This is a genomic window from Myroides odoratimimus (genome assembly GCF_038039805.1).
Lineage (GTDB): Bacteria > Bacteroidota > Bacteroidia > Flavobacteriales > Flavobacteriaceae > Flavobacterium > Flavobacterium odoratimimum_B.
On record NZ_JBBPHK010000012.1, the window covers coordinates 57672 to 115342 of the forward strand.

39 protein-coding genes (2 of these 39 cut by a window edge) are annotated in these 57671 nt (G+C 33.5%); 28 read left to right on the top strand and 11 right to left on the bottom strand.

Translation table 11 applies throughout. The annotated features are described in order from the left end of the window. The 6 genes from pncB to AABL85_RS10520 form a co-directional block, all read right to left on the bottom strand. Window positions 1–975, bottom strand: partial view of a nicotinate phosphoribosyltransferase gene (gene pncB / locus AABL85_RS10495; RefSeq protein WP_341310072.1) — the 5' portion only. 213 nt of this gene lie to the left of the window's left edge; 975 of the gene's 1188 nt are visible here — the first part of the coding sequence; it begins with the start codon at window positions 973–975; the stop codon falls past the left edge of the window. A gap of 15 nt (window positions 976–990) precedes the next feature. Beyond that, window positions 991–1692 carry a hypothetical protein gene (locus AABL85_RS10500; protein WP_341310046.1) on the bottom strand — a complete coding sequence of 234 codons (702 nt, stop codon included), beginning with the start codon at window positions 1690–1692 and terminating at the stop codon, window positions 991–993. Beyond that, complete coding sequence (locus AABL85_RS10505) at window positions 1693–3522, bottom strand: ABC transporter ATP-binding protein (protein ID WP_341310047.1); 1830 nt, start codon at window positions 3520–3522, stop codon at window positions 1693–1695. A gap of 71 nt (window positions 3523–3593) precedes the next feature. Next, complete coding sequence (locus AABL85_RS10510; RefSeq protein WP_341310048.1) at window positions 3594–5321, bottom strand: phospho-sugar mutase; 1728 nt, start codon at window positions 5319–5321, stop codon at window positions 3594–3596. Window positions 5322–5342: 21 nt separating this feature from the next. Beyond that, window positions 5343–6299: a glycosyltransferase family 2 protein gene (locus AABL85_RS10515; protein ID WP_341310049.1), complete on the bottom strand. Its 957-nt coding sequence runs from the start codon at window positions 6297–6299 to the stop codon at window positions 5343–5345. 5 nt (window positions 6300–6304) lie between these two features. Further along, a complete protein-coding gene (locus tag AABL85_RS10520; RefSeq protein WP_286414467.1) occupies window positions 6305–6889 on the bottom strand; it encodes a DUF4199 domain-containing protein in 585 nt (194 codons plus the stop codon). Between the two features lie 846 nt (window positions 6890–7735). Here AABL85_RS10520 and AABL85_RS10525 point away from each other — a divergent pair. The 4 genes from AABL85_RS10525 to AABL85_RS10540 all read left to right on the top strand — a co-directional run bounded on the left by AABL85_RS10525 (window position 7736) and on the right by AABL85_RS10540 (window position 11794). Further along, window positions 7736–8005, top strand: coding sequence for a hypothetical protein (locus AABL85_RS10525; protein WP_286420188.1), 270 nt, complete (start codon window positions 7736–7738; stop codon window positions 8003–8005). Between the two features lie 236 nt (window positions 8006–8241). Further along, complete coding sequence (locus tag AABL85_RS10530) at window positions 8242–8427, top strand: hypothetical protein (RefSeq protein ID WP_286414470.1); 186 nt, start codon at window positions 8242–8244, stop codon at window positions 8425–8427. Window positions 8428–8489: 62 nt separating this feature from the next. Beyond that, window positions 8490–9140, top strand: a complete 651-nt coding sequence (locus AABL85_RS10535) for a GLPGLI family protein (protein WP_286414472.1) — start codon at window positions 8490–8492, stop codon at window positions 9138–9140. 86 nt (window positions 9141–9226) lie between these two features. Beyond that, window positions 9227–11794: a hypothetical protein gene (locus AABL85_RS10540; protein ID WP_341310050.1), complete on the top strand. Its 2568-nt coding sequence runs from the start codon at window positions 9227–9229 to the stop codon at window positions 11792–11794. Window positions 11795–11871: 77 nt separating this feature from the next. Here the strand turns inward: AABL85_RS10540 and AABL85_RS10545 are convergent, their stop codons facing one another. Beyond that, window positions 11872–13161, bottom strand: a complete 1290-nt coding sequence (locus AABL85_RS10545) for a S28 family serine protease (protein ID WP_341310051.1) — start codon at window positions 13159–13161, stop codon at window positions 11872–11874. A 121-nt stretch (window positions 13162–13282) separates the two neighbouring features. Here AABL85_RS10545 and AABL85_RS10550 point away from each other — a divergent pair, with 121 nt between their 5' ends. The 3 genes from AABL85_RS10550 (at window position 13283) to AABL85_RS10560 (ending at window position 15718) form a co-directional block, all read left to right on the top strand. Further along, complete coding sequence (locus AABL85_RS10550) at window positions 13283–13699, top strand: DUF695 domain-containing protein (RefSeq protein WP_341310052.1); 417 nt, start codon at window positions 13283–13285, stop codon at window positions 13697–13699. 202 nt (window positions 13700–13901) lie between these two features. After that, the gene (locus AABL85_RS10555; RefSeq protein WP_025125308.1) at window positions 13902–14153 is read left to right on the top strand and encodes a type B 50S ribosomal protein L31; all 252 of its coding nucleotides are present in this window, start codon (window positions 13902–13904) and stop codon (window positions 14151–14153) included. Window positions 14154–14524: 371 nt separating this feature from the next. Then, window positions 14525–15718, top strand: coding sequence for a GlmU family protein (locus AABL85_RS10560; RefSeq protein ID WP_341310053.1), 1194 nt, complete (start codon window positions 14525–14527; stop codon window positions 15716–15718). Between the two features lie 40 nt (window positions 15719–15758). Here the strand turns inward: AABL85_RS10560 and AABL85_RS10565 are convergent, their stop codons facing one another. Together AABL85_RS10565 and AABL85_RS10570 are read right to left on the bottom strand one after the other, a co-directional pair. Next, window positions 15759–17636, bottom strand: a complete 1878-nt coding sequence (locus tag AABL85_RS10565) for a hypothetical protein (protein WP_341310054.1) — start codon at window positions 17634–17636, stop codon at window positions 15759–15761. 34 nt (window positions 17637–17670) lie between these two features. Next, on the bottom strand, window positions 17671–18114 hold the full coding sequence (locus tag AABL85_RS10570; RefSeq protein ID WP_006258697.1) for a DUF4268 domain-containing protein: 444 nt from the start codon (window positions 18112–18114) through the stop codon (window positions 17671–17673). Between the two features lie 51 nt (window positions 18115–18165). On the opposite strand from AABL85_RS10570, the gene AABL85_RS10575 reads away from it, so the two are divergent. From AABL85_RS10575 to fabV, 16 genes are all read left to right on the top strand, one after another. Then, complete coding sequence (locus tag AABL85_RS10575; protein ID WP_286462797.1) at window positions 18166–18807, top strand: NUDIX hydrolase; 642 nt, start codon at window positions 18166–18168, stop codon at window positions 18805–18807. 157 nt (window positions 18808–18964) lie between these two features. Next, window positions 18965–19792, top strand: a complete 828-nt coding sequence (locus AABL85_RS10580) for a lysophospholipid acyltransferase family protein (RefSeq protein WP_225581739.1) — start codon at window positions 18965–18967, stop codon at window positions 19790–19792. A gap of 104 nt (window positions 19793–19896) precedes the next feature. Then, window positions 19897–22269 (top strand): hypothetical protein, encoded by a 2373-nt coding sequence (locus AABL85_RS10585; protein WP_341310055.1) that lies wholly within the window; start codon window positions 19897–19899, stop codon window positions 22267–22269. A gap of 846 nt (window positions 22270–23115) precedes the next feature. Next, window positions 23116–24084, top strand: coding sequence for an AraC family transcriptional regulator (locus AABL85_RS10590; protein WP_286414490.1), 969 nt, complete (start codon window positions 23116–23118; stop codon window positions 24082–24084). A gap of 9 nt (window positions 24085–24093) precedes the next feature. After that, window positions 24094–25230 carry a helix-turn-helix transcriptional regulator gene (locus AABL85_RS10595; protein ID WP_341310056.1) on the top strand — a complete coding sequence of 379 codons (1137 nt, stop codon included), beginning with the start codon at window positions 24094–24096 and terminating at the stop codon, window positions 25228–25230. A gap of 655 nt (window positions 25231–25885) precedes the next feature. Then, window positions 25886–29776: a hypothetical protein gene (locus tag AABL85_RS10600; protein WP_341310057.1), complete on the top strand. Its 3891-nt coding sequence runs from the start codon at window positions 25886–25888 to the stop codon at window positions 29774–29776. A gap of 25 nt (window positions 29777–29801) precedes the next feature. Further along, complete coding sequence (locus AABL85_RS10605; RefSeq protein WP_341310058.1) at window positions 29802–32096, top strand: hypothetical protein; 2295 nt, start codon at window positions 29802–29804, stop codon at window positions 32094–32096. Window positions 32097–32116: 20 nt separating this feature from the next. Then, window positions 32117–33943 carry a hypothetical protein gene (locus AABL85_RS10610; RefSeq protein WP_341310059.1) on the top strand — a complete coding sequence of 609 codons (1827 nt, stop codon included), beginning with the start codon at window positions 32117–32119 and terminating at the stop codon, window positions 33941–33943. 67 nt (window positions 33944–34010) lie between these two features. Further along, a complete protein-coding gene (locus AABL85_RS10615) occupies window positions 34011–38177 on the top strand; it encodes a DUF7507 domain-containing protein (RefSeq protein WP_341310060.1) in 4167 nt (1388 codons plus the stop codon). Window positions 38178–38232: 55 nt separating this feature from the next. Further along, window positions 38233–39525 (top strand): gliding motility-associated C-terminal domain-containing protein, encoded by a 1293-nt coding sequence (locus AABL85_RS10620; protein WP_341310061.1) that lies wholly within the window; start codon window positions 38233–38235, stop codon window positions 39523–39525. Between the two features lie 8 nt (window positions 39526–39533). Next, window positions 39534–40466, top strand: a complete 933-nt coding sequence (locus AABL85_RS10625; RefSeq protein WP_341310062.1) for a type IX secretion system membrane protein PorP/SprF — start codon at window positions 39534–39536, stop codon at window positions 40464–40466. A 27-nt stretch (window positions 40467–40493) separates the two neighbouring features. Continuing rightward, window positions 40494–42464 (top strand): OmpA family protein, encoded by a 1971-nt coding sequence (locus tag AABL85_RS10630; protein WP_341310063.1) that lies wholly within the window; start codon window positions 40494–40496, stop codon window positions 42462–42464. Between the two features lie 995 nt (window positions 42465–43459). Beyond that, the gene (locus AABL85_RS10635; protein ID WP_341310064.1) at window positions 43460–44731 is read left to right on the top strand and encodes a gliding motility-associated C-terminal domain-containing protein; all 1272 of its coding nucleotides are present in this window, start codon (window positions 43460–43462) and stop codon (window positions 44729–44731) included. 13 nt (window positions 44732–44744) lie between these two features. Beyond that, window positions 44745–45677, top strand: a complete 933-nt coding sequence (locus tag AABL85_RS10640) for a type IX secretion system membrane protein PorP/SprF (protein WP_341310065.1) — start codon at window positions 44745–44747, stop codon at window positions 45675–45677. Window positions 45678–46033: 356 nt separating this feature from the next. Continuing rightward, complete coding sequence (locus AABL85_RS10645; RefSeq protein WP_341310066.1) at window positions 46034–48088, top strand: OmpA family protein; 2055 nt, start codon at window positions 46034–46036, stop codon at window positions 48086–48088. A gap of 176 nt (window positions 48089–48264) precedes the next feature. Next, window positions 48265–49458, top strand: a complete 1194-nt coding sequence (fabV, locus tag AABL85_RS10650) for an enoyl-ACP reductase FabV (protein WP_341310067.1) — start codon at window positions 48265–48267, stop codon at window positions 49456–49458. Between the two features lie 62 nt (window positions 49459–49520). Here fabV and AABL85_RS10655 read toward each other — a convergent pair whose 3' ends face one another. After that, entirely contained in the window at window positions 49521–51977 is a 2457-nt protein-coding gene (locus AABL85_RS10655) for an ATP-binding protein (RefSeq protein WP_341310068.1), read from the bottom strand. A 407-nt stretch (window positions 51978–52384) separates the two neighbouring features. Beyond that, window positions 52385–53524, bottom strand: a complete 1140-nt coding sequence (locus AABL85_RS10660) for an acyl-CoA dehydrogenase (protein ID WP_006258677.1) — start codon at window positions 53522–53524, stop codon at window positions 52385–52387. A 234-nt stretch (window positions 53525–53758) separates the two neighbouring features. On the opposite strand from AABL85_RS10660, the gene AABL85_RS10665 reads away from it, so the two are divergent. The 5 genes from AABL85_RS10665 to AABL85_RS10685 all read left to right on the top strand — a co-directional run. Continuing rightward, on the top strand, window positions 53759–54847 hold the full coding sequence (locus AABL85_RS10665; protein ID WP_341310069.1) for an anhydro-N-acetylmuramic acid kinase: 1089 nt from the start codon (window positions 53759–53761) through the stop codon (window positions 54845–54847). A 346-nt stretch (window positions 54848–55193) separates the two neighbouring features. Then, window positions 55194–55913: a MotA/TolQ/ExbB proton channel family protein gene (locus AABL85_RS10670; RefSeq protein WP_286414511.1), complete on the top strand. Its 720-nt coding sequence runs from the start codon at window positions 55194–55196 to the stop codon at window positions 55911–55913. Beyond that, on the top strand, window positions 55913–56308 hold the full coding sequence (locus tag AABL85_RS10675) for an ExbD/TolR family protein (protein ID WP_025124722.1): 396 nt from the start codon (window positions 55913–55915) through the stop codon (window positions 56306–56308). Before AABL85_RS10670 ends, AABL85_RS10675 begins: the two co-directional genes overlap by 1 nt. A gap of 2 nt (window positions 56309–56310) precedes the next feature. Further along, window positions 56311–57126, top strand: a complete 816-nt coding sequence (locus AABL85_RS10680; RefSeq protein WP_341310070.1) for an energy transducer TonB — start codon at window positions 56311–56313, stop codon at window positions 57124–57126. A 16-nt stretch (window positions 57127–57142) separates the two neighbouring features. Then, window positions 57143–57671: the 5' end (the start) of a folylpolyglutamate synthase/dihydrofolate synthase family protein gene (locus tag AABL85_RS10685; protein WP_341310071.1), read on the top strand. The gene runs 689 nt beyond the window's last position; 529 of the gene's 1218 nt are visible here — the first part of the coding sequence; its start codon is at window positions 57143–57145; its stop codon lies off the right edge, out of view.

The window sequence follows — 57671 nt, forward strand, 5'->3', positions numbered from 1 at the left end:
TCCTTTGCAGTGATTAGCGATGCGCTCTACTTTTTCAGGATTTAATCCATCAGAGAAGATAATTGTCTTCTGAGTAGGATCTATATTTAATGATTTATAGTGTGCGATAACTTGATCAGCGAAGTCTAGTGGATCTCCACTATCATGTCTAACCCCATCAAATAACTTAGCAAACTTCTTATCAAACTGTTCAAAGAAAACTTTACTCGTATAGGTATCCGTTAACGCGATTCCTAGATCTCCTCTATAAGTGTCTACCCAATGTTCTAACCCCATTGAGTTTGCCATTTTAAAACCATACTTAGCTGCGTGGAACATAAACCATTCGTGAGCATGTGTTCCGATTGGTTTAGTGTTATACTTCATCGCTAAGTGTACATTACTCGTCCCGATGAAGCTACCGTCACCATATTGTTTTAAAGTATCCACTACTAGTTGATGTACTGCATAAGAGTGTCTTCTTCTAGTACCGAATTCAGCAATAGTAATCCCTAATTCTTTGTATTTCTCTATTTTGTTACGCGTATTCGCAATAACCTTTTCAGAAGAGTCTCTTTCAGAATTAGTCATTTTATAATATAGCTCACAGATAATAGACATTAGAGGTACCTCCCATAAGATAGTTCTATACCAATATCCTTTGATATGTACTTCTAGATCTTGCCCATCTTGTGATATTTCTATTTCTGACGGATCATAGTGATACCCTTGTAAGAAGTCTAGATAAGTAGGGTCTAAGTAAGGACAAGTCTTTTCTAAGAATATCTTCTCTGCTTTTGTTAGTTTTAGTTTTGCCATTTCGTCTACAGCAGAGCGCAACGCTTCAGCAAAACCTGGGGGGTATTTATGTTGTCCTCTATTGATAAAGATATAGGACGCTTTAGCATAAGGGAATTGTTTAATAGCAGCGTACTGCATCGTAAACTTATAGAAATCATTATCTAATATAGATACGATAACTTGGTTAGTGTTCATTGCTTCCATAGTTTTTTAGATTAATATATCACTTTCTAAGTCAGATTTCTCCACATGAAATTTGAAGTTTAACTTATGCATTAGCTCTAACACTAAGTTTTTGTACCAATTCTCTGACTTAGGATGAATATAAATTTTTTCTATTAATTGTTCGATATCCACATGTATTTTAATGCCCTCATTGACTTCTATACCCAGAGGGCTAACATCTGAGATAATACGAACCTCTTTTTCGTATTGAAAACTTTGTCTTTTGAACAAGAAAGGGAAGAACTCATCGTCAAAAGGAATAAACTCTCTTTTGTAATCAATGTAGTTTACTTCTCCTATGTATTGGTCTATTCGGTTTTCTACAGAGACCGCTTTTTGCAGTCGTTCTAGAGTAGATTGAATAGCGATACCTTCTTTGTTTTTTGTGAATATCTGCCACATTGCGAAAGACTCACATTCATTAAGGTGCCAACTACTGATGACTATATTCTTTCTTTTCTGTTTATAGTGCTGTAAGAAGTCAGGATTGTCTTGACTGATTCTTTTTATCTCTTCAAAAGTTGGCTCGCTAAATGTCCCTTCATATTGATCTTCAAATTTGTCAGATCGAGACATGAATAGTTTATTAGACAGTAATAAATCTAAAAACTTAGATAAGTCTAAGTACTTCCATACAATAGTATTCGGATCGCTAGGGAGTGTTATATTTTTACCGTCTTTATACATTTATTCTAATGATTGTAGTGAAACTAATTTAGAGTAAGTACCATTTAACTGGATTAGCTCTTCATGAGTACCTTGTTCTACTATTTTACCTTTTTGCATGACTACGATTAAGTCTGCCTTTTGGATCGTAGATAGACGGTGAGCGATGATAATAGACGTTCTATTTTGCATCATATTGTCTAGTGCTACCTGTACTAGTTTTTCGCTTTCTGTATCTAATGCAGATGTCGCTTCGTCTAATATCATGATCGGAGGATTCTTAAGCACTGCTCTTGCGATAGACAGACGTTGTTTCTGTCCTCCAGATAATTTATTTCCAGCATCACCGATATTGGTATCTATACCATGAGGTAGATCTTTGACGAACTCGTACGCATTAGCTATTTTAAGCGCTTGCATGATTTCTTCATCTGTAGCATCTTCTTTACCTAGCTTAAGGTTGTTCTTGATCGTATCATTGAATAAGATACTGTCTTGAGTTACTAGTCCGATAAGATCACGTAGGTCGCTCAGCTCTAAGTTACGAATATCTTCGTTATCTATTTTAATTGCTCCTTCATTGATATCCCAGAATCGAGTTAATAAGTTTGCTATCGTACTCTTACCACTACCAGACTGACCGACTAGCGCTACAGATTTTCCTTTTGGCACTGTGAGTGTAAAGTCTTTTAATACGTACTCTTCTTCGTATTTAAACGAGATATTATCTACCTCTATTTTATCCTCGAAGCTAGACTTCACTATTGCATTTTCTTTGCTTTCGATAGGATTATTTTCTTCTAATACTTGTAACACGCGCTCTGCAGCAGCATTACCACGTTTTAATGAGTACGAAGCCTTAGACATAGCCTTAGCAGGTGTAAGGATATTATAAGCCATACCGATATAGGCAATAAACGAAGCCCCTGTCAGTGTACCTTCACCTAGTACTAGATGACCACCGTATACTAATAATACAGCGATAGTCACGATACCTAAGAATTCACTAAGTGGAGAAGATAAGTTCTGGCGGTTAAGGATAGTATTGTTTAGTTCATAGAAACTATGTGTAGAGTCTTGAAACTTTTTATTGAAGTTTTTCTCTGAGTTAAAGCTTTTGATCACTTTTAGCCCAGATAGAGATTCTTCTATGATAGATAAGAAGTACCCTTGTTCTTCTGATGCTTTTTGTGAGCTCTTCTTTAAGGTCTTACCTACTTTAGAAATGATCACACCTGAGATAGGAACAAATATAAATACGAATAAAGTTAGCTCAGTACTAATTGTAAACATGGCTACAATAGTAAATACGATAGTCAATGGTTCTCTCACGACTACTTCTAAGATAGATAAGAAAGAGTGTTGTATCTCTAGTACATCTGAAGTGATTCGAGAGATCACATCCCCTTTTCTTTTTTCAGAGAAGAATGATAGTGGTAACTCTAGTGATTTTTTATACATCGCATTACGAATATCTTTTAATACCCCATTTCTAAGGAAAGTAATAAAGTACATCGCCCAATAGTTGAACAAGTTTTTTAGTAAAAACAACGAGATAATTACAGCAGCCATTACCATTAAGGTATCTTGAGCTCCATGCTCTGCAGTATATTGCGTGATGAAGTAAGACATATAGTCTTCTAAGTAATTTTTAAGGTGTCCTATGCCCGTATAGAGAGGTTTCTCTGTAACTTTTTTGGCATCACCAAAAAGCACTGTCAACATCGGAATCAATGCCACAAAAGATAGCGCACTGAATAAAGCGTATAGGATATTAAAAAAAACGTTTAAGTAAGCATAGGTCTTATATGGCTTACCAAAGTGAAGTATCTTCTTAAAGTATTCGTTCATATTTGTTATAATGTAAAAAGCAAAAATAAAGAAAAAAAGACTGGTATCACTACCAGTCTTTCTTATATGTTTTAATTCAACTTCATTTCGTTGATGATATCTTGAATTTTTTGGTCTAATACTTTCTCCGTTGCCTTCACTTCAGCTATATCGTGTAATGGTTCGTTTACACTAAAGTAGAATTTAATCTTCGGTTCAGTACCGCTAGGGCGAGCAGCTATCTTAGTACCATCTTCTAGATAATAGATTAGTACATTAGATTTAGGTACGTGGATAGGTTCTATCTCATTAGTGAATAAGTTCTTCGCTTCACTAGACTGATAGTCTTCTACACATACTACTCTCTGTCCGATGATTTCAGTAAGTGGATTTTGTCTTAGCTCAATCATCATTTGTTTAATCTCTTCAGCTCCAGAAATTCCTTTTTTCACTAGAGAAATAAGGTATTCTTTATAGAACTTATTGTCGATATATAGATTCATTAACTCTTTATAGAAAGAACTACCCGCTGCTTTAGCTACAGCTGCGATCTCACATACTAATAAAGCAGAGGCAACAGCATCTTTATCACGTACAGCATCACCTACCATATATCCGAAACTCTCTTCACCACCACCGATAAATTTTTGAGTAGGACATTCATTGATAAACTTAGCTATCCATTTAAATCCTGTCAATCCTACTTTACACTCTACACCATAGCTTTCTGCTAAGTCTAGCATCATAGGAGTAGAAACGATAGTAGAACCAATAAATTCATTTCCTTTAAAACCGATATTGCGCTTGTACTGTTCTAGTAAGAAACCTGTCATCATCACCATTGTTTGGTTACCATTTAACAGAATCATATTACCATCTAGGTCACGTACACCTATACCGATACGGTCAGAATCAGGGTCTGTACCGATAACGATATCTGCACCTGTCTCATCTGCTAACTGAAGTGCCATAGTCAATGCTTCTGGTTCTTCAGGATTAGGAGATTTTACAGTAGGGAAGTCCCCATCTGGTTCTGCTTGTTCTTTTACGATGAATACATTCTTATATCCAGCAGCTTCGAAGGCTCTAGGGATAAGTTTGATAGAAGTACCGTGTAGGGAAGTATACGCTATTTTTAATTGATCTTTTACAGACTGTGGAGTATCAAAGCTTGCATTCTCTACAGTAGATTGGATAAACGCAGCATCTAGCTCTTCTCCTACATAAGTGATCAAGTTATCATCCCCTTTGAAGTTTACTTCGTTATAGGTTAACTTGTTGATTTCGTCTATAACAGCCGCATCATTAGGAGGAACGATTTGTCCACCATCTTGCCAGTACACTTTATATCCATTGTATTCTGGTGGGTTGTGTGATGCAGTTAATACGATACCTGCATTACATCCGTAGTGTCTTACTGCGAAAGATAACTCAGGAGTAGGACGCATCTCTGCGAATAAGTATACTTTAATACCGTTAGCTGTGAATACATCAGCGACTACTTTCGCTAGCTCTTGACTGTTGTGACGACAGTCAAAGTTGATAGCTACTTTCCATTCTTGGTTAGGGAATGATTGTTTGATATAGTTTGATAATCCTTGTGTGTTTTTTCCTAGTGTATATTTGTTGATACGATTTGTACCAATTCCCATTATACCACGCATACCTCCTGTACCGAACTCTAAGTTTTTATAAAAACTGTCTTTAAGAGTTGCAGGGTCAGTATCCATCATTTTTTGAACAGAAGCCTGTGTTTCAGCATCAAATGGTTCTTTTAACCACAATTCAGCTTTTGCTAAGATTTCTTTTTCTATTTGCATAATATTGATATTTAGTGTGGATTAAAAACCGCTTTGTTCAGCGATTTTATATCTACTAATGTTTGTCTTTGTTTTAAGTATAAGTTCTCCTAAGAATCCTGCTAAAAATAACTGTGTTCCGATGATCATCGTTACTAGTGATATATAGAACCACGGATCTTGTGTCACTCGGATAGCGGGTAATCCATAATAAAGCTTATACAACTTATTCGCTCCAATAAAGAAGGCTGCACAGAACCCAATCCCAAAGGTGATAACCCCAAGTGATCCGAATAAGTGCATCGGTCTTTTGCCAAATTTAGAGAGGAACCAAATGGTAATCAAATCCAGAAAACCGTAGATAAATCTACTCATCCCAAATTTGGTAGTACCGTATTTACGCGCTTGATGGATGACTACTTTTTCACCTATTTTATGATAGCCTTCATTTTTAGCTAGGACAGGAATGTAGCGGTGCATCTCACCAGATACCTCTATGTTTTTAATGACCTCGTTTTTATAGGCCTTCAGTCCACAGTTAAAGTCATTTAGCTGAACACCAGAAGTCTTTCTCGCAGCCCAGTTAAATAGTTTAGAAGGAAGATTTTTAGATACGACAGAGTCATATCGTTTCTTTTTCCAGCCAGAGACCATATCATACCCCTCTTTAGTGATCATATCATACAGTGCTGGTATCTCATCAGGGCTATCTTGAAGATCAGCATCCATAGTGATGACCACATCACCTAGTGCCTGTGCAAATCCAGCATGTAAAGCCTGTGATTTGCCGAAGTTGCGCTGGAAGCGTATTCCTTTGACCTGAGTATCTCTAGCAGCTAGTGCAGTGATTATATCCCACGACTTATCTTTACTCCCATCATCGATAAAGAGAATCTCATAGGTAAAGCCGTTCTCCTGCATAACTTTAGTTATCCACGTATGTAGTTCTGGCAGAGACTCTGCTTCGTTTAGCAGAGGAATTACTATTGATAGATTCATCTAGATTATTTATGATCTTTATTAAAATCAGTATCTACATCATGATTAATTTCAGGATGTGGGTTTACGAATTCTGATTTATTTTTAAATATAGCAGCTAATAATATCCCTAGTATTGAATTTCTAAGTACACTACCTGCCCATAAAAACAATTGTGATTTAGGAGCAAATTGGTTGATATTTCTAGCTTTTTCTAATTGTTCATTGATTTGTTCTTGTGGAAGTCCAGACCCGTCTAATGTTTTGATTAACATATCATAAAGAGATTTGCTGATTTCCTCCTTAGCAGAAGGATCCACGATATTAAAAAGAATATTATAAATAATAATATTCACAGTCACTCCGATGATGACCATTAAGAAGAATGGAGTAAATGCTTCTCTGAAGGTAACATATCCCCCTGCTTTTTTACGAGCAAAATAGATAGTTAGTATTCCTAAGATAACCATCACACCCATATTAAAAAAACCAGCGAAAGTATTGGCAAATAGGGATTTGTCTGTAAAAAATATTACACTGTTAAATAGTGTGTAATAGATGGCTAATATGATTCCGAAAGTAATACCTACTTTATTTACTGGGTTCTTCATTGGTTATCTATAAATATGATTTACAAATATAATAAAATAACCCTTTTAGAACGGTATGTAATGGGAGTTTGTTAACAGAATGTGTACTAATCGCCTTATTTATCTATTCTTTTTATAAAACAGTAAACTTGTTAAGGTATAGAAGGTCTTGGAGTGCTTTAGTTTATCAGTTTTTTACAGGCTTAATAGAGCTCTAATTGAATAGTGTATGAGCGCATTAGAAGTGAGTATAGAGAGCGTCTTTTTATCAATCAGATTCAAAATTAATAATCCGTTTTTTTTATTTTGATCTAAAACGCAGATGTATACCCCCTTATTTGAGCTATAATCTTTTCTTTTTTTTAAAATTTTCGGTTCGAAACGCTGTTTTTACTCTTTTTTCTAAAAAAAGTATTCTATTTTTTTTAGAATGCTAAAAAGAGATATTTACTTATAATCCCTTTATTTATAAGGGATAGAGGCTACATTGACACAAAAAATGTTTTGATGTATCTAATAGTATAATTCCTTGTAACCCCCCATAAACATTAGTATTGACTCTTACCTCCTCGATAATTCATGGAGAATAAGTCGAGAATAGTGGAACAGAGAGGTCATTAGTCGAAGAATGATTCTTGTATTGATAGGGGATCTACGACTAATCTAAAATTTGGGTTCTGTGTGGAGAGAGTTGTGGGTTTATTAATTTAATTTTGAGTAAAGGGTCACTTAAATAGAATGAAGTATGGAGTATGTATGGTAGGGGTATAGGTTTGTTTGAAAAGTGTTTTTTCGATGTTTTTTTATATCGTATTTTAGTATTCTATTTTTATATAAAATGGTTATGCAAAAGAATAATATAGAAGGATGTTAGATTTGATTTCAGAGTATTTTCATAGTCTTTTTAGAGAACATCCAGAGTATGGAGGTATAGGACTTGTATTGATAGGAGGTGTGCTTTTATTCTGTTCTATTAAAGGATATGAGCACATGTATGATCAGACAGGTGGGCCTGTGTTTAATATGGCTTGGATACGAAATACCTTTGGAATTAAAGTAGCTAAGTTTTTGAATATCTGTTTTTCTATACTCTTTATTTTGATTAGTATAGGGTTCTATTTCGCTTATAAAAAATAAAGTAGAGATTTATATAATATTTACCTATAAGGAGTGTTATAAACCAAAAGCGCCTTTCTCTATTTATTAGAGAAAGGCGCTTTTTAGTTTTATTTATTCAAGTTATTTTAGGGTGTTTTAATTTTTTAGTATATTAATTAAGATAATTTGTATGTATTTTTTGTTTAATTAAGATAATTTTATATATTTACTAAAATCTTTAAATTTAAATAATTATGAAATCAAAAAGAATTTTTATGGCAGTACTATTCTGTCTTGGTATGAGTACAAATTTTCATGCAGCACCAACTAGTGATCATAAAGTATGTAGTGAACTGAAGCAGTTATCTTATGATCGTGAAATGATTGAGTATAAGGATCATGATCTTGCAGTTATGATGTCTGAGAATATGTATAATCGTTGTATGAATGATTTTGAATAACGATTAGTTAAATCTTATATCTAGGAGTGAATTCTCCTAGATATAATTATATGTAATTTAATATGGAGAGAAAAATCAAACTAATTATACTACTTTTTATATGCAGTATAAATGTAGGCGCACAGAATAAGATAGTATCAGGTAAGGTTTACTATGATGTAGTATCTGATATTGATAAAAAGAATTATAAATATGAGATGTTAAATCAAGAGGAGCCAGAGTGTAAAGTGTTTTTAGAAAAGCCTTTAAAGGCAGAATTAAGATTTAACTCAGAAAGAGCAGTCTATGATTTGATTGGGGAGATTAGAGAGTCAAGTTGTTTGAATATTATAAAGATGAATACTTATCAATTTGTTCCAATGTATACAGAGAAGGAAGAAACAAGAACTCCTGCTACAAAACATAGAGGGGATAGTGCATTTAATACATTTAATAATATAGACTGGAAGATTACTAGTGAAAGTAAAACGATTCAAGGATTCACATGTTATAAAGCTATAGCTGAAAAAAGAAATGAATACAAAGGAGCTATAAAAATTGTGCCAATCGTAGCTTGGTTTACACCTGATATTAATTACTCTTATGGACCTGGTGGTTTTCATGGATTACCTGGTCTTATTCTATATGCACAGTTTATGAAGGCTACTTATAGTGCTACTAAGATAGTCTTAAGTGATAAAGGAATGGACGTACCTATTCCTAAAGCTGATTAAATTATATTACTTATTAAATCCTTAAATCCTTGAATAAACTATATTACTTATTTGTTTTTTTTACTATAAATCTTTCTGCCCAACGAATGGAAGTAAGTGGTACGGTAGGAACTATCGAGCGAGTATCTTTGACAAGTATGAATATCGTGGTAAAAAATATAGAAGATAAAGATGAAGTGCTATTTATACGTACTGATGATAAAGGATATTATAAGGTAGCCTTAAATCAGGGTGATAAATACGAATTTAATTTGTCTTTAGTAGGTTATCATTCAGAAAAAGAGATTATACAGGTTGGTGATAAACCTTTGGTAAAAGATTTTGTTTTATTACCAAGTGATGAGGATTTACAAGAAATAGTGATTAAGTATGACTATAGTGGTATGGCAGTCAGAAATGACTCAGTCCTTTATGATGTGTCTAAATTCACTGATGGTACAGAGCGAAAGTTAAGAGATCAATTGGCTAAGTTGCCAGGAGTAGAAGTGTCAGATACAGGGACAGTGAAGGTTAATGGACGCCTCGTCACTAAGTTTTTAGTAGAGGGTAATACTTTTTTTAATGGAGGAACACGTCTAGGTGTAGAGTATATTCCCTCTGATGCAGTAGAGCAAGTCCAAGTTATAGATAATTATTCAGAGATAAAACATATGAAAAGTGTATCTTCTTCAGATGTATTAGCCATGAATATCAAGTTGAAAGAAGGTAAAAATAAGTTTGTGTTTGGGGAGTTAAAGGCTGCTATAGGTAATGATGCACATTATCAGTTTAGAGCTCCTTTGTTTTATTATTCTACTAAGTTGACACTAAATGTTATTAGTGATATAAATGATTTTGGTGCTTCAGTGTTAAGTCTGGATGATATTATTCGGATGGATGGTTTTGAGAGTTTGTATAAACGCAGTAAAACTAATTCGTTGTTAAATCTAAAAACATATCTAGCAGATAAGAAGAATACAAGTACAGTAGAGAATCAGTTCATCTCTACAGATATTAGATATTCACCTTCAGAAAAGGTTATACTTAAAGGAATGATACTGTATAATAAGAATAAATTAACGAGGTATAATACTATTAGAACAGAATATTTAACTCTTAGTGAAAATAATTTTGAGAATAGAAACGAAGATTATCAAGAAAGTGAACCTTTATTAACAGGGCGTTTATCTATAGGGTATGAACCTAATAGTACTTCTACATTTAGATATAATATCCAGATAGGAACGAACTGGTATAAAGATTATAGTGTTATGACTAATCAAACAATGCTAACTCAGAGTGTTTTTGATAATTATACTAGGAAAAATAGTACAATGACTTCACAATTGTTAGAGTACTTTAAATCTTACTCTAATGAGCATAGGACAGCTTTGACTTTAGAATACAACACTAAAGAAGAAGCCCCTGTTAAGGAATGGAATTCTAATAAACCTTTTTTAGTAGGTATAGTACCATGGGACAACGCTTTGGATAAATTCTCTATTTATCAGCATTTGAAAGTAAAACAACAAAATTTCAGTTCTAGTTACAAATACTTTTATACCCCACTAGCAAAGCATCATTTTTATGTAACACTAGGGGTAGATTATAATCATAATAACACTGATATAAGCATTACGAGTGGTGAGAACCTTCTTAATAAAGCGAAGTATGAGTTGGTTAATCCTTATTTAGAATTAGAGTATAAAATGAAAATGAAGAAGTGGGAAAATATAACTTCTGTCAGAGTGTCATCATATAATACTATGTTTAGGGATAATCTAAATGATCACAGTACAAACTTATGGAAGTTAGAGCCTAGGTTTAGTAGTAAGTATACATTTTATAAACAGAACTATGTTCAGTTTAAATATAGCTACGAGCCTGTGTATCCTAAGGTTTATCAATTGTTAAATACTCCAATCATTAAGAGTTTTAATTCTGTTTATAGTGGTGATATGTATTTAGATTATAGTAATTATCACAGTATAGGGTTGAACTATTTTTATCATAGAGGTATTCATAAATTTAGTTATAATGGTTCTATAAACTATATTAGTCAAGGAAATGCAATTATAGATAATGTGATTTCTAAAGACTATGTACAACATTATTCTTCAGTTAATAGCAATAAAATTTTTAGCAGACTAAATGTAACAGGAGTGTTATCTTATCAGTTTCGAAAGGTAGAACCGTCAGTATATCTAACTTATGGAGATAGTAAATATCATCAGCTCATTAATGAAGCAATGTTAGCTACCAAGAATAGAACATATAGTGTAAGTGGATTTATTAGAACTAGATTTACAGAAATGCCTAATTTTGATATTAGTTATACAAAGCGATTTAATGAAACACACTCTTTAAATACCCAAAAGTTTAATAATGATGAATTAAAGATAAAGTTAGATTATAAACTTAATAAACAGTGGGTTTTTAAGACTGACTATAGGTTAACACTTAATAGCTATGGACAGGAGAAAACTACTCAGGAATTGAATGCAATATTAGAATATATCCCTTTAGAATCATCTTGGAGATTTGAATTAATTGGAAATAATTTATTAAACAGTAAATGGAAACAAACTACTTATTCAACAGATATAATGGTTATAGAAAGTATTAATTCTATGTTTCCTAGAGTAGTTTTATTAGGAGTAACTTATAAATTATAAATATTGTATATGTTAAACAAAAAAGCGCTTTTCCCTATTTATTAGAGAAAGGCGCTTTTTAGTTTTATTTCTTCAAGTTATCTTACCGGTTTTAATCCTGTCATTTTTTCTAATGTAGAGAAGAACTGTGTTCTCATCTCAGGAGTCATATTCTTCACACGTGCTTGTCCATGGTCTTTTTTAGGAAGCACATAAGCTTTAGAGTTGACCTTAGCACTAGGTACTACCATAGAAGCACTCCATGTATCTGTCTCACCATATACATAGATAATGTTATTTGCCTCATTCTCTAACCATGTTTTTACTTTTTGGATTAGTGCATCGTTAAAGTTGTTATATGTAGTTCCTTCAGGCATAAAGGTAGCTAGCGGGTTAGATGTAAAGCTAACGTATTTCTTGAATGGAGTGATGTCATATCCATAGTATCCTAATTGCGTTCCAGACTGATAATAGTGTGATTCGTATCGCTTGATCGTTTGATCACTAAAGAAGTCTATATTACTTACGCTAAGGAAGTGTTCTGTCAATTCATCAATATTTTTTGTATTTGGGAATGTAGCACATGAGTGACCACTTTGCCAGAATCCGAAGCTGTATTCTAATACTGCGTATTCAAAAGCTTTTTCTAAAGAACCTAAATAGCTAAAAGTCAGTTTAGCTCCTTTAGCATACCATTTAAGCTTTTCTAGAATCTGTGTTTTGTTTTCAAATAGTTTTACCTGAATATTGTAGATTTTGTCTCTGCATAATTTGTCTCCCACATTTGCTAAAAATGGATAGATACGAGGCTCTTCTAAGGCTTGGTTAAAAGGAGCTACATACGGAATCGCTACGTCTACATCATTAGGATAAAAGTATTTATAGTAGATGCTAGTCTGTCCCCCTTTGCTAATACCTGTACTGATCCATTTATTGTTTGTGTAGATTTCTTTAAACAGTTGGTTAATCTCATGTAAGTCAGCTGTTACTTGTTCCATAGTAAGATACTGCCATGGTTTGCCTTCAGGGATAGACTCTCCGAAGAACCTGTGTTCTATATTTAGATAGTTACTTTCTAAGTAACCTACCATTTCGCTAGCACGTACATATAGGTCATATCCGTTAGTCTCCATAATCATAGGATGGTCAAAATCCCTGTGATAAAAGTGTACCTTTTGATAAAAATAACCTTTAGAAGGATCTGTGTGATCTACTTGTTGTCTTACTCTAAGTTCATACAGTAGATAAGAGTCATCTTTAGACTCCAGTTGTTTGAATGTTACATTCTTTAAGTTGTACAGAGCCTGTTCTACTTTTTTCTGATCAGGGTGTGCTACTGCCAGCACTGTAATCAATAAGAATACGAGTGTGATTAATTTTTTAAACATAATGTTTTAGTCTTAAATAGGGTTAGTGTTTTCAAAGATAGGATTGTTAAAGCTTAGCTAAAATATAAAAATGTTAAAATGCGAAAAATTTTGTATATTTAGTTTCAAAATAAAAAGAGTTATGAGCGATCAAAGTATGAGTATTCGTGTTTTAGAGGTAGGCGGCTTTAAAGCTACTGGAGTGATTAATATGTCTTATGCTAACTTTAGTGATAAGGATAAATATCCTTATGCATTTGTTATAGAATTGTCACTTGTAGAGACAGAGCGTGAGTACCCTACATGGGAAGAAAACGAACGATTAGAAGAGATAGAGAATAATATCATGAATATCTTAAGAAGAACTCAGTCAGAGATACATTATGTAGGTAAAATGACGCGTAGAGGAGTAAGAGATATCTTTTGTTATTTAGCGAGTGATGATATAGATGGAGAGGCTATAGGAGCATATTGTGATACTATAGAAGATACTATAGATATACATATAGAGGTAGAAGAGGATAAGGATTGGGAGATAGTGTCTAAGCTTATTAGTTGATAATTAATAGGATATTATAGAGGATTGATAAAATCAGTAAATAAAGTAAAATAGTTATTTGATTTTTAAAATTATATTGTACATTTGCAATCTGAAATAAAATACATAAGTATAACTAAAAAGTTATCGGAAGTTTACACCTTTCTTGAAAATAGAAAGCTTCGAAATGGAAGGTAACTCACAATTTAAAATAGAATTTATCATGAGAAAAGGTATTCACCCAGAAAATTACAGATTAGTAGCATTTAAAGATATGTCAAATGATGACGTATTCATCACAAAATCAACAGTAGAGACTAAAGAAACAATCGAAGTTGACGGAGTAGAATACCCAGTGTACAAAATGGAGATCTCTCGTACATCTCACCCATTCTACACAGGTAAATCTAAACTTATCGATACTGCAGGACGTATTGACAAATTCAAAAACAAATACGCTAAATTTGGTAAATAATTTTAGCTTATCATATACAAAAGCCTCTCAAGTAATTGAGAGGCTTTTTTTATGGTTGTAATTAATCGATTTTATGCCTTTGTTAGTGGTTTGTCTCTTAATGGCATATTCTTATTTCGGATAGATAGTTATAGACAATGCTTTCTTATTGAAATATATTTCAGGACTACTATTGTTATCTAGTACTTGAGATAATAGAATCCAGAATGGAATAATTTGTTTTTATAGTGTTTATTTTAAAGTTAATCTATTTGATTCTAATTGACTAGATTGATTTTTGCGTAGATGGATTATTATTTAATTGATAGTTATCGCTGTTTTTTGCTGTAGTTTTGTTAACTTTAAACCTTTAAAATCTTGAATTATATACTATGAACTATATCTTATTCGATGGAGATGTAAGAACAGCTTTATTGCCGTTTACGTTTACTAGACCAGTAGCAGATATTCGTGTAGGAATATTGACTATTCGCGAAAAATGGGAGAATTACTTGCGTTATACAACTACAACTCTGACAGAGGAATATTTATCTATTAAGTATCCAATGATAGAGGTGGAGAATAATGTTATGATTAATGCGGCTTATCTACCTAATCAAGAGGTAGCGGACTTAATCAAGGAATTACAACCTATGCAGGCTGTTATCTATAATGAAGATATAGTGGCGTTCTATACACAAGACTCTCAAGAGGAAGTGAACTTCGATGACTATGAGTTATTGGTATGTGAGAGTGAATTGATGAAGATAGAGCATAAATGGGATATATTTGAGAAGAACGACGCTGCTATTCGTGCAGATTTTGCTTTAATTACGGAGGATAGAATATCAGAAGACATTCCAAAGAGTGTAAATGTAATCGCTCCTGAGAATGTATTTATAGAAGAAGGGGCTAAGTTAGCGTTCGTAACACTTAATGCTTCTACAGGGCCTATTTATATCGGTAAGAATGCTGAGATTATGGAAGGTTCGGTTATTAGAGGGCCTTTTGCGTTATGTGAAGAAGCACAAGTAAAATTAGCAACTAAGATTTATGGAGCTACTACTGTAGGGCCTCACTGTAGAGTAGGAGGGGAAGTGAGTAACTCTGTGATGTTTGGATATTCTAATAAAGGGCACGACGGATTTTTAGGTAATTCTGTGTTAGGTGAGTGGTGTAATCTAGGTGCAGATACAAATAACTCTAACCTAAAGAATAACTATAGCCCTGTGAAATTATGGAGTTATGAGACTCAATCGTATGAGAATACGGGCCTACAGTTCTGTGGTTTAATGATGGGAGATCACAGTAAGAGCGGTATTAATACTATGTTCAATACTGGAACTGTAGTGGGTGTGGGATGTAGTATTTTCGGTGGAGGATTCCCTAAGACGTTTTTACCAAGTTTTACTTGGGGAGGAGGAGAGTCTTCAGAGACGTATAAAGTAGAGAAAGCTCTAGAAACGATGAAAATAGTGATGGCTAGACGACATGTAGAATTAACTCCTGTAGATGAGGAAATTATGCATAATGTAGCAGCAGAAACAGAGATATATAGATTTCAACAATATCTAAAGAGTAGGTAAAAATAATCCCCAAAGCAGCTCGTCTACTTTGGGGATTTTATTAATAATACGATACCGTACGCGGTCTATCGTAGTTAAAGTCTGGTAGATTCATATTATACTGTCTAGAGTTAGCTCTGATGACGCTAGATCCTGTATCAGGCATAGTAGGGTAGAAAACTAGAGAGAGTGCTACTTTACTAAAAACTAGATAATCATTATAAGCTACAAATCCAATGCTGAATCTAGAGTAGAATTTAGAATCAAATAAGTTTTCACTTTTATTCGTAATGAAAGCACCTTCAAAACTGAAATAAGGGTTAAAGCGGAATCCTTTCCACTCATAGGGAGCATAAGATTGCCATTGGTAAGCGAAGGCTAGACGTTTTGATCCTGTTACTTTTTGGGCACGTATCCCCTGGATTACATTATCTAATCTAAGCTCATCTCCGATATGGTCATAACGATTATAGCCATAGATAAACTGAGGGGTAAAGAAATGTCTAAAACGCCAATTACCCATCATAAATAGCTTAGTGAAATACGTTCCTTCTAATCGCAGAGCTCCTTGTTCTGAATTACTGCCATAGAAGTAACTTCCCCATTCGATATTACCAGAGAAATATCCTAACCTAGTATATCCCCCCATAGCTAGTTTAGCTCCATAGTAGGCTCTTCGCTTGCCGTACTGATCTCTCATACCACCTGTGAGTGCAAATACTTTACCTACCTGAACGTCCTCAATAATATTGTAATTAAAAATGTACTGATCTTGTACATAGTTAATGGAACTTAAACTAACAGAGGCTAAATAGGTGCTCTGGTCTCTGTAGAATCCGTATGGATCATATTGTTCTTGTGGGCTTTCTATATAGTTTTGTTTTATATATCGCATCGAGGTTCTAAGATTGGTAATAACAGGTTTGTCCTTATAGTTTTTAAACAATGGGATAGAATATCCTCCCCAAGTATCTACTGTATTGTATTTGCGTGATTCGTAACTATAATTATTATTAATATCAGGTAAAGAATCTCTTCTAAAATGCTGAGAGAGAGTTACTCCTCCTGCCCATTTAGTATAAGGAGAATAGAAAGGTCTGTCGACTACAATACCTTTTACGTAGTCTCCCCAAGTCTGTTTGTTATATAACAGATTAGCTCTTATGAAGGTATTCTGAATATTGTTTACGGTATAATCAAAGTATACACCTTGTTTTCTCTCTTTATATTTATTAGTGTATTGTAGGATCACGTCGTGTCCAAGTCCTGCGAAGTTTCTGTCTCTTAGTTTGATCCTATAAGAAGAGGTAGAGATAGAGCCGGTCGGGTATATACTCCAAGAATCTAATTCTCTAATTAAAACATCTACAGAATCTGGGTGTGACGTAGGGATAGGATACATTGTTACTTTTCTAACGAAGCTCTGAGTACGCAAAAGACGTTCACTCTCTTTTATCTTTAAAGAATCAAAACGATCTCCCTCTTTAAAAATCAAGAAGTTCTTTATGGTGAAGTTCTTGGTTTTAAAGTGGAGTTTATTTCCTATTTCCTCTACTTTGTTTTTTGGTTTTTTCAGAGAGTCAGTATCAGAAAATCCGAAAGGATCTAACGTTTTGATATAGATATTGCGTATAACTTTTCCTTCACCTAATTCTAGATGTTGATTGGTTTTTATTTCGGGAGCATTTGCTATAAGCTTTTTGTTATTCTTATAAACGAGTCTGTTGAAAAAACGTCCTACTTTTGTTTTTTTACTTTTTTGTTCGAGGTTTTTGAAGATTCGAGTAGTGTCTCTCTCTACTAGAGTAGGTGCTTCATGTTCAGAGTAATGCACCTTAGCATAAGATAAAGAATCTTTCTGGTAAGGTTGTTTTTCTTGTGCATTACTAGCTGAAAAGCATAGTATAAATAAGATAATAAAAAAGCCTAGATAACGCATTCTTGTTTAGAAACTTAGATATATAACGCTAAAATTACGTGTTTATTTCTAAATCTCTTATATAATCTTCGTGTTCGTAGAAAAATAGTTCAAAAAGGTTCATTTTATCATTAAAGAAATCATAGATCTCATTCCAAGTCTTTCTGTTATTGATACACACATTTGGTTGTTCTATCCAAATACGGCTGATCAATTTACCGTTTTCTAGGTAAAAGTTTCTTTCAAAAATAGCTTCAGGAAGATATTCTTCAAGTAAGATCGTTTTTAGAGATTCAATCTTCTCGAAATAGATTTTTCTTTTTTCTTCATCTTTATGTTCTATGTCTAATAAAACTTGTGCTTTTTTGTTATCAGCGTAGAATTTAAAAGAGAAATCTTTAATTTTAGTATTGTGCAATAACCATTTGCGAGGATATTCATCTGCAAAAGTTATCCAGAATTCTTTTTTTATTCGTTGTGCTTCTTCTTTGCTAAACATAGATAATAAAATTGTAATTTTAGTAGTTGTAATTAATACGTGTACAAAAATATGACTTTTGATTCTCTTTTACATAGAATACCAGAAATTAAAAGTGTTAATCTACTCGGAGTAGAAGCACAGCAACTTATGGTGCCTGAAGAAAGGCGTCCTTACTTAGCTGTAGATGATTTTATTAAAAAGGATCCGAGGTATTCTGCTGTGATGATGCTTTTGTATCCTAAGGGAGAAGATACTTCTATCTTATTAATAGAAAGAGCTAGCTGTGGTGGGGTGCATTCAGGACAAATAGGATTCCCAGGAGGGAAGTATGAGGAAGAAGACTTATCACTAGAGATGACAGCGCTAAGAGAAACGGATGAAGAAATAGGAGTGTCTCCTAGTAAAATACAAGTGCTAAAAGCATTTACGAGGGTGTATATACCTCCTAGCAATTTTATAGTACAACCTTATTTAGGAGTGATAGACCATACTCCTAAAATGACATTAAGCGTAGATGAGGTAGCTAGTGTAATAGAGATGCCACTTAAGACTCTGTTAGACGACAGCATTGTCAAAGAGGTAGGGCTACAGACTAGTTATGCTAAATTTATAGATGTACCTGCGTATGTATACAATGATTTTACGATTTGGGGAGCTACAGCAATGATGTTAAGTGAGTTAAAGGAAACTATTAAGCAGATATATAAGTAGGTAATAAAAATATTGATTCGTTATATGTGCTGTTTTTCAGTATATTAGTGATTATTTAATATTATTTAGTACTTAGAAGTATGAGTTATTTCATTTAATTAACAAAGTAGAGGAGTAAAAGTTGTAATTTTGTAGTTCGAACCAATGTGTGTGAATTATGGGATTGTTTAAAAGAAATCCATTTGGTCATATTTTATTTTTAAAGAAGTGGATAATTAGAGTTTTTGGATTTGCGACGCATCAGCGTTTCCGTGGCTTTAATAGTTTACAAATAGAGGGATCTGAAGTACTTAGACAATTGCCAGATAGGCATGTACTGTTTATTTCTAATCACCAAACTTACTTTGCTGATGTGGTAGCGATGTATCACGTATTTAATGCAAGTCTTAAAGGACGTGAGGATTCTATCAAGAATATATTCTATATCTGGAAGCCAAAGTTAAATTTGTATTATGTAGCTGCTTCTGAAACAATGAAAGCTGGATGGCTACCGCGTATATTAGCTTATGTAGGAGCTGTGACGGTAGATAGAACTTGGAGAAGCCAAGGGAAAGAATTAGAAGAGAAGAGAGAGGTGAATCAAGATCAGGTAGAGAATATTAAAGTAGCTCTAGATGATGGATGGGTAATCACTTTCCCTCAAGGAACAACTAAGTCTTTTAAACCTATTAGAAAAGGAACGGCTCACATTATTAAGAATTATAAGCCTATCGTAGTGCCTATTGTTATCGATGGATTTAGAAGATCTTTTGATAAAAAGGGATTACATCTAAAGAAAAAAGGTATTCTACAGTCTATGGTGATTAAGGAGCCTTTAGATATCGACTACGAGAATGATACTATAGAACAAATCGTAGAAAAAGTAGAGATGGCGATAGAGCAACATCCTTCTTTCTTGAAAGTGATACCAGAAGAATTTATAGAAGAGGAGAAGGCATTAAATGAGAAAAGAACTTACAAATATTATAAAAAAGACGAACGATAGTTCGTCTTTTTTGTTTGGGGTAAAATATTGAAGTCTCTTTTTGGGGAATTGGTTAATGTATTATCTTTATCGTTTATTTATACAAAAAAGGAAATACGTGCTTTATGGAGCAAAAAGATAAACGATTAGACGAAATAAAAGAATTATACGATCAGTTGGTGATGGGAGAAGATTTGTCTAATGCCAATGAAGATTATAAAACAGAGTTATATCATAAAAATCAAGAACTGTCAGAACAGATATTATCTATCATAGAGGAAATTCTAAGAGAAGATGCTTTAAATAAAGATGCGCTATTCTGGAAAATACGCATCTATAATGGACCATACTATGATGATGTGTCTGTGATGATGTCTACAGCACAAGAAATTATAGATAAACTGCCTACTGATAAAAAATCTGTGTTCAGTGCTTTTGATTGGTTGTCTTGGATCTATGAGACTAAACTAGAGTTGAAAGAGAAAGCAATTGAGGTATTACATGATAAGTTAATCGAAATATCGTTACTTAAAGAAGATTATAGCCTGCAAGATAAAGAGTTTGGTGAGACTTATTATATGATCGCCTATCTATATCGTGAGTTAGAAGACTACGCTACAGCGGTGTCTTTTTATAAATTAGCTTATGATCATTTCCCTGATCACTATTACGCTACTTATCAAGGAGGACGGTTGTTCTTAGAAAGAGGAGAGTATAATGAGGCTTATGAGCTATTAAATTCTTTTTATATTTTTCATGGTAATGAGTATAGTGTCAATTTCGGAAAAGAAATAGAAGAACTATATAAAGCAGGAAAACTAGAAGGATATTGGAATTTAATCTCTTTATTATATCATATAGGTATTGATTATCCAGAGGAATTTGGAGCGAAGAATACACGTGAATATGGGATGAGGTATACTGATATAATAGAAGAAGAGTTAAAAGCTAACCCTGATAATGAAATAGTTCTTCGTATGAAAATACGCTATTACCTTGTGGTAGAGAAGAACTCAAAGAGAGCTTTCGAAGCTTTAAGTAAATATTATTCAGTAGTAAAGGAAGTGACAAGTTCTCTTTTCTTTACTTATTATGAGTTAGCAGAAAAGTTTTCAATATCATTAGAGGAGTATCCTGTTCGATGTGATAGTTTTTATGGGTATAACTTAATGACTCGCTTTTTAGAGAGAGCAGGTGAATTAAAAGGAGAAAATAATGAAAGAGCTTTAAAGTATTATGAACAAGCAAAAGAAATAGGAGGATTAGTTATCCCTCAGCTAGATGCTTATTTTGACAGAGGAGAAGGCTCAAAGGTAAATAATAATAGTCATGGCTATGCAATGCTATGTAATAACCTAGGAATCGCTATCAGAAACGTATCTAAACTGAAGGAAGATACTTATGAGACTAATGATTGTAGATATGCCTTAACACTTCATAAAAAAGGATATGAGCTATCTCCTTTTATAGAGAATTTAGATAATGGTTTGTTTTTAGCAGAAATATTAGAAGAATTTGGGGAAGTGGAGTATTTTTCTCAGGAGCTACTGACGTATCACGATGAATTTAGTAGTGAATGGATGTCGGTTCAAGGACGTATTCTAAAGAATTATATAAACGCTGATCAATATGAGGAAGCAGAGTCGTTTTATTACAGTTTAAAAGAGCGATTTGAACAAAAAGAAATAGAGGATGAGGACATTGTATCAGAGATGATTTATATGGCTGCAGACTTTTTTACTTATGTGCGATATAAGAAACACGACTTTCATAAAACTATTGCTATAACAGAAGAGTTTTTTAGTAATATAATGTATTTTGATTTAGTAGATGAGGTTGCAAAGGTTAATTATTGGTTTAGTCTTGCATGGTCTTATCACGGTTTAAATGATAGAGATAATGCCAGTAAGTACTTCGATATGATAGTTCAGGCTTTTGATGGACATGGACGTTATCAGAGTACAGTAGATGAAATACCTCAAGAATATAGATTACCTAGTCTAGAACGTGAAGCAGTTGATAGATTATGGAGTTTAGCGCAAATAGAGGTTGATATTAATCAGAATTATTCTTTAATGGATCATACTGCTAATACTAAATTTCTAACAGCTATCGTTGATTATGTACAACAAGGACAGAACACACCTACTGAGTATTGGGTCAATGAAGAATACCATTTGAAGGTATGTCCTCGAAACTTAAGAGAGAACACCAAGGAAGTTGTTTATGATACTTCATTAGATTTCTATTTTAAAGAAGGGAATTATACTATTCGTTTTAATATAGATGAAAGAGAAGAGAAAGTGAGGAAGTTGTTAGGGTTGATCTCCAAAAAAGTATGGGCAAAAGAGGTATATACTTATTACTACTTTTATGAAGGAGATGAAGAGACTTCTAATGACTATGAAGTCTTTGGTGGAGGAAAATGCCCAGAGTTAGATGAGGTCGCTCAGCAATTATGGAACGCCTGGGTAGAAAAAATTAAAGCGGTACAATAAGGAATACTTTATAAAGTATTTAATAAGTTAAAACAATGTATCGTAGTTTGTTTTAATAGAGTGAAACATGAACAGTCATATATAGCTATATATGGCTGTTTTTTTGTTTTTAAAATGTAAGTAAACAGATAAAATTGAAACAAGAATGGTGACTTTTGAAATATTTTAATATTTATGATTATTGTGTTATTTACTTTTTATTAATGTTTTTTGTTTGTTTTATATGTGAATTTGAGTTAAAATAATGGTTATAAGTTGTTTTTGTGCTTCTTGTTGAAATAGCAGTGTGTGACAGTATGTGAATTCTGCGTGTTTATGGTATTATTATATGTGACTTTTTAGATGTCTTGTTGTCTTATTTACAGAAGTTAACCATTCGTTTTTGATGAAAGTATGCTTTAAGAGTATATAATATATCTAAAAAAGAAAATATGATATATGTCATGTAACGAAAATAGGAGATAGAATTGCTTAATAATCGAATTTTGAGATAATATTTTTAGTAATATTTACAAAATAAGGGTAATTTAGTTTGTTATTTTCTTTACTTATAGAGGAATGGTAAATAAAGTTTAATATTTTATTGTGTAATGATTGTTTTTTGTTTGTCATTTTAAGTTTATCTGTATGATTTTCATAAAACTGATCTTGCATTGTTAAAAAATGTATTTAAGTAAGAAATAAGTAATAAATTTGCACTGCTTTAGAGAAAAATAGGAATATGCGAATATTCATATTTAAGTCCCCACTTATCTAGGCATGTACCACATATTGTATAAATATGTGGCGTATGATCTTGTGCGTTGAGGGCAGCTTCCAAAGCATTGCATTAACACCACCTAACGCATGAAATTTTTGAGTAATCCTTATAACGCAAAAAATGACAAAGCTATCTTTGAGAAGATAGTGAAGCTAGCTATTGTTTTAGTGACTTTGCAATTTTTATTATCATTAATAGATGTTAATATTACGTTTGGATACTTTGTCCTACCTATCATATATACTATGATTAAATATGACCGTACTAAGGTCAATATATATACAAAATTACAATTACATTTTATCGTTATTTTAGGTGTACTAGTATTAGCCTTTACTGAAATGAGAAGACTATATGAGATTGTCAACTTAGTTTTTTTAGTAGGTTATCTATTGGCTATTTGTAAAAATATAAATTCAGTACACGCAAAGAATTTAAGTCATAAAGCATTTACTTTTATTAGTTTTTTTAGTTTTTATACTGTTGCTGGTACAGTAATTTGTTTCTTATATTTCCTAATGGATTTATTTGATAAGAGCTATGGAGTTACGAGTTCTTTCTTGTTTGGAGGAATAGACTTCTTTGCTATTTTGTTTTCGACACTTACCTTGATCGTTAGTCAATCAGAAGAGATTGTTGAGGAAGAAAGTAAAGAATATGCAAATACGATTATCGAAGCTCCTGTGTTGAATGTTGTTGTTTCAGATGTGCTAGATACAGAAGTTAGTGGTCAAGTAAAAAGCATCATTCACTATTTTGAGAGTTCTGATGAGTATTTAGATACAAGTTTTTCATTAGATCATTTGGCTAAAGAAGTTGAGATGAGTAAGCATCAATTATCAGAAGTTATTAATCACGATATGAATACTAATTTCTACCAATTGCTAGCTCAGTATAGAATTAAACATGCAAAGATTTTAATAGAGAAGAAACAGAATCTAACTATTGAAGCAATTGTGGATGAATGTGGATTTAGTAGTAAATCTACTTTTAATAAGTACTTTAAGTATTTTGTCGGTCAAACCCCTTCAGGATATAGAAGTCTAGTTGCATAAAGGTAAGTTATGGAAGAATATTTATATATACTTATCTTATCAGCAGCAATTGTTTTTGCATGTATATCATACTTTATAAATAATAGACTAGTCAGTAAAAGAAGCTCTCAAAGAATTTTAAATTGGTTTTTATTATTCATGATTTTTCATTGTACTGTAACTATTCTAGTGCGATTCTTTTTTGAAGAAGAAACATTTGTTTATTTAGGGATGCCATTTGGAATATTTTATGCCCCCTATTTTTACTGTTGTTTTAAAACATTTGTAAAAGAGGTTAAAGAAAATGCTGATACAGGTAAAAGTGCGATAGTATTTCTTAAAGATGACTATATTCACTTTGTACCAGGTGTTCTTTTTTTTATTGGATATATCATTACCTTATTTAATTTAGGAAATGTGGATATAGAATTTTTGATTTGTTACTATTTAATTAATTATGTAGTATTAGGTATTCAGTTAATTCTTTATGCTGTTTTTGGTTATCTAGCAGTTAGCAAATTAAAAATATCAAGTCATTTACGCTTGTTGGTGTTACGTGTTATTTGGATTATGGTTTTTGTAGGTATTGTATCAATAGGTTTAGTATTGTATAATGCAATCCCTAATAATGATGGTAATGTATTATATCTGGGGGTGCTATGTTTAGCAATGACTATTTTTTTCTATTATGTAGAAAGATTGAAAAGCGATGAGGTTTATATTAATCAGAGGGAAGAGGAGAAGTCTGGAGATATAGTTGATGTAGAGCTAAACAAGTATGAGAAATCTAAGTTTGCAAATGAATTTGTAGATGAGTATAAAGAGAAAATAGAAAAAGTAATTCTTAAAGAGCAACTGTTTTTAAAAACAAATTGCTCGTTGGATTTAGTAGAGAAATTAACACGTATACAGAGACATCATCTGTCACAGTTCTTCTCTACTGAGTATGGTAAGAATTTCAATACTTATATCAATGAGTTGCGAGTAGAATACGCTAAAGAGACATTAAAAGCTAGAGACTACAATGTTTCAGTAAGTGAATTAGGGGAAGAATGTGGATTTAATTCTCGAACTTCTTTTTTTAGAGCATTTAAAAAATATGTAGGGGTTTCTCCTTCAGAGTATATTGAGAATCAACAAGTCAGAACGACAAACAGCAATAATTAATTACCTCGATTTTACATAGCCAGTGTAGAATCAAATCTTACAAAAAAGTCACAACGTTTCGCCAATGTTGTGACTTTTTTTTGTTTTAAGCAGATCTGTTTTGTTCTATAGAATGATATTCTACTTTCTATGTTGTGTGCTAAGAGTGGTGAAATACTGCCACGATATCATAAAAATATCAGTGGTATCTGTGTTCTTTTTTGGTAAATATGAGAGGGGACTCTAGTTGTAAGATTTACTTTTTTTATTGTAGTATTTATGATTCAAAAAGCTGTTTTTGTTGTTTCAAAAACGCTTTTTATAGGTCTTTTTCTACTTTTTTTTAACATTGCTGTGTTTTTTGGAGATAAATAAAAAAGTATTTTGTAAGTATCTGTTAGCGTGGTGTTAATGGTTTTTTGTTTCATGTTTCATTTTGTTGGTACGTCTTTCGAGCTAATGTTTTGGAACATTTTATCTCTTCTTTTAAGAGAAATTTGTAGCATAAATAATGCGCGTATAGATTTAAGGTGTATGCGTGTAAAATGATGCTAATAAAAACAAAACGAGGCATTGTTAATAATTTAATTATAAAAGACTACTTGATCTAAGATTCATTTGACTAGAACTTTCTTCAGTAGCATTTTTTTAAAATAAGATATTAATCATTATTGTTATGAAAAAAAGATTACTTCCTGTTGCACTTTTATTAGGAACTTTTGCCGCTAATGCCCAAGTAGGTATTGGTACAGCAACACCTAATAAATCTGCAGAATTATTAATCGAGTCAAGTAATAGGGGTTTATTGATTCCTAATGTTGCATTAACTAGTGCTACTGACAGAACAACTATCACAAATGGTAATGTTCAAAGCTTGATGGTTTACGCTACAAAAATTTCTGAGGAGAAAGATATTACTCCAGGGTATTACTATTGGGATATTAACAAGTGGGTTCGTTTAACAGCGGATAAAGATATACCTCAGATAGTAGTGAATAATTTCCAAGAAATTGTAAATAAAGATGGAGATAAAGTTGAGAATATCATCAAGAATATCGTTAAGAATACTGAAGGGAATGTTATCTATGAAGGTGATATATTATATCATATTACTAAAGATGGTGACAAAATAGTTAAAAAAGAGATTAAAGATAAATTAACTTCTATCGTTTATGACGATGCTAGTGGAGATTATATTTATTATAATGAAGGTGCTGTTGACCGTAATGGTAAAATTACTGGTGAAGGTATTCGCATTAAAGTAAAAGAGACAGTTATCAATAAGTTTGGTGATATCATCAATAATAACACTGTTCAAGAACACATTACTAATTATTTAGATGGAACACATGTAGGAGGTAATGTGTATTACGATGGCGCAAAGCTTACTTATGTAACTAAAGATGGAGATAGAGAAGAAGTTTCTATTAACCAAGTGGTTACTGCTAATGAAAGTAAGACCGCTATTATCACTATAAATAAAAAGCAATACTACGTTTCTGAAGAGTATTTAGTAGAAAATAAAGGTGTAGTGCCAACTACGGTAGATGCTTCTAATTTACCAAAAGGAATCTATGCTATTGATGTAGTAGGAGGTGTGGTTAATAACTTAGAAGAGATAGTAAATAACGGACCTGTTACTGTTGATGGACGTACATTCAAAACAGTGAACGATTATATTACTTATCTAACAGAATCTAAAGGTGGATTTACTAAGATTATCTACGATGCTACAACAGGAGATGCTATCTTCCAAGAGTGGAATGAGACTACTAACTCATGGGTAAATGTAGATAATACTAAGTTTAACAAGATAGTAACAGACAACGAGACTGTTACGACATTAGTTGAAAATGCTGATGGTACTTATACTTATTATAACGAGAAAGAAATAGATGCAAATGGTCAACCATTAAGCGGGGCAGCAGGAGTAACTATTGATCCAAAAGAAGTATCAGTAGCATTAAATAAAGCAACGAATGTTTATGAGTTCAAAAACTCAAACGGTGATGTAATTGGTGAAATTGATGCAAATGCTAATGCAATTGTTTATAATGATAACTCTACAAACCTTGGCGTAACAAATGTTCAAGGAGCAATAGAGAAATTATTAGAAAAAATCACAACAGTAGAAGGGACAACAGGAAATTTAGTAGTATCAGGAGGTCTTGAATTTACAGCTAAAACAACTGGAGTTAAAGCATTATTAGCAGATGCTAATATCCAAGTAGCAAATAAAGGAATCTCTACTGAGAAGTTGGACGATAAAGCAGTTACTAACGAAAAGTTAGGTGATAAGTCTGTATCAGCAGATAAGATGACTTCTTTTACTTCAGAAAATGGAACTACTAATCCTGTAGCTGAAGGACAAATCCCTGTAGCTGATGGAATAGGAGGAGTTGCTTATAAAGAAATCTCTGGAGAGACTCTTAAAGGGAAAGCTCTTACTTCAGGTTCTATCTCAGTTATCGGAGGAGAGAAAGCATTATTAGATACTACTAAAATAGAAGTAACAGGAGGTAAGAATAAAGGTGATGTATTAGTTACTACTGATGTTGTATTAAAGGATGCGGACGGTAAAGATGTTATGGGAGCTGATGGTAACCCTGTTTATGTTACAGAATGGGTTAACCCTAAGGATTTTGTGTCAGGAACTGTAACTGCAAAGAATGGTGTTACTGTAGTAAATGATAAAGACGGTAATAGTGAGTTCAAATTAGGAGGTGCTTTGACAGAAGCGACTGTTATCGATACTAAAGAGTATACGTTAGCAATTGCTAATATGGATTCAGTAGAGAAAGGTAAAGTATTAGAGAACAATTTAGTTATTGCTGATGCTAATGGTGTATTAAAACAAACTTCTGCTAAGAACTTGATTGAGGATGCTGTTGAAGTAGGGGATTTAAAAGCAAAAGCTTTAACTACAGATGGAGTTATTGTGATAGGTACTGATAGTACATCAACTACTGTTTTAGCAGATAATTCATTATTAGCTGATGTAAAATTAAACATAGGAAAAGATAAAATAACTGCAGATCATATTGCTACAGGTGCTGTAACGTCAGACGAGATATTAGATGGTACGATTAAACCTGAAGATATGGCATCAGATGGAAAATCTAAAGTATTAGTTACTGGAGCTGATGGTCAAGTACAGTGGATTGATCAATCTACTTTAAATAATAAAGATACTTTCACAGGAAATGCTCCAATTAGTATAGTAGAAGGTTCAACTAATACAACTGGAGGTAAAGATTATGTGATTCAGATTGCTGATGCGGATGGTACTACAGCTGGTGTTACTAAACAAGCTGAAGTAGATCCAACTATTTTATTTAAAGATGGTGTAGCGTCTGTTAACGTTGAAAATATAGCAAAAACACAAGGTAAAGCACTTACTTCAGGTTCTATTACAGTATTTGGTGGTGAAAAAGCTCTTTTAGATGGGACTGTTATAGAAGTTCAAGGAGGAGATAAAGATGGTCAAGTATTAGTTACAAAAACAAAAGAAATAGTTGTAGGTAAAGATGCTAATGGTACAGATATAAAAGAAACTCATAAAGTTACAGAATGGGTAGATCCTAAAGACTTTGTATCAGGAACTGTAACTGCTAACAACGGTATTACAGTAGTGAATGACTTAGATGGTAATAGTGAGTTCAAATTAGGAGGTGCTTTAACAGAAGCAACTGTTATCGATACAAAAGATCACACATTAGCTATTGCTAATATGGATTCAGTAGAGAAAGGTAAAGTATTAGAAAATAATCTAGTTATCGCTGATAAAGAAGGTGTATTAAAACAAACTTCTGCTAAGAACTTGATTGAAGATGCTGTTGAAGCAGGTAATTTAGAAGCAAAGGCATTAAAAGGAGTAGGAATTACGGTAACAGCTGGAGATAAAGAAGGTACTGATACTTCAGTAGCTAGTTCTTTATTGAAAGATGTAACTTTAGGTATTGCTGATGGAGCTGTTACTTCTGATAAAATGAAAGCGACAGTTGCAGACGGGAATGGAGGTTCTAAAAATGCAGAAGAAGGTATGGTACCTGTGGCTAATGCTGATGGAACAGTTACTTATAATAAAGTTAACGCTAAGCATGTTACTTATACGAAGCCTACTGAGGATAACGGATTAACATCTAATACTGTAGAAGGAGCTATTAACGAGTTAGCAGGTAAAAAAGGAGATCTTAAAGTGGCAGGAGGAATGTTAACTATCGATGATGGTGGTAAAGATGCTCTTCGTCATGATGCTACTATTTCTTTAAACCTTGAAGGAATGAATGCTATTAAAGTAATTGATGGCGTTTATGGCGTAGAAGATAAGGATGTAATCTTACTGGGAAATGCTGTTAATGGAGATGTAATAGTAAATCTTCCTACAGCAACAGCAGCAAATAAAGGAAAGAAATACACTATCAAAAAGTACGATGCAGAAGAGGATAACTATGTAACTGTACAAGGAAACATAGAGGGAGCAAGTGAGTTATACACAGCTCTTCCTTACTCTGGATGGGATTTAGTATCTGATGGTACTCAATGGCAAATCGTTAACAAATTTTAATCACCTTACTTAATTAGAAATCAAAATGAAAAAATTAATATTATCAGCTACAGTAGCTTTCACAGTTTTAACAACTTCAAATATATACGCTCAACAAGGATTCGGAACTAATACACCAGATAGATCATCTGCTGTAGAGATCTTTTCTAACAAAAGAGGTTTATTGATTCCTAGATTAGAGTTAAAAGATACTAAAATAGCTTCTCCAGTTTCAAAACCAGCTAATGCATTATTTGTTTATAATACTGCTACAGCAGGAGATGTAACTCCTGGTTTTTACTACTGGGAAACAGCAGATCAAAATGATGAGACTAAAGGTAGATGGGTACGTTTCGTATCTTCTAACTCAGGAAGTGCCGTAACCGTTTCTGCAGGAACTAATGTAACTGTAGATCCAACTCCTGATGGACATGATATTGACTATAAAGTGAGTGTTAAAGGAGGAGATAAAGATGGACAAGTATTAGTTACTGAGGATACTGGTAAAACAGATGGTGAAGGAAATCCAATTTATATTTCAAAATGGGTTAATCCACAAGATTTTATTAACGGAACTATCATAGGTGATAATGGAATTAATGCAGTAATTGATCCAAAAGATAATAAAGTACATGTTGGATTAGGTGGTAATTTATCAAAAGCTACTGAAATCAAGACTACAAAAGATAATACATTAGCTATTTCAGGTTTAGAAACTCTAGTAGGCAAAGATGCTACTACAGGAAATAAATTTGATGCTACTACACAAAACATTGTAGTAATGGGATCTGACGGTATCTTAAAGAATGTATCTGCTAAGGATTTAATGGAAGATGCTATTAAAAATGGTGCTATAGACGGAAAAGCATTAACATCTAAATCAATCGTAATTGATGAGAACGGTAAGGAATCTCTTTTAAAAGATGTGAATATCGAGATTAAAGGAGGAGATAAGGATGGACAAATCTTAGTAACGACTCCTAAATTAGATGATAAAGGACAACCAATTGTTGAAAATGGAAAAACTGTTTATGAAACAAAATGGGTTGATGCAGCAGGAAATACAGTAAAGTCTGGTCAAGGTATTACAGTTAAAGATGACAACACTGTTAACTTAGGAGGTAAGATTAAAAATGATGGTACTACACCAGGTGCTATTATTGACTTAACAGATACTAAGGGTGATAAAGTTGGTGATATTGCTATTAAAGGATTAGAAGAGCTAGTAGGCAAAGATGCTACTACTGGAAATAAATTAGATTCAGGAAGTGATAAACTTGTTATCGCAGATAAAGATGGTGTATTAAAACAAACTTCTGCTAAGAACTTAATTGAAGATGCTATTGAGAAAGGTACAGATGGTACAGATCCATTAAAAGCTAAAACATTAAAAGGAGATGGAATTACAGTAACAGCTACTGGTGCTGCAGACACAAGTTTTGAAGTAGCTAACTCTTTATTGAAAGATGTGACTTTAGGTATTGCTGATGGAGCTGTTACTTCTGATAAAATGAAAGCGACAGTTGCAGACGGAAGTGGAGGTTCTAAAAATGCAGAAGAAGGTATGGTACCAGTGGCTAATGCTGATGGAACAGTTACTTACCAACAAGTATCTGGTGAGACTCTTAAAGGTAAAGCATTAGAATCTAAATCAATTGTTGTAACAGGTGGAACAAAAGCTTTGTTAGATGAGACGACAATAGAAATAAAAGGAGGTACTACTGCAGGTCAAGTATTAGTTACTAAAGAAGTTACAGATGGTGAAGGTAAAGTTACTTATGTAACAGAATGGATTGATGCTTCTGCTTTAGGTAACACAGTTACAGCGAGTAATGGTTTAACTAAAGCTGGTAATGATATTCAATTAGGTGGTACAGTTGATAAAAATACTGTTTTAGCAATTGATAATACTAAAGGTGGTTCATTAGCTATTACTGGATTAGATTCTCCAGCTAAAGATAAAACAACAAAAGTAGTTGTAGTAGATGCAGATGGTAAATTAGCTACAATTGATAAAGGAGTAGGTAACGTTACAATTAATAAAGAAGGAGATGTTACTATTGGAGGAGATAATTCAGTAGTAAATAACTATCACCCTTCAATGGAAGAGATTGTTATCGAAGTGACTTTAGGAGCTACTGATACTAATCTTACTCTACCAGTTGTTAATGGTACTGAAGGACAAACTATCAGTATTAAGATTGTGAATGCTGATGAAAAGCACAATGGGTATTTAAATATCAAATCAGGAAGCGATGTTTTAGCTTATGGAGCTATGCCATTCCAAGGATGGATTATCAAGTCTAATGGAACGAAATGGATCGTTGTTGGACGTAACTAATAAAAAATAGAATACAAAAGATGAAAAAGACATACATAGGATTTGCCGGACTTAGTTTATTACTTTTATTAGGAACTCAAACAGTTCAAGCACAACAAGGATTCGGAACAGACAACCCACATAGATCAGCAGCAGTAGATATACAATCCTCAAAAAGAGGATTGTTGATACCACGTGTTAGTTTAGTTAAAACAACTAACCAAGCGCCTATTACTGCACCTGAAACATCATTGATGGTATATAACCAAGCAACAGCTAATGATGTTACACCAGGTTATTACTATTGGGACGGAGAAAAATGGGCTCGTTTTGCTAAACAATCTGAAATTACAGAGATTATTACTTTAGATGGTGATGTAACAGGTAAAACTGGAGATACAAAAGTTGTAGCTATTCAAGGAACAAGTATTTCAAATGTTGCTCCAACCGCTAATCAGGTATTGACTTTAGTAAATGGTGTATGGACACCGACAACTATTACATCAAGCTTAATTTCTGATGCAAAAGGAATTACAGGTACTGGGATTACTGTAGGAGGTACAGATAATGGAGCTGGATCAGTATTAAAAGATGTGACTCTTTCGATTACACACGGTGGAGCTAATCAAGTGATGGTAACAAATGCAGATGGAACTGGAACTACTTGGGTTGATCAAAAAGATATCGTTAAAGCTAACGAAACAGTTACTACTGTTGTTGATGGAACAAATACTACAGTAAGTTCATCTGTTAATCCAGCAGGAAGTAATACGACAGAGTATAAAGTAAATGTATCTAATGAAGCTATCCAAGGAGCACAGAAATTAACTACAGTTTCTGCAGAAAATGGAGTGAAAGTTACTCCTGTGGATATGGGTAATAATACTACAGATTATAACGTAGCAATTGACACTGATGGAGGTAAAGCAGGCGATGTATTAACAGTAGTTGATGGAGGAACATCAGGAGATACTAAAGTAGAGTGGAAAACTCCAAACTATGAGAATATCTATACGCATGATGGGACGATTATCGGAACTCCTGAAAATAAAACAAGAACTGTTGACTTTGGAGATACCTTTGCTTTAAAATTTAAAAAAGGAGAGCATTTTACACAAGAATTCACCTTTGATAAAAATCATACAGGATTAGATATGGCAGGATTAGATGGTGCGATGATTCATTTAATGGGACATGATAATGGTAAACATCCAGGATCGTTAACTTTATCTCATTCCGCTAATGCTTCTCAAATATTATCTAGGTCAGAATCAGGGTTAGTTATTGAAACAGAGGACAAAAAAGATATTACGTTTAATACATTTACTAGTGAAATTGAAGGCGTTGGAGCAATCGAGAATTTAGTTGTTAAAGGTGATGGAGGGGTGAAGGTAAGCCAGATTAATAAGCCTGAGTTTAAGGGTAGTTCAGCTGATAAAGTTGTAGTAGCGGATGATGAAGGGGTGTTAAAAACGGTTGAACGTACTAAAATAGCTCCTCAGTTCTTCTATATGCCAGCAGTTATTTTCGATACAAAAAAACAAGGTACTGATCTACAAAGAGACTTATATAAAGAGTATGTAAATCAGTTTACAGGAGGAAAAGTAGGAGAAGGTAATGCAGATTATCCTATTGCTCATGGTGCTGATGGATATACAATGTCTTATACAGGTGGTATAATAGGTAGTCATGGAGCTCCAAAAGATATAGCTGTGTTTAATAAAGAAGAGCTTTATTATTATGTGACTTATTACGATACCAAAGTATTTGCTAATCTTCGTATTAGTCCAGAAGGTGTTTTGATTTATGATATCATTGGTAATGCTACACCTGCTTCTTATATGAATATCGTTTTTGTAATCAAATAACGAAAAAATAGTTAGGTATCTTTAGCTTAAGATACTTATTAAACTAAATTATAATTACAAATATAATATGATATATAAAATTATAAATAAGATAACAATCAAAGTAGTACTTACTCTAAGTTTAGTCTTAGGAGTAAGTACAACTATGTTGGCAGACGGTTCTAGAAATTTATATCCTAGTGGAGCAAGTGGGCATCGTGCTATGTTATTAGGGAAGGGATATACTTCACCAGAGGCAATACCTTTTCCTAATGCTGGAGCACATTATGTATATGCTAAAGTAGGAGAAACTATTACAATGGCATCTTCAGCTCAGGGTTTTTCAGGAAGAAGAGATGAAAATAAAATTGTTTTGTATTCCCCAACAGGAGAGGTATTGATTGAAAATGAGAAAGATGGAAAAATATCGAATCGTAGTGATGAATTAGGAGGGCCTAGATTAAAAAACAATAGTAGCTCAGGAAGCTATACTCCTATATATCATAAAGTCACAGTTGAAGGAATTTATCGTATAGAGTTTATATCTAGAAGGACTAGCCAACCTGGTCCTGTTTTATTAGCAATTAATAATTGGACTCAGGATGAAGATGCAGCAATTAGGGCTTGGGATGTCTCAGTTATTAATGAAAATAACACAAAGTTTATTGATGGTAGAGTTTATACAACAAATTTAAATTTTACTAACGGAAACTTCAATGGTGAATATGCAAATGTTTCTTTTCAAGGGAAGTTTTTTGTTCGTACTAATGATGGGTTTACATATAGAGTGACTCATAAGGGGTCTTCAGGTATTGTATGGGCATTTTTTGTGAATAACAATGGTTTCTATGACGCTAAAACAAAGAATTCTTTGTATAAAAGTATGAATAATGAAGCTAGTAAGGTTATTGACAATATTCATAATCCTAATACTCCAGATGATGATAGTAATATTACCCATAAGATCTACTATACATTACCTGCAAAAGATATGCCTAATAAGGCAAAAGTTGCTATTAATAGTACCTCTTATGGTTTGACTACATGGTTAAATCCTACAGTAATAGAGCCAGAAGTATCTAATGTGAAGATAGTAGGTGCTGAAGGGACAGTAGGTGTTTTTGGACATAAAGGTGGGTACATAGAGTTTGACGCCCCTGTAAGTGGACAGCAGTTTACGATTGATATCATAAGTAGTGGATCTGTATTTAAAAGATTAGAAGGAAATACAAAAGAAGGGCACAATAAAATTTATTGGGATGGAGTAGGAACAGATGGAAAAACAAAGCTAAAAGGTGTAGTTCCTGTTGATTTAAATGTACAATTACAAGGTGCTGAAGTTCACTTCCCTTTCTTTGATATGGAATATAATATAGGAGGTATAGCAATAGAATTATTAGATTACCATAATTATAGTAATGTACTATCAGATTTAGTATTTTGGGATGATAGTGATATACCTGATGTTAAAAGTAGATATGGAGCAAACGTTTCGCCTAAAAATAATAGTCATTTAGAACCTGGAAATAAGGGAATTAGTAGTAATATTAATGGACATAAGTGGGGTGAAGGAGGTTCTGGAGCTAGTAATACATTTGGTGATAAAAAGTCAATGGATACTTGGACGTTCAGAGTTGGAAATAAAAAAGAGATTAAGACAGAGGTTGTTATAAAAGAGGCAGACCTTTATACGAATATTACTTATAAAGTAGGTGGAGTTGTAGGAAAAGGTAGTGGACATAAAGGTGATGCTGTAGAATTTATAGTAACAGCTGGTAATAATGGTCCTTCTGATATTATAGCAGATGCTAGTAAAGGAATTCATGGAGCTCCTTTTACATTTACCTTACCTCCAGGGGTGGATGTAATCAATCCAAAAGGAGTAAAAGCAACTTTTAAATGTGCAAATGGAAATACTAAAGAATCGGTAGCGCTTACTTATGATCCTTTAACGCGTACGTTTCGTTCAGAATTACAAATACCTAATGGATGTACAGTTGAGTATAAAATCACGGGAGTGTTAAACGGTATGACAGGATCAATGATTGCAGAATCAACGATTATGAGACCTGCTGATGTTTCTGATCCAGATGCAACAAATGGTGACCCAAATGTGAAACCAACGAATCCACATTATGAATGTTATAATAATGATTCAGGTAATTTACCTGGAGGAAGTGGATCAATAGGATGCAACAATATCAATGAAGTTGTTTTTATGGCACTTGGAGAATGTGTAGATAAGATATTGTATTTTGAAGATTTTGATCGTGGATATTGGAATGTAAATTCAGGAAGAACAGATTGGAGTCAACGAGCTTCTATTAGTATAGGAGCAAATGGAGAGATATTAAAAAATCAAGATGGTTCGATAAAAAGACAAGGTCCTAGAGGAGGAGCAACAGCATCTTATCTTTTTGCACCTGGTATTAATGATAGTCGTTATGCAAGTGCGAATAGAGATCCTCATAGTCAAACTATCTCCGTTGCACGTATTAAAAATGGATATTACTCTGTAAATCCTCCTGGGTATGTACAGATGGGAATCCCTACAACAGATTCTTGGCATGAAGGAATATGGGTAGAGAATGCACCAAGTAATGATCCAACTATAGCAAATAGTAATTTCGACTGGACTCCAGCTTGGGATAATGCTAAAGCGATAAGAGATATGTCTGGAGCAGTAAATGGTTCTGCATTCTTAGTAAGAGGAGCTGCTTCAGCTGCGCAAAGTATTAAACCGTTTTATGAGTTTGAATTAGCGGAAAAAATAGAGAAAGACAAAGTTTATACTTTAGATATCTATTCTTATGTGACTTACCATGATAAAGATTATATGATCATGGATGTGTTAGATAAAGAGACTGGTCATATCTATGCATCAGTTCCATTAAAGTATGGAGGTGTTGGATTGCCAGAAGGAGCTAAACCAGAAGGGTTTAGTTTAGGATGGGTGCCACTAACTGCTAGTTTTACATTTGCTGATGCTGAATGTGTAGATGTTTTAGGTAAAGATGTGAAAATTGCTATTAGAGGTAGTCAAGATAGAGCTTTAGAAACAGGAAAAGGTTTTGGACATACTCTGATAGATAATATCACATTCTCTAAGCGTATTGAAGATCCAAGTTGTGGAATCCTTGTCTCTAATATTACTTGTGCAGATGAGTGCTATCAAGATATAGTAGGTAAAGGATTTGGATGGGGGCATTATGCAGGAGAGTTAGGCGGAAAGAAAGTAATTGAGGAAAGCTTTACACAACCAGGTACTGATGGTGGTTATATTTTGGATATTTATGAGTTAGATAATTCATTTAATATGATTATAAACGGTGTACCATTACATACAGAAGAACTTGAGTTCCAAAGAGCAGGAGGGCTAGTGCAAAATGTACGTTTCAAAGCAGGTGGTATTTGGGAAGATGGTACGATTAAAGATATTTGGAAATTTCATGAAAAGGGAACATTCGATTTAGAGGATCGATTTAATAATCCTGTACCTACAATTCGTGTAGTAATTGATAAGTGGGGAAATGTGAAGTTATATGGAAAACGTACAGAAGAAAGCCCTTTAGAAGAATTAGAGGTTTTTGATAAAACAACTAAAGAAGTTGTTCAATTATCATCTATAGCATGGAATACTGATTCTTCTGATTCTTCAGCGAATAAAATTAGAGTAACTCAAAATGTGGTCAATGTTACTAGAATGTATGGTTTTGGTTATGGTCAACAGCAAAAAGAGTGTGAAACTTGTACTATAGAGAAAGATGGAGTGTTTATAGATGAGAGTAAAGATGGATATGCACAAGTAGGAGAAACAATCTTATATACTTTCGATGTGAAAAATGCTGGTGATATGGATATAGAGGACATTGAGATAATTGACCCATTGTTTGGATTCACCATTAAGCTGGATGAACATACTCATCAACCATTACAAGAGGGTGTGACTTTCTCAGGTGATAATAACAATAATGGTATTTTAAATAGAAATGAGACTTGGACGTTCACTGTATCTTATACTGTAACTGAAACTGATATTTTCCAAACTAAAGGGGTATATAATAGAGCAACAGTAAAAGGAGTTGGTAAATTGCCTAAATCAGAACGTAAGGTTGAGGAACTTTCAACAGATCCTACACCATATCAAAAAGGTGATGAAGGTTGGGATGCTGATAAAGAATTTCATACTTATGTTCCTTTAAAAGGAAATGGATTATTGATAACGAATCCTATGATTTATCAAAAAGTGAGATAATAGAATAATAACTGTGCTAGTCCCGTACTAGCACAGTATTTAAAAACTGAAAACTATGCAATCAAAAAAAATATATAAATCAGTTGCCTTATTAGGTTTAGCATTGCCAGCTACAGTAGTAGCACAGCAAGCTAAGAAAGACCAAGTAATGGTAAACCAAGGAAAGATTTCAGTAGCAGAAGGTGGTGTAATGTCTACTATCTATGATTTTGATAATACAAAAGAAGGGTATGTAAAGAATGATGGAACGGTTTATTACTACAGCAACTTTAACAATGACAATATTTATGATCACAGCACTAACGCCAAAGGTTCTAAAGCTGTGTTCACTCCTTTTGAAGAAGCAAAAGGAGCTCAGCATATCACAGGAAGCCAACCATCTAATTTCTTTGATGTAGTACTAGATAACTCTACTAAAGACATGGCCTTTGACTTAAAGAATGAGGCTAACGTAAGAGGTAGTGTAGACTTTAAAGATGGTATTATAAAAGTAGACTCACTAGCAGGGATGCTAACCTTTCACCAAGGGGCGAAAGCACTTAAGCCTACAGATAGAAGCCATGCAGAAGGCTATGTAGAGAAGATAGGTAATGAGGAGTTCCAATATCCTAAAGGAGATAAAGGACTATACCGTTATGCTAGAATCACTGCTCCTGAGCATGTAAAAGATGCGTATGAAGGAAAGTATAACTTAGATGATAAGAACTTCTTTAGAGCGCGTAGTGCTAAGTCAGGAGTGATTAACTTACTGGATGAGCGCGAGTACTGGACAGTAGATAAAGGAAGTGATAACAGCAAAGGAGATATCATGCTGACACTGAGTTGGGATGAGCGTACTACACCTAAAGAGTTATTAGTAAACCCAGAGAAAGAATTACACATTGTACGTTGGGATGTTAAACAACAACTTTGGGTAGACGAAGGTGGAGTAGTAGATTTAGAGAAGAAAGAGATTACGACGCCTACTAGTGTGAAGGGGTACGGATTCTTTACATTAGCTACTGTGAATACAGACCTAATCTTAGATGGAGATATCGTTATTTATAACCTTGTTTCTCCTGATGGAGACGGTAAGAATGATTACTTTATCATAGATAATATCAATAGATTCCCTAATAATACAGTAGAAATTTATAACCGTTGGGGAGTTAAGGTATTCGACACGAAGAGTTATGACAGTGCAGGTAATGTGTTTAGAGGATACTCTGATGGACGTGTTACTGTAAATAAAGGTGAGAAGTTACCTACAGGTACTTATTTCTACATCGTGAGTTATGAGTATAAAGACGCTAGCGGTTCGCGTATGATTAAGAAATCGGGTTACCTACATTTAGAAAGTAATAAGTAAGAGAGTACATGAATATTCAACAAAACATAAAGAAAATCGGAATCAGCCTATTCGCCTTAGGCTGCTTTTCTCAAATGCAAGCTCAACAAGATCCACAGTATACACAGTATATGTATAATGCTAATATGATCAACCCAGCTTATGTAGGTAGTAGAGGAACACTGAACGTGTTTGGGATGTACAGAACACAGTGGGTAGGACTAGATGGAGCGCCTAAGACAGCGAATGTATCTGTGTCTACACCTCTTGGAGAAAGTGGATTAGGCCTAGGAGTGAACTTTACGAATGATCGTCTAGGAGCGATGGATGAGAATAATATCTCTGTAGATTTAGCTTATGCTATTGACTTAAATGCTGATTATAAATTAGCATTCGGGTTAAAAGCGACTGCTAATCTATTAAGTGTTGATTATACAAAGCTTAATATCCACAATCCTACTGATCCTGTAAGCCAAGAGAATCTAAACAACAAGTTTAATCCAAATATTGGAGCAGGGGTTTATTTATACTCTGACAAAGCTTATGTAGGGTTATCAGTTCCGAACTTCTTAACTACAGATCGCTATGATGATAATGATATCACGACTATGCGTCAGAAGATGCACTTCTACTTAATGGGAGGGTATGTATTCGATGTGAGTGAGAACTTATTATTTAAGCCAGCTGCTTTAGTTAAGGCAGTAAGTGGAGCACCGTTACAGGTTGATTTGACAGCTAACTTTTTGATGTATGACAAGTTTACTTTAGGAGCTGCTTATCGTTGGGATGCTTCAGTGAGCGCCTTGGCAGGATTCCAGGTAAATGATAATTTATTTGTAGGATATTCTTATGACTTTGAGACTACTGCACTTCAACGTTATAACTCAGGATCACACGAGATCTTCATGAGATTCGAATTGTTTAACCGTCGTAGTACAATTAATGCTCCTCGTTTCTTCTAAGAGAAGCTAGGACTTAAGAAATAAAGTATGAAAAAACAGCTATTGAAAATAAGCTTATTCAGTATGCTACTTTTAGCAGGGGTAAATACTCAAGCTCAAAGAGTAGCAGAGAAGAAAGCGGATAAAGAATACCAGACTCAAGCTTATGTAGATGCGATAAAAATCTACGAGCGTATCGCAAATAAAGGCTATACTAATGCAGATATGCTTAAAAAATTAGCTGATGCGTATTACTTTAATGGAAAATTAATAGAAGCAAATCAGTGGTATAAAGAACTTTTCGAAGGGGAGTATGAAGATAAAGGAAAAGAAGCTTTACCATCAGAATATTATTACCGTTATGCTCAGACATTAAAATCTGTTGAGGATTATGATAAGTCTAATGAGATGATGGAAGAGTTCTCTAAATTAGAGGCAAATGATTCTAGAGCACAGCTTTTCGAATCTAGTAAAGACCGTTATCTAAAAGAGATAGAGAATAACTCTGATCGATACGAATTAAAGAATATAAGTGTGAACACTGCGTATTCAGATTATGGAGCAGCTTTATTAGGAAATCAGTTGATTTATACTTCTGCTCGTAATACAGAACATCAGTCAGGAAAGAGATTACACGAATGGACGAACGAGAGTTTTACAAGTTTATACAGTAGTGTGATTAATGCAGACGGTACTTTTGAAGAACCAGTGAAGTTTGCACCTGAGTTAGACACTAAAGTAAATGAGGCAACAGCTGTATTTACTTCTGATGGGAAGACGATGTACTTTACACGTAATAATACTAGTGTAAAAGGGAAGAGAAGATTAAATAAAGAGCATTCAACTTTATTAAAAATATATAAAGCGACTTTATCAGAAGAAGGTAAATGGGAGAATGTAGAAGAGTTGCCATTTAACTCGGATAACTATAATACTGCTCACCCAGCCTTAACACCAGATGATAAATGGCTATATTTCTCTTCAGATAGAGAAGGAACTTTAGGACAATCTGATATCTTCAGAGTAGCCTTATATCCTACGGGAGAATATGGTAAAGTAGAGAATATTGGGAATAAAGTAAACACGGCAGGTAGAGAGACATTTCCATTTATATCTAAAGATCATTTCTTGTTCTTTAGTTCAGATGGACATCCTGGACTTGGTGGTTTAGATGTATTCGTGACAAAGATTAATGTAGATGGAAGTGTAGGTCAAGTGACGAATATGGGAACGCCTATTAATAGTAGCACAGATGATTTTGCGTTCTATATTGATAGTAAAACACGCAAAGGATTCGTTAGTTCTAATAGAGTGAATGGTGTAGGAGGAGATGATATTTACTTCTTTATGCAAAAAGTATGTCACCAGAGCCTAGAAGGTATTGTGTTTGATAAAGATACTCAAGAGGTATTAGCTAATGCTAAAGTAACCGTGTATGATAACTCATATAAAGTGATAGGAGAACTAATCACAGATGATAAGGGATATTATAGAATAGATGATCTAGAGTGTAGAGGGAAGTATCGTCTAAAAGCAGTAGCTGATAAGTATAATACTGAAGAAGTAAGTGTACAATTAGACGCTGTAGCTGGAGGAATTAAAAAACAAGATATTCCTTTAGAGAAAACAGAGAAACCTATTACTAAAGATGATGATCTGTTTAAGAAATTAAAACTGAATCCAATCTACTTTGATTTTAATAAATCAAATATTCGTAGAGATGCATCTATTGAATTAATGAAAGTAGTAGAAGTATTAAAAGAGTACCCTACTATGAAGATAGATGTTCGTTCTCATACAGATAGTAGAGGAAATGATGATTATAATTTAAGATTGTCTGATCGCAGAGCGAAGTCTACAGTACAGTGGATTATCAGCCAAGGTATCGAGGCAAGCCGAGTGACAGGACAAGGATATGGTGAGACACAATTACAGAACAAGTGTAGTAATGGAGTACCATGTACAATAGAAGAACATCAGTTAAATAGACGTAGTGAATTTATTGTTACAGAATTGTAATATAATGACTTAAGTCTACGTTTATACTATATTATAATTGTTCTTAAAAACAACAAAACAATTTTTTTTTCGACCGATCCTGCTGTAGGATTTAAAACTAACAGCATTAGCCACTAAAAGCTCCCGCAAGGGAGCTTTTTTTATTTGTAGTATTTACATTGCCTATGTTTATCATTTTGCCTTGAGCATTGTTATCAGTATAGTGTATTTTGTTTAGCAGTGTATCATCGTGAGATATTCTATAGCGTCAGAGGTTAATTAAGATGTATTAGAACATAAGTAGTATGGCAGCTTTCTATTATGAGATTTTGATAATGTAATTGATTGTATTTCATTTGACAGGATATTTATAGGTTATTGATAGGATAGTGGTCGCATACTTTTTTTACTTTTTTATGCGACCACTATGCGATGACTATCCGATCACTATGCGATGACTTCTATAAAAATAGTGTTATCCTTCCTTTTTTTAACCTGATGCCTTATTAAGGAACTTGTTATTGGTAGCTTGTTTTGAATGAAAGAGATAAAAAATATTCCTTTAGTTAGTATTTTAAGTACTGTTTAGTCAAAGATACTTCTGTATTTTTTAGCCTTAGGTTTATGGATTTATGTTGAGTAATGTATTTTTGAATTTAAGTGATTGATTTTTTGAGTATTACCATTATGGTATACCTTTTCTACCTCTTTTTAACTTTTATCTCCGCTTTATGCATGTAAAAAATGCTGTTTTTCAAATAATCAAAATATTTTATACGGTTATTTTATGTGATTAATACTATTTTTTGATTTTAATCTAAGGGTTAGTTTGATTTAAAATCATAAGAAGTGAAATTTTATTGATAATAATTATTTAATATAGACTGTGTTAAAAAATGTTTTTTAATTGATTATTAAATGTTAATTTTATTTTTAATTTTGTTATTTGTTATAATGTTTGCTTTTGAAATATATATTTCTGTGGATTTTATACAAATATGTGTAAAAAAAAAGATATGAAAAGAGGGAATACATTGAAATTTGTACTGTTTTATAGTGTGGGTTTGACTTTTTCTGTGGCATCAGCACAAGAAAAACTAGAATTGCATAATGGAGGGGATATTTATGTATCTCCTAGTGAGGTGTTATCTATCAAGGGTGCATTCAGCAACACAAAGGAAGCGACTTTTATAAATAATGGCGAAGTCCATTTTTTTGATGATTTCAGCAATGAAGGTACATTTATGTTTACCAAATCAACCAAGGCTAGTAAAGTTTTTTTCGAACAGTTAGAATCTGCTAAAGCAAAACGTAAGATTAGTGGAGGGGAGAATACTACATTATTAGAAGACGTTGTTTTTGATACAGAAGGTCTAGACCTAAGCACAGAGATCAGTATAGCAGGAAAGGCTTTGTTTGAACGCGGACATGTAGTAGTTAATACGCCATTATCAGGAGCTATTACTTTCGTGGACGGATCAAGTATAGAGAATGTTAGCAATGATAGTCACGTAGTAGGATTTGCCGATCGCGAGGGCAAGCAAGAACAGGTGATGCCTGTGGGAGATGGAACGTATTATCGTCCTATCACTTTAGGAGAGAGTAAGGATGCAAAGGATTTATTCCAAACACAATATAAGCGATCAAATCCACTAGTAGGTCGAGCACATTCTGAGAAGAATGCTATTGTAGAGATTAATAATGCAGAGTACTGGGAAGTTAATAGTAAGACATCAGAAGCAGGAGTTATCTTGACTTTGAGCTGGGATGAGGCTACTACACCTGCTAGTTTATTGTTAACCCCGGAGAAGAACTTACACATTCTTCGTTGGGATGCAAGTGCTTCAAAGTGGGAAGATGTAGGAGGTATCGTAGATGTGTCTACTAAGACAGTGCGCACACCGATGACGATAAATACTAATGGTATCTTCACTTTAGGAACTGTAAATGGGGATTATAACGCAGAGATTAAGATTTATAATGCAGTGTCACCAGATGGAGACGGTATGAATGACTATTTCATCATTGAGAATATAGATAAGTATCCAAATAATAGTGTTCAGATTATGAACCGTTGGGGAGGTAAGGTTTATTCCGCGAATAACTATGACCGCAATGGCGATGGAAGTATGAATGTGTTTAGAGGTGAGGCAGAAGGAAAAGGAGTATCATCAAGTGGAAAATTGCCATCAGGAACTTATTACTACATAGTTAAGTATGAAGTACAAACCTCTAGAGGGTCAGAGATGATAACTAAGACAGGTTATTTACACTTAGAGAATAATTAGAAAAAAGATTGCAATGAAAATAAGAAAAGGTATACAACTAGGAGCGTTATTCTCGTTGATGATGTTAGGTTCATCAGCAGTATATGGACAGCAAGATCCACAGTACACGCATTATATGTATAATACATCTAATATCAACCCTGCTTATACAGGCTCTCGAGGCGTGTTAAATGTATTCGGTATGTATCGCACCCAGTGGGTAGGATTAGATGGAGCTCCACAGACAGCTAACATCTCTATTGATACCCCTTTAGGAGATAATGGATTATCAGGAGGTTTAAACTATACGAATGATCGAATCGGAGCTATGTCAGAGAATAACTTCTCGTTAAACTTAGCTTATGCAGTAGATTTAAATGATACTTATAAGTTGGCATTTGGATTAAAGGCTACAGCTAATATCTTAGATGTAGATTATACTAAGTTAGATATTTATGATCCGAATGACCCTATGTTTTTGGAGAATATCAATAATAAGTTTAATCCAAATATTGGAGCTGGATTGTATTTGTATTCAGACAAATCTTATTTAGGCGTATCTGTACCTAATTTTTTGACAACCGATCGCTCAAAGAATGAAGGTAAGGAACTGATGCGTCAGAAGATGCATTTCTACTTAATGGGAGGATATGTGTTTGAGTTAAATCCAAGTTTGAAGTTTAAGCCAGCCTTTTTATTAAAGACCGTAGAAGGTGCGCCTATGCAAGTAGATTTGACTGCAAACTTCTTGATTGTGGATAAGTTTACTATTGGAGCAGCTTATAGATGGGATTCATCAGTTAGTGCATTGGCAGGATTCCAGGTAAATGATGGATTGTTTATCGGTTATTCATATGATGCAGATACATCTAAGCTATCTAAATATAATTCAGGTTCGCATGAGATCTTTTTAAGATTTGACTTGTTTAATAAATACAACAAAGTTAGTACAGCTCGTTTCTTCTAAGAAGGTACACTAGTAGAGTTGCTTTCTAAGTAAAAGAGAAAATAGATAAAATTTTGCATCTAATTATAAGAAAATAAGTGATATAAAGAGGTGGGTAAGTGTTAATGTTTGGTTTTTATTGTTAAAAACATGTATACTTATATATGATTTAGCGTTGTTTGTTTTTAAAAGATATAATTAGTGTATTAGTTGTGATAAATAGATAAATTGGATTTATTACTCCGTTTAATTTTGAATATTTTCTTTTTTGTATAATTTTGTGTCAATGATTTTAAAAAAGTGTTTTTTTAGGAAAAAAATATCTTTAGAATACTTAGAAAAGACAGCTAACTTGGTAAAAAAGTACATTTAATATTATGAAAAAAAATATTTATAAGATAGGGATAGCAACTCTATTTGGGATGTTTTCTACATTTGGGATAGCACAGAATTCCTATGTGAAGAAAGCAAACTCACAAATAGAGAAAATGGCTTATGCCGAGGCTATTAAAACCTATGAAAAGTTGCTTTCTAAAGGAGAGAAGAACACAGAGATTCTATCAAACCTTTCGAAAGCATACTATGAAAATGGAATGTATTTAGAAGCAAACCATTGGTATAGCATTTTATTTGAAGATGTAAAAACTCCTGAAGGAATTACTGATATTGATGCTTTTTACAAATATGTGCAGACAATTAGAACAACTGGTGATTATGTTTTAGCAAATGCTAAAATGGACTTGTTAGCTGATAAGGCACCCGAAGATGGAAGAATTAAGAAATATCTAAGTGACCCAAATTACTTAGAAGAAGTTAATACTAATAGAGACGGATATAGAGTAAAATTACTAAATAGTGTAAATACTGCAGGTTCAGAATACGGAGCTGCTTTATATAAAGGAGAAATCGTATATGCTTCTTCTGCAAATAAAAAAGGTAAACACAAGGGAGTTCACAATTGGACAAACGATCCTTATACAAAATTGTATTCAGCGCCTGTGCGTATCGATGGAAATATTGGTGAAGTAAAGCCTTTTGCAAAAAAGATTGATGGTAACTTTAATGAGGCGAATGCAATCTTTACAGCTGATTCAAGAGCAATGTACTTTTCAAGTAACAATAGAGAAGATAAGAATGTTCGTTATTCAGATGGAACTTTACTAGTTAGCTTATATAGAGCGTATTCTTTTGGTAATGGTTTATGGGGAGATGTTGAAAAATTAAGTATTAACTTAGATAATGCCAATACTGCTTCTCCAGCACTTAGCCCTGACCAAGATTGGTTGTACTTTTCTTCAGATAGACCTGGAGGTTATGGACAATCAGATTTATACCGTGTAAGATTATTTAGAGATGGTACTTTAGGAACTCCTGAGAATTTAGGAAATAAGATTAATACAGAAGGAAGAGAGAGTTTTCCTTTCGTTAGTACAGATAATGTATTGTATTTTGCATCTGATGGACACCCTGGTTTAGGAGGATTAGATTTATATGGAGTACAGATTTATGACGATGGATCTTTTGGAGAAGTTGTAAATTTAGGAAACTCTATCAATAGTCCTTATGATGATTTTGCAATGTATTTAGATCCTGAAGCTAAATTTGGATTCATTACTTCGAACAGACCAAATGGTAATGGAAAAGATGATCTTTACTTTGTGAGAATGAAAGAAGGAACTGAATTGAATATTGCTCAAGAAATTAGAGGTAGAGTAACTGATAAAACGACTAAACGTCCGATATTAGATGCTTTTGTATTCTTGTACGATAGTAAACACAGAATGATTGAAGAAATCGAAGTTGATAAACGCGGAGAGTATTCATTCAAAGATGTTAAGGTTAATAGAGATTATTATGTAGCGGTTAAAGCTAAAGGATATAAGTCAGAAGAAGTATCTGTAGAAGATGTTAATAAAGATGATTCTATAGAAGTTGACTTTGAATTAGAAAGAAGTAAGCCTTTCTCTTCTAGAAATTATCCAACATATGATGACGAAGAAGAGTATGATGAAGATTACTATGGAGAGCCTAGGAGAAAGAATAGAGGTAACCCAAGAATTGGAGATGATTTAGGTAAACTTACTGATTTGGCACCAATATACTTCAACAATGATAGTTCTGTTATTAGAAGTGATGCACAATTAGAGTTGTCTAAAGTGGCTTCTATCATGATGACTAATCCTTCGTTGAAATTAGAAGTTCGTTCTTATACTTCTAGTGTTGGTCCTGATGAGTATAACTTAAGGTTATCTGAGCGCCGCGCTGATCAAACAGTAGATTGGTTAGTACGCCAAGGTGTGAATAGATTGAGATTAAGAGGTGTAGGTTATGGTGAAAAAGGAATTATAAATCGTTGTAAAAACAATGTTCCTTGTAGTGAAAGAGAACACCAAGAAAATAGAAGAAGTGAGTTCATAATCATTGACTTATAAGAAATAAAAAAGGTTGGAGTATATCCAACCTTTTTTTATGTATTAAATCGAGATTAAGTATTATAAGTAAGTAACTTCTCTCCTTTATTATTTTATAATAATAAATATGCATTGTTCTGATAAAATGCGTAATTTGCAACTTGGTTTAAATTCAATTAAGTAGAAAAAGATTTATAATGATTATACAACCTAGAACTAGAGGATTTATTTGCTTAACTTCTCATCCAGAAGGATGTGCAGAGAATGTAAAAACGCAAATCGAGTATGTTAAGTCTAAAGGACAAATAGTAAACGGACCTAAAAAGGTATTAGTGATTGGAGCTTCTACAGGATTTGGATTAGCTTCACGCATTTCTGCTGCTTTTGGTTCTAATGCAGCTACAATTGGTGTGTTCTTTGAGAAACCAGGTACAGAAGGTAGACCAGGTACAGCAGGATGGTATAATTCTGCAGCTTTTGAAGAGCAAGCTAAGAATGCTGGTATTTATGCAAAGAGTATTAATGGAGATGCTTTTTCTGACGAAATTAAGAAAGAAACTATAGAGCTAATTAAAAAAGACTTAGGTCAAGTAGATTTAGTTGTTTACAGTTTAGCTTCGCCACGTAGAACTCATCCAAAGACTGGTGTGGCTTATGCTTCAGTATTAAAACCTATCGGAGAACCTTTTACTAATAAAACAGTTGATTTCCATACAGGTGTTGTGTCTAATATCAGTATTGATCCTGTAAAGGAACAAAGTGACATTGATAACACTATTGCTGTAATGGGAGGAGAAGATTGGAAGTTTTGGATAGAAGATCTAAAAGCAGCAGGTGTTTTAGCTGATGGTGCTAAGACGGTAGCTTATTCTTATATAGGCCCTGAATTAACTTATCCTATTTACAGAAATGGTACTATAGGTATGGCTAAGAATGATTTAGAGGCTACAGTTCCAGTAATTAATGATTTGCTAAAGGATATTAATGGTGTATCTTATGTTTCTGTTAATAAAGCTTTAGTTACTCAATCAAGTTCAGCTATTCCAGTTGTTCCTTTATATATTTCTTTGTTGTACAAAGTAATGAAAGAGAAAAACATTCATGAAGGATGTATTGAGCAAATGCAGCGCTTATTTGCTGATCGTTTATACGGAGGTAATTTAGCATTAGATGCAGAAGGACGTATCCGTGTTGATGATTGGGAGATGAGAGAAGATGTACAGTCAGCTGTAGCTAAGTTATGGGAAGAAGTAACTTCAGATAACATTGAAGCTATTTCTGATTTGGCTGGATATAGAAAAGACTTCTTCAATCTGTTTGGATTTGAGTTTGATTCAATTGATTATACATTAGAATCAGATGAGTTAACAACAGTTGCTAGCTTGAAATAAGAAACAATATTGTTATATATATAAAGCCCTTTAATATGATTATTAAAGGGCTTTTTTATTGGTTATTCTTCCAAGTGATTTTGTTTTATCTGAGTAAGAATTAAGTTTATTTTATCTTCTAATACCTCAATGTAATTTCTTAGTTCAATTTGAGTTTCGAAGGTTATTGTTTTGTCTTCTAGTACTTCTAGAAGTGGTATAATAGATGTGATTTCGAGTTGTCTGAACATAGGTAACATCTTATGAGCTATATTTCCGATTTGTTCTAAGTCAAAATCTTCTTCAGCATAATGCATGTCTAGTAGGTTCTCTTCTGTACTTTCTATAAAGATGACAAGTAGATTTCTTAAAGCATTAAAATCGTCTCCAATAAATTGTTTTAGCGTATTCGTATTATAAGTAGTGCTAACTGTTGTTTGGCTATTAGAGTCTTCATTGTTATTTTCTTTAGTTCTAGAACTGTTTAATTGATACTCAAGATTAAGGATGTTAGAGATGAGAATTAACAACTCTGTAAGCTGTAAGGGTTTTGGATGTGCAGAAGCAAAACCAGCTTGTGAAAACTCCTCCATAGTAATATCTCTTTTACCTGATAACGCTATAACAGGAATAGTCTTAAAATCAGAATTCTTTTTTAAATAATTTATAAGCTCAAATCCATCCATTTTAGGCATCTGTATATCACTTAGTATCACATCGTAGTGATCTTCTTTTAAAATAGCTTCTATCGATGTAGGATCGAAAGTTATAGTCACTTTATTAAATAGTGGAGAAAGAATCTCCTCCATTAGTTGTAACTGTACTTTATCATCATCAATCACTACAATGTTTATGTTATTTAATGAACGAAATACGGTTTGTAGATCATTTGAATGTACAGTGATATTTGTATCTTCTTCAGCTTCTATAATAGGTATTGTAAAGGTGAAAGTTGATCCTTCATTTAATACACTTTCTACATAGATAGTTCCTCCTAATAATTCAATCATCCTTTTAGAAATATTAAGACCTAATCCAGTTCCACCAAATTTCTTTTCTATTCCATCATGAGCTTGTTGAAATTCGTTAAAGATGTTTTTAGTTTGATTAGCCGCTATTCCTATTCCAGAATCCGAAACTTTAAATACGATATTCTCTTTTTCTTTAGTAACCCTAACATTAACCCCTCCTTCTTGCGTAAATTTAATTGCGTTAGTGACTAAGTTTGTTAGTATTTGTTTTATGCGATGAGGATCTGATACAAAATTACTATTTAAGTTTTCTTCAATTTCCCAATTTAGTTTAATGTTCTTATTTTCAGCATTAGGCACTAATATATTACAAGTGTTATCCACTAGTTCTTTAGGATTGAATGTTTTCTGTTGAATACTTATTTTATTGTTTTCTAATCTAGAGAAATCCGTTAAGTCGTTGACTAGATTCGTGATATACTTAGAAGAAGATTTAATGTTGTTAACATACTTTTGTTGTTTATTATCCAGGTTTGTCTGGTCTAATAAATCAGTAAATCCGATAAGCCCCCCAAGCGGAGTCTGTAAATCATGTGTCACTGTAGCTAGTAGCATAGACTTACTACGTAATAGTACTTCATTCTCTTTATTTAATTTCTCTAATGCATTTCTATATTCTTGGGTTTGATTGATATCTCTAATAATAATCCAGCCCAGTATTAATACAACGATTAGAGCTGTTCCGCCTATATAAGCGATATTTGTTGACGCAGCACTAATTCTAGATTTAGATTCATTGATCTTTTGATAAGACAATGTAAGTATATTTTGTTCTACATTTTGCAGAATGCCTCTTAGCTGATCAGTGATAATTTTATTTTCTTTTAACAAACGTTGCTCTTGGTTGAGTAAGTTGTTTTGTTTATCATTAATTTTCTCTTGTGTAGCAATAAGAATACGCTCCATTGCATTGATAATAGAATCAGAGATGCTTGGATAGTTAATAGTTGTTTTAATAGTGTCTGTATGATCTCCTTTGAATAACCTTGCCCAACCACTTCTTTTTTCCTTTTCTTTACTTTGAATAACGATGGGTTGTATGTTTTTCTCGATTTCTTCACGGATGTTGTAGATTTCAGAGAATGCCTCAGTGTATTTATTTTCTGCAGAAAGATCTTTTCTAGCTTTGATAATGTTTTCAAAACTCACTTTTTTACGAGAGAGTAAGTCTTTAACAGAATCAAGCTTTACTACCGTAATAGGATCTTGTACATGTGTTTGTACCAAGTTAATTTGCTTCACGATGGTATCGAGCTCTTTATAGTAGAGTTTGATATCTTTACTATCTCCACTTAATATCGCTGTTCTGCTATAAGCTTCACTACTGTATAGGTTATTGATAGCACTAGTGACTAAGAAAATTTTATTATTTTCTTCGATTACATGCTCCTCAGGAATAGTAAATTTTTTAGCTTCTTTATAAATATACGCCCCAGAGAATAATGCAGCTGCAAATAGGGTAAAGTATAGGAAAAGAATCTTAGCTTTTATAGATTTAGGTGGCTTCATGTATAGATAAAGTTTGGTGTAAAATTACAAAAGAGTGTTCAATGATTGTGTTAAAAATAATAGTCTTTTCTACGGATTGTTTTTAACTGTTTTTGTTTTATTGTATGTTTTTTATTACTAATGATGTTTTTTATTTTTTATTTAACTTTTTGTTTGTATTTTTGGTTTAGGCGATTAGCGATGTTTATTGTCTTTTAGTTAGAATCGTACAGATTAAATTATATGAAAAAGAGAAAAGAAAATTCTCACGAATCAATGTTTAATACGTTTATTAAAAAATGCAGAGAGGGGATCTAAATAAGGTTGTCCTCTTTGTTTTTTTAGGTGTGTACCTGTTTAAGTAGATATAAAAAAAGCTCCTTTATTTAATAATAAAGGAGCTTCTATTTTAGGATAGAATATATTACTTATTTAGCAATAGCTCTAGAAATAACGATTTTTTGAATCTCAGAAGTACCTTCATAGATTTGAGTAATCTTAGCATCACGCATCATTCTTTCTACATGGTATTCTCTTACATATCCATTACCTCCGTGGATTTGTACAGCTTCGATAGTTGTATCCATTGCAGTTTTAGAAGCGAATAGCTTAGCCATAGCACCCGATAATGAGATATCTTGACCTGCATCTTTCTCAGCAGCAGCTTTGAAGCAAAGCATTCTAGCAGCAGTGATTTGAGTAGCCATATCAGCTAATTTAAACGCGACCGCTTGGTGGTTGATAATTTCAGTACCAAAAGCTTTACGCTCTTTAGAATACTTTAATGCTAATTCGTAAGCACCTTGAGCGATACCTAAAGCTTGAGAAGCGATACCGATACGTCCTCCGTTTAATACATTCATTGCGAATGCAAATCCGAATCCGTCTTCTCCGATTCTATTTTCTTTAGGAACTTTTACATCTGTAAACATTAATGAATGTGTATCAGATCCTCTGATTCCCATTTTTTGTTCTTTAGCTCCGATTTCAAAACCAGCCCATCCTTTTTCAACGATGAATGCATTGATTCCTTTGTGTTTTTTCTCCACATCTGTTTGAGCGATTACGATATAGTAGTCAGCTGTACTACCATTCGTGATCCAGTTTTTAGTACCGTTTAGTACATAGTGATCTCCCATATCTACTGCAGTAGTTTTTTGAGATGTAGCATCTGAACCTGCTTCTGGCTCTGATAAACAGAATGCACCGATTACTTGTCCTGAAGCTAGAGGTACTAGATATTTTTGTTTTTGTTCTTCACTAGCATATTTTTCTAAACCAGCACATACTAATGAGTTATTTACTGACATAACTACAGCGGCAGAAGCATCTACTTTTGCAATTTCTTCCATAGCTAATACATAAGATACGCTGTCTAGACCGCTACCTCCGTATTTAGGATCTACCATCATTCCTAAGAATCCTAATTCACCAAGTTTTTTAACTTGTTCTGTTGGGAATTTAGAATGTTCATCTCTTTCAATTACACCTGGTAATAATTCTGTTTGAGCAAAGTCGCGAGCAGCTTGCTGAATCATCAATTGCTCTTCTGTAAATTTAAAATCCATTTATAGTCTCTTAATTTTTTAGTTGTTCTAATTTTTGTAGCTCTCAAATATAATTGATTTAAAACAATTATTCAATTTAGATTCTGTTTAAATTTGATGCATAAAATGATTATAATTTATTTTTGGACGAAACAATGTTTGTTATTTTAAAAAACATGTATTTATAATTGAATAATGTAATGAATATTGTATTTAAACTTTTGTAGATTATAGTAAAAAACCAATCTTTATACTATGAATAAATACCAATATAATATCATCGGAGTTATGTCAGGTACTTCATTAGATGGAATAGACCTGGCTTATATCACTTTTAATTATGAAAGTGGTAAGTGGAGCTTTGAGGTTCACTGTACTGATACAGTAAGTTATAATGCTCAATGGAAAGAACAGTTAATGAATGCAATGGATTTAGATAGTGAGCAAATAGAGATATTAGATGTACGTTATACGACCTATTTAGCCACCGTTATTAATCAATTCATTAAAGATAAAACAATAGACAATATAGATGCAGTGTGCTCACATGGTCATACTATTTTTCATAAGCCTGAGCTAGGCTATACCTTACAGATAGGGAATATGCCTATACTAGCTGACTTAATACAGCAGAAGGTAATATGTGACTTTAGAGTACAAGATGTTCTTTTAGGAGGACAGGGCGCACCTTTAGTACCTATAGGAGATCGCTTGTTATTTAGTGAGTATGAAGCTTGTCTTAATCTTGGAGGATTTGCTAATATCTCTTTTGAAGGAAGGCTTAATTATAGATTAGCGTATGATATTAGCGCAGTGAATACATTGCTTAACGAACAGGTAGCTAAACTTGGCTTGGAGTATGACGATAAAGGAATACTTGCCTCTAAAGGAAAGGTAAACGAAGATCTTCTAAGAGAATTAAATGCACTTGATTTTTATAAACAATCTGCCCCTAAATCATTGGGGATAGAGTTCTTAAATGCGTATGTAAAACCTATCCTTAATAAGTACACTTTATCTGTAGAAGACTATTTAGCTACGCTAGTAGAGCATATTGCTACTCAAATAGCAGCAGGGATTGGTGTCAAAGAAGGACAGCGTGTGTTAGTAACAGGAGGTGGTGCTAAAAATGATTACTTAGTTAGTCGAATTAAAGCACACGCAAAAGGTATTCTGTTTGAAAGACCTTCTGATGAAGTGATTGACTATAAAGAAGCTATAATATTTGGCTTACTAGGAGTGCTAAAATTGAGAGATGAAGTGAATGTATTAGCTAGTGTTACTGGTGCTAAGTATGATCATAGCTCAGGTAGAATTCACGAGGTATACACACAGATAGATTAGCTTATTCAGAAGATGAAGACTATGTTTGCATTGTGTTGTATACGAGTGCATTAATTAGTAGGCGAACTAGCTAGTACAATGACTAACATGAATGTTATATAAAGAATATAGCGTTTATGTATCATTATACATACAAAACATTTTATCTTTGAACTCATTTTGAACTATAATGGCAAATAATTATAAAGACAAAATCTCACTTTTTTTGATATTTTGAATATTAAATCTCATTTTTTTTCGTTATCATGAAGTAAATGAGAATATAGAATGAGAATAATCTATATCGATTTTGCACAATATAGAACAACAGAAAAAGACTTTTAAAATTTTAAAACTCAGATTATTTATGTTTCATTTCTTACAAGTGGATACAACAGCAGTAGCACAGAAATTAGCTAATGCAGCAGAAGCTGGAGAAGCAGCCGTTAAAAAAGAATTAGCTCTTAGCGAAATTATCTTTAGCGGTGGACCGATAGGGCAGGCTATTATGATTATTATTTTTGTCATGCTATTCTTGGCTCTTTACCTATATTTAGAGCGTTTCTTTGCTATTAAAAATGCATCTAAAATAGATGATAACTTTATGGCTCAGATAAAAATGTTCTTATCTCAAGGAAAGATAGATCAAGCTAAACTTCTATGTGCAAACACTGATACTCCTGTATCTCACCTAATCGGAAAAGGGATATCTAGAATAGGGAAGCCTCTTCAGGATATTAACATTGCGATAGAGAATGCAGGGAAGTTAGAAGTGTACAAGATGGAGAAGAACATTAATCTATTAGCAACATTATCTGGAGCAGGACCAATGACAGGATTCTTAGGAACTGTAGTAGGGATGGTGATGGCATTCCATGAGATGTCTGCAGCTAGCTCTGCTCGTATAGATATGAGTGTGTTATCAGAAGGAATTTATACTGCGATGATGACTACAGTATTTGGGTTGATCGTAGGTATTGTATCGTATGTTGGGTATAATCACTTAGTGAGTAAGATAGATAAGATTGTACATCAGTTAGAGGCAAATGCAGTAGAGTTTTTAGACCTATTAAATGATCCTGCATAATGAACATAAGAGGTAGAAATAAAGTATCCGCAGAGTTTAATATGTCGTCTATGACAGACATCGTATTCTTATTGCTTATATTTTTTATGGTGGCTATTACTACGATGACGAGTACTAATGCACTAGATTTAATACTTCCTAATTCTGATGGTAAGGCTGATGTAGTAGAGACTGTAGCTGTGAGTGTAGATGATCAGTCTAACTATTATATCAATGAGCTAAAAGTAATGCCTGAAGAACTAGAAGAGGGACTGAAAAATAAATTAAATACAATAGAAAATCCTAATGTAGTATTGCATGTCGCTAAAGGTGTACCTGTAGAGGATGCAGTATTTGTGATGGATATTGCGTATCGCAATAATTATAAGATTGTATTAGCAGTGGAACCAAAGTAGGTATGAAGATATTACAAACAGAAAGTGAAAAAAAGGCTTTTGCAATTACTTCCACAGTTTTTGTACTTCTTTTTTTGTTGTTTTTCTTTTATAAAATAATAACTCCTGTTCAGGAAGAAGAACCTTATTTATTAGGTGGGGAGATTGCTATTAACTTTGGAAATAGCGAAGTAGGGAAAGGAGAGGTACAGCCGACAGAACCTATCGCTATGGAACCAGAGCCTGAAGTAGCTACACCTGTGGAGACAACGGCCGAGCCTGTTGTTACTCAAAATAAGGTAGATGTTCCTGTGGTAAAGAAAACGGAGGATAAACCTAAGGCAAAGGAAGAACCTAAGAAAGAAGTTGTCAAACCTAAACCTGACCCAAAACCAAGTCAGAGTACAACAGATGCTTTGGCAAGTCTTATTAATGGACCAAAGACCACAGGAGAAAAGTCTGAAGGTCAAGGAAACTCTACTAAAGGTGGAGATCAAGGAAAGCTAGATGGAGATATGTACTCTAACTCTACTTATGGTAGCGGTAAGGGGAATGGCAGTGGTAACGGTACTAGCTGGGGACTGAACGGGCGTGCATTAGCCAATAGAGGACAAGTAGTACCTGAATGTAATGAGGTAGGAACAGTAGTAGTGGAGATAAGAGTAGATAAGAGTGGAAAGGTCGTATCTGCACAACACACTAAAGGGACAACTAACTCTGCTAAATGTCTTACGGATGCAGCTATTGCTACTGCGAAGACATTTAGATGGAAAGCAGATGACAACGCACCGAATATTCAAGTCGGATTTATAGTTATTAATTTTAAAGTAGGACAATAGTCCTATTTTTTTGAATATGAATTATCAAGAAACCTTAGAATGGATGTTTAATCAATTGCCTATGTATCAACAAAAAGGGGCAATAGCTTATAAAGCAGATTTATCCAATACAATAAAACTAATTAATCATTTAGGAAATCCTCAGGATAGTCTGAAGACGATACATATAGCAGGGACTAATGGAAAGGGGTCTACCTCTTCAATGATCGCTTCTATTCTACAAGAAGCAGGTTATAAGGTAGGGTTATATACCTCTCCACACCTAAAGGACTTCAGAGAGCGTATCAAGATCAATGGTGTTGAGATATCAGAATCTTTTGTGATCGACTTTATCGGACGTAACAAGCCTTTTTTTGAAGAGAACTCTTTGAGCTTTTTTGAGATGACAGTAGGTATGTGCTTTGAATACTTTAAACAAGAACAGGTAGACGTAGCTGTAATCGAAGTGGGCATGGGAGGTCGTCTAGATGCGACTAATGTTATACACCCATTGATTTCTGTTATTACTAATATAGGTAAGGATCACACAGCATTTTTAGGAGATA

Excerpts from the sequence above, each read along its gene's own strand:
- AABL85_RS10500 (WP_341310046.1), bottom strand. The coding sequence starts at position 1,692 with ATGTATAAAGACGGTAAAAATATAACACTCCCTAGCGATCCGAATACT.
- AABL85_RS10505 (WP_341310047.1), bottom strand. The coding sequence starts at position 3,522 with ATGAACGAATACTTTAAGAAGATACTTCACTTTGGTAAGCCATATAAG.
- AABL85_RS10510 (WP_341310048.1), bottom strand. The coding sequence starts at position 5,321 with ATGCAAATAGAAAAAGAAATCTTAGCAAAAGCTGAATTGTGGTTAAAA.
- AABL85_RS10515 (WP_341310049.1), bottom strand. The coding sequence starts at position 6,299 with ATGAATCTATCAATAGTAATTCCTCTGCTAAACGAAGCAGAGTCTCTG.
- AABL85_RS10520 (WP_286414467.1), bottom strand. The coding sequence starts at position 6,889 with ATGAAGAACCCAGTAAATAAAGTAGGTATTACTTTCGGAATCATATTA.
- AABL85_RS10525 (WP_286420188.1), top strand. The coding sequence starts at position 7,736 with ATGTTAGATTTGATTTCAGAGTATTTTCATAGTCTTTTTAGAGAACAT.
- AABL85_RS10530 (WP_286414470.1), top strand. The coding sequence starts at position 8,242 with ATGGCAGTACTATTCTGTCTTGGTATGAGTACAAATTTTCATGCAGCA.
- AABL85_RS10535 (WP_286414472.1), top strand. The coding sequence starts at position 8,490 with ATGGAGAGAAAAATCAAACTAATTATACTACTTTTTATATGCAGTATA.
- AABL85_RS10540 (WP_341310050.1), top strand. The coding sequence starts at position 9,227 with ATGGAAGTAAGTGGTACGGTAGGAACTATCGAGCGAGTATCTTTGACA.
- AABL85_RS10545 (WP_341310051.1), bottom strand. The coding sequence starts at position 13,161 with ATGTTTAAAAAATTAATCACACTCGTATTCTTATTGATTACAGTGCTG.
- AABL85_RS10550 (WP_341310052.1), top strand. The coding sequence starts at position 13,283 with ATGAGCGATCAAAGTATGAGTATTCGTGTTTTAGAGGTAGGCGGCTTT.
- AABL85_RS10555 (WP_025125308.1), top strand. The coding sequence starts at position 13,902 with ATGAGAAAAGGTATTCACCCAGAAAATTACAGATTAGTAGCATTTAAA.
- AABL85_RS10560 (WP_341310053.1), top strand. The coding sequence starts at position 14,525 with ATGAACTATATCTTATTCGATGGAGATGTAAGAACAGCTTTATTGCCG.
- AABL85_RS10565 (WP_341310054.1), bottom strand. The coding sequence starts at position 17,636 with ATGCGTTATCTAGGCTTTTTTATTATCTTATTTATACTATGCTTTTCA.
- AABL85_RS10570 (WP_006258697.1), bottom strand. The coding sequence starts at position 18,114 with ATGTTTAGCAAAGAAGAAGCACAACGAATAAAAAAAGAATTCTGGATA.
- AABL85_RS10575 (WP_286462797.1), top strand. The coding sequence starts at position 18,166 with ATGACTTTTGATTCTCTTTTACATAGAATACCAGAAATTAAAAGTGTT.
- AABL85_RS10580 (WP_225581739.1), top strand. The coding sequence starts at position 18,965 with ATGGGATTGTTTAAAAGAAATCCATTTGGTCATATTTTATTTTTAAAG.
- AABL85_RS10585 (WP_341310055.1), top strand. The coding sequence starts at position 19,897 with ATGGAGCAAAAAGATAAACGATTAGACGAAATAAAAGAATTATACGAT.
- AABL85_RS10590 (WP_286414490.1), top strand. The coding sequence starts at position 23,116 with ATGAAATTTTTGAGTAATCCTTATAACGCAAAAAATGACAAAGCTATC.
- AABL85_RS10595 (WP_341310056.1), top strand. The coding sequence starts at position 24,094 with ATGGAAGAATATTTATATATACTTATCTTATCAGCAGCAATTGTTTTT.
- AABL85_RS10600 (WP_341310057.1), top strand. The coding sequence starts at position 25,886 with ATGAAAAAAAGATTACTTCCTGTTGCACTTTTATTAGGAACTTTTGCC.
- AABL85_RS10605 (WP_341310058.1), top strand. The coding sequence starts at position 29,802 with ATGAAAAAATTAATATTATCAGCTACAGTAGCTTTCACAGTTTTAACA.
- AABL85_RS10610 (WP_341310059.1), top strand. The coding sequence starts at position 32,117 with ATGAAAAAGACATACATAGGATTTGCCGGACTTAGTTTATTACTTTTA.
- AABL85_RS10615 (WP_341310060.1), top strand. The coding sequence starts at position 34,011 with ATGATATATAAAATTATAAATAAGATAACAATCAAAGTAGTACTTACT.
- AABL85_RS10620 (WP_341310061.1), top strand. The coding sequence starts at position 38,233 with ATGCAATCAAAAAAAATATATAAATCAGTTGCCTTATTAGGTTTAGCA.
- AABL85_RS10625 (WP_341310062.1), top strand. The coding sequence starts at position 39,534 with ATGAATATTCAACAAAACATAAAGAAAATCGGAATCAGCCTATTCGCC.
- AABL85_RS10630 (WP_341310063.1), top strand. The coding sequence starts at position 40,494 with ATGAAAAAACAGCTATTGAAAATAAGCTTATTCAGTATGCTACTTTTA.
- AABL85_RS10635 (WP_341310064.1), top strand. The coding sequence starts at position 43,460 with ATGAAAAGAGGGAATACATTGAAATTTGTACTGTTTTATAGTGTGGGT.
- AABL85_RS10640 (WP_341310065.1), top strand. The coding sequence starts at position 44,745 with ATGAAAATAAGAAAAGGTATACAACTAGGAGCGTTATTCTCGTTGATG.
- AABL85_RS10645 (WP_341310066.1), top strand. The coding sequence starts at position 46,034 with ATGAAAAAAAATATTTATAAGATAGGGATAGCAACTCTATTTGGGATG.
- fabV (WP_341310067.1), top strand. The coding sequence starts at position 48,265 with ATGATTATACAACCTAGAACTAGAGGATTTATTTGCTTAACTTCTCAT.
- AABL85_RS10655 (WP_341310068.1), bottom strand. The coding sequence starts at position 51,977 with ATGAAGCCACCTAAATCTATAAAAGCTAAGATTCTTTTCCTATACTTT.
- AABL85_RS10660 (WP_006258677.1), bottom strand. The coding sequence starts at position 53,524 with ATGGATTTTAAATTTACAGAAGAGCAATTGATGATTCAGCAAGCTGCT.
- AABL85_RS10665 (WP_341310069.1), top strand. The coding sequence starts at position 53,759 with ATGAATAAATACCAATATAATATCATCGGAGTTATGTCAGGTACTTCA.
- AABL85_RS10670 (WP_286414511.1), top strand. The coding sequence starts at position 55,194 with ATGTTTCATTTCTTACAAGTGGATACAACAGCAGTAGCACAGAAATTA.
- AABL85_RS10675 (WP_025124722.1), top strand. The coding sequence starts at position 55,913 with ATGAACATAAGAGGTAGAAATAAAGTATCCGCAGAGTTTAATATGTCG.
- AABL85_RS10680 (WP_341310070.1), top strand. The coding sequence starts at position 56,311 with ATGAAGATATTACAAACAGAAAGTGAAAAAAAGGCTTTTGCAATTACT.